The sequence below is a fragment of the Roseobacter sp. HKCCD6576-2 genome (assembly GCF_013179285.1).
In the GTDB taxonomy this organism is placed as follows: domain Bacteria; phylum Pseudomonadota; class Alphaproteobacteria; order Rhodobacterales; family Rhodobacteraceae; genus Rhodophyticola; species Rhodophyticola oceani.
The window spans coordinates 453,204-509,891 of record NZ_WVNW01000002.1 but is presented as its reverse complement, the minus strand read 5'-3'; the positions used below and the strand labels follow the sequence as shown (position 1 = coordinate 509,891).

Genomic DNA, 56,688 nt, shown 5'->3' with positions numbered 1-56,688 from the left:
GAAAATGGCGAGGCCCGCTTCGTTCAAACCGATCAGGCCGGTGAGACGGTGTTTCGCATCACGATCCGACCGCTTAGCCAGGACGTCACAGGCTATGATGACGTTTTGCTGCATTTCCAAGACATCACGCATCTGCGCGAGGCCGAGGAGATGCGCCGCGACTTCGTCGCCAATGTGAGCCATGAGTTGCGCACACCGCTGACGGCAATACTGGGCTTCATCGAAACCTTAAAAGGCCCGGCTCGCGATGACCCAGAGGCGCAGGAGCGTTTCCTTGGCATCATGGAGGATGAAGCCCGGCGGATGAATCGGATGATCTCCGATCTTCTTTCGCTCAGCCGGGTCGAGGGTCAGGAACGGATGCGCCCGTCGGAGACCGTGAATCTGTCGGACATTCTGGCCAGCACCATCGCTTCTCTCCGTCAAGTGGCGGAGGAGACCGGCAATCGGATTGAGATCGAGGGCGCAGAGGCGCCCGTGATGGTGACCGGCGATTCCGATCAACTGACGCAGGTTTTCCTGAACCTCACTGAAAATGCGCTCAAATATGCCGGAGCTGACCGGCCTGTGGTGCTCCGGGTCAGTGAAGAGACCGGCACAGGATCTTTGAAGGGCCCTGTGGTTCGCGTCGATGTGGTGGATCAGGGCGACGGGATCGATCCGCTTCACCTGCCACGCCTGACCGAGCGATTCTATCGGGTCGATACGCATCGCAGCCGGGCCATGGGCGGCACCGGGCTTGGCCTCGCGATTGTGAAACACATCGTCAATCGCCATCGCGGGCGGTTGCGGATTTCCAGCGAACTGGGGCAGGGGAGCACGTTTTCGGTCCTCTTACCAAAGGGTTAATTGGTCGTCGCCAGAGGGAATCCTTAAGGTCCGGTGAATGTCTGATCGGTCGACATCCGTCACTGTCATAAAACTGTTACGAACCTGTCACAAAAGCATTGCGTCATCTCGATAGCTCGCGGGTTGAGAGCGCGTGATGTCTGCGCGTTCGAGACGATTTACAAACTCTATGGGAGTCTCCTTACATGTCTTTCGCTAAATTGACCGTATCCGCGCTGGCCGTTGCCGCCGTTTCGGCCACTGCCGTTGCTGCTCAAAGCCGCGACAACGTGCAGGTCGCCGGGTCCTCGACCGTGCTACCCTATGCTGCGATTGTGGCCGAAGCGTTCGGTGAAAACTTCGAATTCCCGACCCCTGTTGTCGAATCCGGTGGCTCTTCGACCGGTCTGCGCCGGTTCTGCGAAGGCGTGGGCGAAAACACCATCGACATCGCCAACGCCTCGCGTTCGATCCGCGACAGCGAAGTCGCAACCTGCGCCGAAAACGGCGTGACCGACATCATCGAAGTGCGCTTCGGCTATGACGGCATCGTGTTTGCGTCCGACATCAACGGCAACTCGTTTGAGTTCACCCCGTCCGATTGGTACCTGGCCCTGGCCGCCGAGCTCCCCGTTGATGGTGCCATGGTCTCCAACCCGAACAGCTCCTGGGCGCAGGTCCGTGACGGCCTTCCCGATCAGGACATCGCGGCCTACATCCCCGGCACCCGCCACGGCACGCGTGAAGTCTTTGAAGAGAACGTGATCCTTCAGGGCTGCGAAGACACCGGTGCCATGGAAGCCATGATGGGCATGGGCATGGATGAAGATGCCGCCGAAGAGGCTTGCCTCGAGCTGCGCGCCGATGGCGTGTCGGTCGACATCGACGGTGACTACACCGAGACCCTGGCCCGCATCTCGGCCAACCCGGAAGGCATCGGCGTCTTTGGTCTGGCCTTCTACCAGAACAACACCGACACGCTGCAGGTTGCCACCATGTCTGGCATCACGCCGACCGTGGAAAGCATCGCAACGGGTGAATACCCGGTCTCGCGTCCGCTGTTCTTCTACATCAAAGCCGCGCATATCGGTGTGATCCCGGGCCTGAAAGAATACGCTTCTTTCTTCGTCTCCGATGACATCGCTGGCCCCTTCGGCCCGCTGGCAGCCTATGGCCTCGTGGCCGATCCGGAGCTGGCCGACACCCAGTCCATGATCGAAAACGAAGAAACCATGTAAGCAGAGCTTGCTCTCGGCGGGGCGGTCGTTATGACGGCCCCGCCACTTCTTTCTTTCTGACTTAGAAAGCCAGACCTCCATGCCTCTGCTTTGGATCTTCGTGATCGTGCTGGTATTCGGCGCTGTGGGCTATGTGATGGGTCGTCAACGGGCGCTAGCCAGCGCCGGAGGCGACAGCCGCATCCTGCATTCGCTGCCGAATTACTACGGGACCAATGTGTCCATCTTCACCATTGTGCCCGCGCTTCTGGTTCTGTCCATTTGGCTCATCTTGCAGCCGATGGTGATCGAGCGGCAGGTGACGTCGATGATCTCGGAGACCGCGATCGAGGAAGCCGGCTCGCGCAGCCTGGTGATGTCCGATGTGCGGCGCGTGGCCGAGGGTCTGGACGTCGCGGTGGAGCAGGGCGCGCTTACCGAAGACGAAGCGCAGTCGATCCGCGCAGAATTCACCGATGTGCGCGCCCGTCTTGGCGCTGTTGGCGTGGCGCTTGGGGGCGAGGTGACCGCCGATGTCTTGCGCGCCGCGCAACGGTACCGGTCGCTGAACACGACGGGCAATGTGATGATGACGGCCGCCGTGCTCATCCTCGCGGCCCTTGGTCTGGCCTATGCCTATGTGCGGACGCATCAGGAGTTTCGGGCGCGCAACATGGTCGAACGCGCCGTGCTCTCGATTTTGATCCTGGCCTCGACCATCGCGATCATGACGACCATCGGCATCGTGTTTTCGATGCTGTTCGAGACCTTCAATTTCTTCGAACTCTATCCCTGGCAGGACTTCTTCTTTGGCCTGGAATGGCGACCGAGCTTCGAAGGCGGGTCCGAGCTTGGCCTAATCCCGCTGCTCTGGGGCACGCTCTATGTCTCTTTCATCGCGCTCTTGGTCGCGGTGCCGATCGGGCTTTTCGCAGCGATCTACATGGCGGAATATGCCGGGCCGAAGGTCCGCTCAATCGCCAAACCACTGATTGAAATCCTCGCCGGTATCCCAACCATCGTTTACGGGCTTTTCGCGCTGATCACGGTCGGGCCGATGCTGCGCGACTATTTCGCGGAACCGCTTGGGTTGGGCAGTTCCTCCTCCTCGGTGATGACCGCCGGGATCGTGATGGGCATCATGCTGATCCCATTTGTCTCCTCGCTGTCGGATGACATCATCAATGCTGTGCCGCAAAGCTTGCGCGATGGGTCTTATGGCCTGGGCGCGACGCAATCGGAAACCGTGAAGCAAGTGATCCTGCCCGCCGCTTTGCCCGGCATTGTCGGCGCAGTGCTCTTGGCTGCGTCCCGCGCCATCGGTGAGACAATGATCGTCGTCCTTGGGGCAGGGGCCGCGGCCAAACTCGACCTGAACCCGTTTGAGGCGATGACCACCGTGACTGTGAAGATCGTCGGCCAGTTGACCGGCGACACGGATTTCTCCAGCCCAGAGGCGCTGGTCGCCTTCGCCCTTGGTCTGACGCTCTTTGTCATCACCCTCGGGCTCAACGTTCTGGCGCTTTACATCGTGCGCAAATATCGGGAGCAGTACGAATGACCGACGCAACCGCAGAACCGCGCCGGGTCAAAAGCTCGCTTCTTGCAACCGATGACCGTACCAAGCGCCGCAACCGCGCCGAGGCCCGGTTCCGTGCTTATGGTATGGCGGCGGTCATTGTTGGGATTCTGGCTCTGATCCTGCTGCTGACCTCGATTTTGTCGAACGGTCTGAGTTCCTTCCGGCAGACCTTCATCACTTTCCCCGTGGAATTGGTTGCCGAACGGCTCGACCCGGCCGGCAATCGTGACCCTGCGGAGATGGCCCGAGTCACGACCTTTGGCTATGCCCCGCTTCTAGGTCAGGCTTTCGTAGATCACGTGGCCGAGTTGGGCATTGAAACCGACCTTGGCCCGCGCGAAATGGCGGCGATGATCTCCGAAGAGGCGCCGGCGCAATTGCGCGCCATGGTCCTCGCCAACCCGGAGATCATTGGCGAGACCGTGACGCTTGAACTCCTCGCTCGTGGCCGGATTGATGGCTATTTCAAAGGCCGCGTGACGATGGACAGCGCCGAGCGGGATCGGAATGTCTCACCGGGACAGCTTATGCTGGCCGATGCAATGGTTGACGCGGGCGCGATTGAAACCCGCTTCAACTGGAACTTCATCACCGCGCCGGATGCCTCCGGGCAACGCCCCGAAGCTGCCGGTCTGGGCGTCGCGATCTTGGGCTCGTTCTATATGATGATCGTGGTGTTGGTGTTGGCCCTGCCAATTGGCGTCGCGGCCTCGATCTATCTCGAAGAGTTCGCGCCGAAAAATCGGGTGACCGACCTGATCGAGGTGAATATCTCGAACCTGGCGGCGGTTCCGTCGATTGTGTTCGGGATCCTGGGTCTGGCGATTTTCATCAACTTCGCGGGCTTGCCGCAATCGGCACCCATCGTGGGCGGTCTGGTCCTGACGCTGATGACGTTGCCGACCATCATCATCGCGACCCGGGCCAGCTTGCGGGCCGTGCCGCCCTCGATCCGCGCGGCTGCCTTGGGGCTGGGCGCGTCGAAGATGCAATCGGTTTTCCATCACGTCCTGCCGCTGGCTGCGCCGGGGATCCTGACCGGAACGATCATTGGGTTGGCGCAAGCCTTGGGCGAAACCGCACCGCTGCTTCTGATCGGGATGGTGGCCTTTGTGCGCGAATACCCGTCGGCCCCGCCAGAAGGCTTCTTCGACCCGGCGTCGGCGCTGCCGGTGCAGGTGTATAACTGGACACAACGCTCGGACCCTGCCTTTGTAGAACGTGCGTCTGGCGCAATCATCGTGTTGCTTGTGTTCCTGATTTTCATGAATGCGGTGGCCGTGCTTCTGCGCCGCCGGTTTGAGCGTCGTTGGTAAGAAGCGCGCTATGGAGGACGCACATATGAATGATATGCGAGCAGTGGAGCGCAACGTGGACACCAATGAGCTAAAAATCGCGGCGCGCGGCGTGGATGTTTTCTATGGCGAGACCCACGCGATCAAGGCGGTCGATGTGGATATTGTCGACAACACCGTGACGGCCTTCATCGGTCCCTCGGGTTGCGGTAAATCCACCTTCCTGCGCTGTCTGAACCGGATGAATGACACGATTGACGTGGCGCGCGTGACCGGTGAGATCAAGCTCGATGGCGAGGACATTTATGACCCCAAGGTGGACCCGGTGCAGCTCCGCGCCAAGGTTGGCATGGTGTTTCAGAAGCCAAACCCGTTCCCGAAGTCGATCTATGACAATGTGGCCTATGGGCCGCGCATTCACGGGCTGGCGAAAGACAAAGCCGCGCTTGACGAGATTGTCGAGAAATCCCTGCGCCGCGCGGCGCTGTGGGAAGAGGCGAAGGACCGCTTGGATCAGCCCGGCACCGGGCTTTCGGGCGGGCAGCAGCAACGTCTTTGCATTGCGCGCGCTGTGGCCACGAACCCCGAAGTGTTGTTGATGGATGAGCCCTGCTCGGCGCTCGACCCGATCGCGACAGCCCAGGTCGAAGAGTTGATCGACGAGTTGCGGAGCCGATTTTCGGTCGTGATCGTGACTCACTCGATGCAGCAAGCCGCACGGGTGAGCCAGAAGACCGCGTTTTTCCATTTGGGTGAACTGGTCGAATTTGGCGAGACGGGCCACATCTTCACCAATCCCGATGATCCGCGCACGGAAAGCTACATTACGGGCCGTATTGGCTAAGAGGACGGCATTTTATCATGGCAAATCAAGAACATATTGTAGCATCTTTTGATCGTGACCTGGAAGGAATCCAGGCGATGATCATGAAGATGGGCGGCTTGGTTGAGGAAAGCATCGTCAACGCCGCACAAGCGTTGGAGACACGTGACGAGGACTTGGCACAAGTGGTCAGGGCAGGGGACAAAGCGATCGACGCGCTCGAAGAGCAAGTCAATGAAGAGGCGGCGCGGATTCTGGCCCAACGCCAGCCCATCGCGTCGGACCTGCGGACCGTGCTCAGCGTCTTCCGTGTCTCGGCCAATCTGGAGCGGATCGGCGATTATTCCAAAAACATCGCCAAACGCACCTCGGTTGTGAACCAGATGCAGCCGATCGAGGGTACGGCGACAGCGTTGAAACGGATGGCGCGCGCGGTCGAACTGATGCTGAAAGACGCGCTTGATGCCTATATCCAGCGCGATGCCGATCTCGCCGCCGATGTGCGTGAGCGCGACTTGGAGGTCGATCAGATGTATTCGGCGCTGTTCCGCGAATATCTGACCTTCATGATGGAAGACCCGCGCAACATCACCACCTGTATGCATTTGCATTTCATGGCCAAAAACATCGAGCGCATGGGCGACCATGTGACCTCGATTTGCGAGCAGGTGATCTATCTGGTCACCGGCGAGATGCCCGACGAGGATCGTCCGAAACAAGACCGGACACCGTATGAACAAGGTCGCGAGGGCTAAGTCATGGCAGGCGAGCCATTGGTTCTGGTGGTGGAGGACGAACCTGCGCAGCGCGAGGTTCTAGCCTACAATATCCGTGCTGAAGGGTTTCAGGTGGTCACGGCCGAGGCCGGGGACGAGGCCCTGGTTGTCGTCCGGGAAACCCCGCCAGATGTTATCATTCTGGATTGGATGCTGCCGCATGTCTCGGGTATCGAGGTCTGCCGTCAGTTGAAAAACGGGACCGAGACCAACCGTATTCCGGTGATCATGCTCTCTGCGCGCTCGGAAGAGGTCGATAAGGTCCGGGGGCTGGAAACAGGCGCTGATGACTATGTGGTGAAACCTTATTCCGTAGCCGAACTCCTGGCGCGGCTTCGGACGCAGCTCCGCCGCATCCGACCGGCTGCTGTGGGTGAGCGATTGGAGTATGACGACATCCTGCTCGATATGACCGAACACAGGGTCTACAGGGCAGGGGAGTCGCTTAGCCTCGGTCCCACCGAATTCCGTTTGCTGACGGCGTTCATGGAGCGCCCCGGACGGGTCTGGAGTCGGGAACAGTTGCTTGATCGGGTCTGGGGGCGAGACATCTATGTCGACAGCCGGACGGTCGATGTGCATGTGGGACGTCTAAGGAAGGCATTGCGCAGCACCGGCAGCGAGGATCCGATCCGCACCGTTCGTGGCGCAGGATATGCGCTCGGTTAGGTGAGGTTTAGCCCGTAAGCCTTTGCTGCAGATTGTTTAAATACCCAGTCACGCTCGGTTTTTCTAACGCGCGCGGCGATCTCAAACAGCATGTCGGGATAGCTACGGGCCAGTTTTTCGACCGGATAGTTGCTGCCCCACATGACGCGCTCCGGGCCAAACTCCTCAAAAAGGGCGCGTAAGATCGGTGAGATGCTGTCGCCAGTCCAACTCATATCATACATGCCCCAACCGGACAGTTTCACATATGTCTTTGGTCGTCTGGCCCAGGCTCTGACCGCTTGACGCCACCGTAACTGACCCTCAGGTGACGCATCGTACGGGCACCCTGCGTGATCAAGAATGACGGTCAGATCTGGCAAGCTTGCGAGCACATCCAACGCCTGTTTTGCCTGTTCGGGATAGATCTGCATATCAAAGGCGAGATCTCGATCGGCAACTGCACGTAGCCCATTAATCCATTGCTTCTCATCGAGAAAGCCTCTTGATGCAAAACTCAGGTCCGGCCGGTTTTCCAAGCGGGCGACGATCTGCCGAACACCACGAAAGCTGGCATGCGCCAAGTGTCGGTCCAACTGCTTGGGCGCGTCGTCGCGGCTAAGGTCGACCAACCCGACAATCGCGACCTGATGGCCGACGCGATCCGCTTCGGCTTGGACCCAGGCGGTCTCGGCAACAGGATCAGGCAGGGCACCATCGGTCTGCACATGAACGGACGCGCATGGCGCGAGCGCGGCTTCGCCTAGAAACTTATCAATGAGATAATCCCGCTGGATAGGTGTTGGATCGCCGAACGGCTTTGGGGCACCAATTTCGCGGAGCCAGCGATAGCCAATCACATCACCGCGGCTGTCCGGTGCCCAGATATGATGGTGGGCATCGACATAATCTTGGGGAACAGTTTGTGGAGGTCGTTCATTCGGGAACCATTGGGCAGAGAGTAAGCCTTATCGGGTCTCTAATAGTGAGACTGTGATGGCGGACAAATCAAAAACTCTCTTGCTTCAATGGTGAGACTCTGAATACTGCACTCTTCTCAACGCCAAGTGCATAAGCCGGACATTGGACAGACTGTCAGCTAACTGCAGCTCTATGCCCAACGCGGGCAGGTCTATGTTTGGCGACGGACTGTTGGCTGCGCCGTGCTCCTCGGATGTGCACACAAGGTAAAACGAATGGGTCGACCCGCTAATGAAGGGCGAAATCCGAGAGTGCGTTGATAATGACGATGCCAGAAATGATGAACGCAAGGCCGACCATCGCCGCCAAATCGAGTTTCTGGCCAAAAACCAACACCCCAGCGGCAGCCACGAAGACGACCCCTAGGCCGGAGGCAGCGGCGTAGGTGATGCCCAAGGGCATGTATTTCAACGCAAGTGTCAGAAAATAGAAGGAACTGCCCAGACCTACGATCACGATAAGGGAGGGCCATAGCTTCGAGAATTGGGCACTTGCGTTGAGAGCGGAATAGCCAATCGTCTCTGCAATAACGGACGCGACGAGATAGAGATAGGGTGTGGGCATTGGGAGGTCTCCTGGATTGATCGTGAAAGGTCGCTGGCGCGGGGATGGCCAAAGCTTGGATCTTTACGTCCGACGCCAATTGGTGTCGGCTGCGATGGCGCAGAAGGGCGCGAAACGCGCTCCAAGACAGACTCTGATGGCATGACGCATATACGCCTCCCTTAGCGTTGAACCTTTTCCGCACTGTGGTAGCCTTCCTGAAAACGGGGCAAAACGGGTTTGGCGCCAACGACATGAGCTTTGTCGCGAATGACACTTTGCTCGGCGAGACGCTCGCGGAAGCGCGGGCGGAAGCGCGAAACCGGCTGCTTTGGGCGGGGCTTGCCTGTGCCGCTGTCGTCGCCGGGCTCACCGGTCCATTCGGGACCTACACGACAATGCCGGTATCTTTGCGTCTGACCTACTGGGCGGTCGTCGTAATCACCAGCTACTGGATCGGCCTTCTGACGTCTATTGCGGTGACAACTTGGTGTGAGACCTTGAGTGTCTCTGCGCCGCTGAGTGTCGGGTTGGGGGCACTTGCCGCGAGTGTCTTGGTGGCGGCGTGGCTTGCGGGTTTGCACGCCGTCTTGCTCGCGGATCCTTTTTTTGCGGAGTTCATCCGGTTGCTACCTTACGTTGCCGTGATCTCCTTGGCGGTCAGCTACCTGTTTGAGGTGATCCCGGAACGGAACACTCACGTCAGAAGAGACGTCGCTGCCCCATCTCGGCCGGCCTGGTTGGACTGTCTTCCGCCGGACCTTGGGCCAGACCTTATTCTGCTTCAGGCGCAAGACCACTACCTGCGCGCAGAGACCAAACTTGGCGAGACATTGCTGCGCGGATCGATTGGCGAGGCATCCGGGGCGCTCGGAGATTTCGGCGTCCGTGTCCATCGGTCGTGGTGGGTGTCACGCTCGGCGATCCGGGAGTATCGCACACGGCAAGGTGCACGGGTTATCGTCCTATCATCTGGCGAGGAAGTGCCTGTCGGGCGAAGCTACTGGCGAAAGGTGCGGGACTTTGTCGACCGCATGTGATCCGTCAGAGGCCTTTGGGCCAACATAAACCGTCGCGAACGGGGCGATCAGCCGAGTTAGGTTTAACTTGGACCGTAATCCCAATCTCTTCTCCGTCCACATCTAGCAGACTCCGCAATTTCAACGAGGCGTCAAAACGGTGACGCCGACATTCCCTGCTCTTGCTAAGTCCGGATCAAGCGACATCGGGATGTATTCGCCGCGTCGCCAGAGCTCGCCCAAATCATCGTAATACGGGCTGAGCGGGTGGCCGGATTGGCCGGTGGCGATGACAAAGACGGAGCTGTCGGGATCGGCGAAGTCATAGACGCCGCGATAGCCCGCGGAATGGGTGTTCAGGAAAGGGTCGGGCAGGGTGCCTGGCGTCGCGGCGCGTTGGAGGGTGAAGTCGCCGCCGGAGGTGGGTTGGCGGATATTGACGACCCAGGAGAAGAGGGCCGTATCGCCTAAAACCTGATGGTCGTGCTGCGCCTGATGTGCCGCGCCCCACCGCCAGCTTTCCACCCCCGCGCCATAGCGCTCTTCAAGCCATTGCAGCGCGTCATCGAGCGCCAGGCGAGCGATGTCGGTACAGGTTTCAACCGCCGTCGAAGGGCGCACGTCGCACCAGATTGCGGCACCATCCACATCGCGGAAGATTCGTTCGATGAAAAGCGGTTCGATCTTCAGGAACTCATTGGCCAGCGGCCCAATATCGTCGCGGATCAGCCGTTGTTGCAACTCGCGCATCCAGGCGGCGTAGATCAGCGGCTCGGGCAGATGTTCGTTCATTTCGCCATTCCACTCCGCCAGCAGTTGCAACGCCCGCTGCCGCCGCCGCTCCGGTGTTCCCTCAGGGGCTGTTTCGCCAGAAAACCACAGGTCCCGGGCGACAAGTGGCAGGATGTTCCGTGCTGCCGCAGAGACCGTATCCAGCTGCGCCTCGATGAAGCTGTCTCGCGTATGAACCTGCCGGTTTTGCATCAGGCTTTGCCAGCGGGTCACACGCTGTGTGTCTCCCCAACTGTGGGAGACATGGAGCGGAAACTCCCGATCGATAACCTTGTTATTGGTGTTGCCGACGATCCCGCCTTCAGGGTTCACAAAATGCGGATTGGCGAAATATTGCGTCACGCCTTGCCAGCGGTTTTCAGCGATCCAGCCAGGCGCGGGGATGCGGCCTTGGCTTTGATGCTGCGTCAAGCGCCAGGGCATATGACCGATGGTTTGCAGCGCGATATTTCCGTCAGTATCCACCACGGTGAGGTTTTGCGACGGGGCAACAAAGGCCTCGCCCGCGGCCAGCGCCTCGTCGACCGAGCTTGCCCGCATCAGTTCCAGGCCGGTCTGGATCGACGTGTTTTGATCGCTAAGCGCGGTCCAAGCCATGCTCATCACATGGCCCGGTGGCGTGACAGTCCCGATATTCCAATGATTGCCCGGGATCACCGGGCCGTTCTCCGTCCAGCGCAGGGTGATCGTCACCGGCGCGCTGTCTGCCACCTCGATGATGGTCCGCCGGGTCTCAAAATCGGCCCATCCATCCGGCGTGAGGTACTGCTCCGGATTGTTCGGGTTCACCTGTTCAACGAAGAGGTCGATATCATCCATGTAGGACGAGGTGATGCCCCATCCCAACTGGTCCGTGCGGCCGGCAAGTATGACGGGCATGCCCGGAATGCTGGCCCCGATCACCCCGCCTGTCGACAGCTCCAGCCGCGCCAGATACCAAATCGTTGGGGCGGTCAGGCCCAGATGTGGATCATTGGCCAAAAGCGCAGCACCGGCGGCAGAGCGTCCCGGGGCTGCGGCCCAAGCATTTGAGGCACCGGCAAGCCCCCGGCCCGGGTTCGGATGCAGCGGATCGCGCGGTGCCGACGTGTTGGCGGCATGTCGCGGCATTGGCACATCAAAGAGGGCGGCATATTCGGGCAGGGCAGCAATGCCCGCGCCGGGAACGTCTGGCATCAAGTCGGCCAGTCGGGCCGGGTCGTCCAAGGCCAAAGAGGCGCGGGCGCGCAGCACTTCCTCCTCATGGTGGCCAGCAAGTTGCAAAGCCATCATGCTGGTGATCGCAATACTGTCAGCGGGCTGCCAGGGCGCGATTTCGGGCGCAAAAAGAAACAACTCCGGTGCGCCTCGGCCAAGCGCCTCTTGCCCCACCAGTTCCAGCCAGGCGTTCACCCCGGCGGCATAGGCCTCCAGCGCGGCGATGGTCTCGGGCGTTTGGGCGGCAACAGAGCGTGTAGAATGCCCATAGAGGTCAAGTCGACGTAACAACTCATCGATTTCTAATGTGCGCGTGCCAAACAACTCCGACAGACGCCCCTGCGCCGTCCGGCGGGTCATCAGCATTTGCCAGAGACGGTCTTGCGCATGGGCAAAGCCGAGCCCGTAATAGACATCGGCATCCGTGCGGCCAAAGACATGGGGGACATTCGCGTTGGCGCGCACGATTTCAACCGGCGCGGTGATCCCGGGCACGGTCCAATTGGCGTCATAATCCGGCAAGCTGCGCGATGCCATCCACCCCGCAAGCGAGACCGCCAATACCGCGATGACGACGGCAAATGTGACCAGGCGGACCAGCCAACGCAGAAAGACAGCCATATAGGGCGCACCTCATCCAGGATTGAAAAACTCGGTGCCGGTGGTAGCGACAATGCGGCCGGATTGCAAAGCCTGCAGCCCGGGTTTCAATTTCGATCTAAGAGAGGCGTGTTTCTTAGGGAAGGATCCGAGAATAGCGCGTGCCCTCAAGTGTGGCCCCCGCAATCAGCCCCGCCTGGCCGTAAACCACAGCGATCACCGGATCGAGCAATGTGTTGGTGTCGATCCCCAGATTGCCGCCCTGATTAACGACGGCGTAGCGCACATCGGCGCCCACCGCCCAACCGGGCCCACGGCGGAACTCGCTGAGCGCATCTTCCGTCATGAAGAACAACGTATGCGCATATTGCTGCGCACCGATCTGAAGCCCAAAACTGCCACTGATGGCCGAGTAGTAATCGACTGTCGCGCCATTGATCCGCAGCGCGCCGCGCCCATAAGAGCCGCCAAAGCCAAAGCCTGCTTCCGTGACCAGCGGCATGACCAGCATGCCAGCCGCATTGAAGGACAGCTCCTGCGTGCCGGGCACCTCGCTATACATGAAATCGATCGCGCTATCGACGCGGGCGTCGATGCGTTGTGACCCTTGCGAGCCCACGCCATTGCCGCAGGCCGCCAGTGGAACAGCGGCTGCGCTCAACACGAAATTGCGCCGGGAAAGAATGCTCATCGGATATCCGCCTTTATGTCATGCCTCAGATTTCTAGGTCTATATCAGCCCAGATTTCCAACGATCTTACGCCGAATTCCGCCCGCTGTCATCTGTCAATGACACCAAACCTGCGGGTTCCTGCCGATTTGACCACTATTGGTTGAGGATTTTGGCGATGCGCGGCGCGAAATAGGTCAAGACGCCGTCACAGCCGGCACGCCGAAACGCCATCAGGCTTTCCAACATGACTTTCTCGCCATCGATCCAGCCATTGGCTGCCGCGGCCTCGATCATCGCGTATTCCCCACTGACCTGATAGGCATAGGTGGGCGCGCCGAACCGATCCTTCACCTCACGGCAGAGATCAAGATAGGGCAGGCCAGGTTTGACCATCACCATATCCGCCCCTTCGGACAGATCACGTTCGACACAGCGGAGCGCCTCTTGCCGGTTGGCCGGGTCAATTTGATAGGTCTTCTTATCCCCTTTCAGCGCGCCGGAAGCACCAACCGCATCGCGGAACGGGCCATAAAACGCGCTGGCGAATTTGGCGGCATAAGACATGATCGCCACGTTGACATGCCCCTCGGCTTCCAGCGCATCCCGAAGCGCGCCAATCCGGCTGTCCATCATATCGGAAGGCCCCAAGATATCCGCACCGGCTTCCGCCTGCGCAAGGCCCATCTTCACAAGCGCCTCGACCGTTTCGTCATTCACGATCACGCCGTCGCGGACAATCCCATCATGACCATTGGCGTTATAGGGGTCGAGCGCGATATCGGTCATGACCGCGATCTCTGGCACCGCATCTTTGATCGCGCGGATCGCACGGTTGGACAGATTGTCGGGGTTCCATGCCTCTTCGCAAAGCTCCGTTTTCAGAGATGGATCGGTATAGGGAAAGAGGCAGATTGCGGGGATGCCCAAACCATGCGCTTCCCGCGCCGCATCGACCAGCAGATCCACACTCAACCGCTCGACGCCAGGCATCGACGCGATGGCTTGTCGCTCATCAGAGCCGTCGCATACAAAGACCGGCCAGATCAGGTCATTTACCGAAAGCTCCGTCTCCCGTGTGAGATCGCGCAAAGCGGCGCTCGACCGGTTGCGCCGGAAACGAGTCCTGGGGAACTGTCCTTGATTGGCTGGCATGGTTTGGCTCCATCGTCTGTTGCCCCAAAGCCGTGCCACGAACCCTGCCGCATCTCAAGGGCTGGAAACACCTGATCGCCGCCACTATGGTGCCCAAAAATTGCCATATTGGGGTAGACCGGCATTGGACTTCACATTTCTGGAACTTGCACGCGAAGTGATCGACCTGAGGTCTTTCTCGAACCTTTGGTATTGGATCGTTCTTGCGGTTCTGTGGTCGACGGCCAGCCATTGGGTGTTGGGCGTGCCGTATGACATGGTGCAGCGCGCGGCGCGTGGCCATGAGCGCAGCATGCATGATCTGCAGATACTGGCTGAGGTCAATGTGAACCGTATCCTGACGATTGTGGAGGTTTCCGGCGTTTGGGCTACGGCAATTGCAACCTTTGTCCTCACCGGACTGGCGGTTTTGGGTTGGTTCTATGGGATCGAGTTTTGCCAAGCTGTGTTTCTGCTCCTGTTTCCGATGACGCTTGTCGGTGCCTGGTCCATCCGCACCGCGCGGAAGCTCAGGGCGGCTGGCTTCGCGGATGTACCGCAACATTTGCGGGCGCATCGCATTGGGGTGCAGATGCTTGGCGTGGTGTTTATCTTCATCACTGCCTTCTGGGGCATGTGGGTCAATGTTCGGATCGGCCCTCTGGGGTGATCCCTCGGTCATTCAACGCTTGACACCAGACCCCGCGTGGGTAGGTCACAGCAGGCGATGACTTCGACCCAATCTCATATTCTGACAGGCGGCGCACCCGAGGGGTTTGACGCCAAGCTGTTGCTCGCCGAACTGGCCAAATCAGGCGGGTCCGTATGCCATGTGGCGCGCGACGACAAACGTTTGGCGGCCATGGCAACGGCCTTGGCATTTTTCGATCCGACGATCCCGGTCCTGCGTTTCCCAGGGTGGGATTGTCTGCCCTATGACAGGGTGTCGCCCAATGCCGAGATTTCCGCCACACGGATGGCCACATTGGCGGCGCTCACGGCAGATTTGTCTGGGCCGTTTGTGTTGCTGACAACGCTCAGTGCGGCCACGCAATATCTGCCGCCCCGGGCGCTTCTGCGCGATGCCGCCTTTGTCGCCAAGGTGGACGGGCGCATTGATGAGGGCGCGCTGAAAGAGTTTCTCGTCCGCATGGGGTTCGTCCAAAGCCCAACCGTGACCGAACCCGGCGACTATGCTGTGCGGGGCGGCATTATCGACGTTTGGCCGCCCGGTGAAGCCACACCGGTCCGTTTGGATTTGTTCGGCGACGTGTTGGACGGGGCAAGGCGATTTGACCCGGCAACACAACGCACGACCGAAAAGCTTGAACGGGTGGAGTTAGCCCCGGTCTCGGAAGTGATTTTGGACGAGGCCGCCATCACCCGATTTCGGCAGAATTATCGAATCGAGTTCGGGGCGGCGGGCACCGATGACCCGCTTTACGAAGCGGTCAGTGCCGGGCGCAAACATGCCGGCGTTGAGCATTGGCTGCCGTTTTTCCACGATGAGTTGGAAACGCTCTTCGACTATCTGCCGGATGTCACCATAACCCTCGACGAACAAAACGCTGCACAGCGTCTTTCGCGATGGGAAAGTATTGAAGATCAATATGATACGCGGAAAACTGCCCTGACGCAGAAGGGCCGCTTGGATACCGTTTATAAGCCGTGCCCGCCGGGGCAACTCTATCTAGATGACACCGCTTGGGAGACAGCGGTATCCGGCCGTCGTCTCGTCCAATTCTCGCCCCTGCCGCAAGCCAGCGGTCCTGGGGTTGTTGATGCGGGAGGCCGCGTCGGGCGAAGCTTCGCGCCAGAACGACAGCAAGAAAATGTGAGCCTTTTCGGCGCTTTGTCGGATCATATTAAAGCTAGCCGTGAGGGTTCCTCGGTTGTCATTGCCTCTTGGTCTGAAGGCGCGCGGGAGCGGTTGGCGGGGCTACTCGAAGATGAAGGTGTTGCCGACGCCAAACTGATCGCGGATGCGCGCGAGATCAGCGGCCCAGGCAGTTTGAACCTGACGATATGGCCGCTCGAGGAAGGGTTCACCGGCGGCGGGTTGACGGTGATCTCCGAGCAAGATGTGTTGGGCGATCGTCTGATCCGCCCGAAACGCAAAGCTCTTCGGGCAGAGAACTACCTGACCGAGGCGCAAAGCCTGAGCCCCGGCGATCTGATTGTGCATGTGGATCATGGGGTTGGACGGTATAATGGCCTTGAAACCGTCACCGCGATGGGCGCGCCGCATGAATGCATTGCGCTGGAATATGCCGGTGGTGACCGGCTGTTCCTGCCGGTGGAAAACATCGACTTGCTCAGCCGCTATGGCCATGATGAGGGCTTGCTCGACAAGCTCGGTGGCGGGGCGTGGCAGGCGAAGAAAGCCAAGCTTAAGGAGCGTATCCGGCAGATCGCCGATAAGCTGATCCGCATCGCCGCCGAGCGAGAGCTGCGCTCCGCGCCAGTGTTGGAGCCGCCCGGTGATATGTGGGAGGCCTTTGCCGCGCGTTTCCCCTATGAGGAAACCGATGACCAACTGACCGCCATTGCTGATGTAATGGAAGATTTCGCCCGTGGCCGCCCGATGGATCGGCTGGTCGTTGGCGATGTGGGTTTCGGCAAGACCGAGATCGCCATGCGGGCGGCCTTCGTCGCGGCGGCCTCGGGCATGCAGGTGGCAGTGGTCGCGCCGACGACGCTTTTGGCGCGGCAACATGCCAAGACCTTCGCCGACCGATTTCGCGGTTTTCCGATTAATGTCAGGCAGTTGTCGCGCTTTGTTCCAGCAAAGCAAGCGGCGGACACCCGTAAGGGCTTGGCCGATGGCAGCGTCGATATCTGCATCGGCACCCATGCGCTTCTTGCCAAAGGAATCCGGTTCCAAAATCTGGGCCTGCTGGTCATCGATGAAGAGCAACGCTTTGGCGTGACCCATAAGGAACGACTGAAAGAGATGCGCTCGGACGTGCATGTCTTGACGCTTTCAGCGACGCCAATCCCGCGCACCTTGCAAATGTCGCTCTCAGGCGTCCGGGACCTGTCCTTGATCGGAACGCCGCCGATCGACCGGCTCGCGATCCGCACCTATGTCAGCGAGTTTGACGCGGTGACATTGCGCGAGGCCCTGCTGCGTGAACATTACCGGGGCGGCCAAAGCTTCTATGTCGTGCCGCGCATCCAAGACCTGCCGGAGATCGAGGAGTTCCTGAAAACACAGGTGCCGGAAGTGTCTTATGTCGTGGCCCATGGGCAGATGGCGGCGGGCGAACTTGATGACCGGATGAATGCTTTCTATGACGGCAAATACGATGTTCTCTTGGCGACCACGATTGTGGAATCCGGCATCGACATCCCAACGGCCAACACCATGATCATCCACCGGGCGGATCGATTTGGTCTGGCCCAGCTCTATCAAATCCGGGGCCGGGTGGGGCGCGCCAAAACCCGCGCTTATGCCTATCTCACGACGAAACCGCGCGCGCCGCTCACCGCGACGGCCGAGAAACGGCTCAGGGTTTTGGGAAGTCTCGACAGTTTGGGCGCAGGTTTCACCATCGCCAGCCAAGACCTCGATATTCGCGGGGCGGGCAATATCGTCGGCGAAGAGCAGTCGGGCCATGTGCGCGAGGTGGGGTTCGAGCTTTACCAATCGATGTTGGAAGAGGCGATCGCCAATATCCGCTCCGGCGCGGGCGAGGCGCGGCTCGATGAAGATGGCCAATGGGCGCCGCAGATTAACCTCGGCGTGCCGGTCTTGATCCCCGAGGCGTATGTGCCCGATCTGGATGTGCGTTTGGGCCTCTACCGGCGGCTCAGCCAGTTGACGACCAAGGTGGAGTTGGAAGGGTTCGCCGCCGAGTTGATCGACCGGTTCGGCAAGCTGCCGCGCGAGGTCAACACGCTACTCCTCGTCGTGCGGATCAAGGCGAAATGCAAACAAGCCGGGATTGCCCGGCTCGATGCCGGACCGAAGGGCGCGACAATCCAGTTCCACAATGACAAATTTGCCAACCCCGCCGGGCTGGTCGAATTCGTCAATGATCAGCGTGGCTTGGCGAAGATCCGTGACAACAAGATCGTGGTGCGCCGGGACTGGTCCAGCGAGGCCGACAAGATCAAAGGGGCGTTTGCGATTGCCCAGGATCTGGCGCGGAAGGTGCCCAGCTAGGGCTGCCCGCGCCGTTCAAAGCGCTTCGCGCGGCATATAGCGCATGATGATGGCACCAGCGAGCGACAAGACCCCCATGACGATTGCAAGCGGTAGGGCTGTGCCATCATAGAGTTGCCCTATCACCGCGCCGAGGATCGCGCCACCAATCGTGGCCAATGCCCCCATCAGCGAGGCTGCCATCCCGGCGATATGGCCAAGCGGTTCCATGGCCAGGGCATTCAGGTTGCCAATTGTGAAGCCGGCCAAGGCAAAGATCGAAACCGTCCACAAAAAGTAGAGCCAGAACTCCTGCGCGCCAAAAAGGCCGAGGGCCAAGAAGGCGGCGACGATCACCGACAGAACCCCTTGGGCCCAAAGCGCGCGGCGGATGAGGGGCCGCATCCCGAGCCGCATCACCAAACGTCCGTTCAAAGGCGCGGCCGGGGCCGCCAAGAGCGCGATTGCCGCGAACCAGAAATGGAAATGCGCGCCCCGGTCATAGGTCAGGTCAAAGACCTGCTGAATCGAGGAGAGCGTTCCGAAAAGCGCCCCGAAAATAAGCGTTTGCACCACGATGGAAAACTGCATTTGGCGCAGAGACAGGGCCTCCTTGATCGCTGCCGCAAGTGTCGAAAGCTGCAGCGGGCGGCGGCTCGCCTTTGGCAGTGTCTCGGGTTGGCGAATGGTGAGCCACCCCACCGAGATCACCGAGAACAGCAGAAAGGCCAGAAAGATCGACCGCCAGCCAAAGCCCGCAATGATCGCCGCGCCAATCATCGGCGCGACAGCGGGAAAGAGCGTGAAGACCAGCATCGCAAAGCTCACCACACGCGCCATTTGCCGCCCGGAATAGAGGTCGCGCATAATCGCCATCGCCACCACCCGGGGCCCGGCGGCGCCCAGCCCTTGCAAGAGGCGGGCCGCCAGCACCAATTCGAGCGTCGGCGCGCTATAGGCCAAAATCGCGCCGGTCAAATAAAGGATGGCACCGCCTAGGATCACCGGTTTCCGGCCGAATGTATCCGAAAGCGGCCCGGCGAAGAACGTGCCGACCCCCATGCCAAGGACGAAGCTCGTCAGGATCAACTGCGCCAGCGTCGGCCTGTCTGGCGTCAGCTCCTCGGCAATCTCGGGCAGGGCGGGCAGCATCGCATCGATGGAAAACGCAATGGTCGCGAACATCATCCCCATCAGGGCGATGAATTCCGGCATTGAGAGGCGGCGTGGCCCTAATCCATCGGAGGGCGCATCGGTCGTACTCATTCCGCAGCTTTCAACTGCTCTGTAATCTCCTCGATCACCTTGGCCCAGAGATCCGGCGGCTGTGCGCCTCGCAGCACATGCTGATTGGCGATCACGAAGGTGGGCACGCCGGTGACGCCCCGCTCACGGGCATGGGCATCGCGCGCGCGGATGTCATTGGCATCCGCATCACTGGCCAGGAGGCGTTCGACCATCGCCGCATCCAGACCTGTATTGCCTGCGATCTTCACCAAAGTGGCGGTATCGCCGATGTCTTTACCCTCGACAAAATACGCTTTGAAAAGCGCGGCCACGACCGGCGTTTGACGCGCTTCAAGCCCGGCCCAATGGATCAACCGGTGGGCGTTTAACGTGTTTGGCGTGCGTTTGATGCCCTCAAAATCGATTTCCAGACCTGCGGCTTCGGCATTCTCCACCACCGGGGCATAGGCGCGCACCGCGCCCTCCTTACCGCCGAACTTCGCCTCCAGATATGTGCGCCGGTCCATCCCGTCCGTCGGCATATCGGGGTTCAGTTGAAACGGATGCCACTCGACGGCAAAGGGGTGATCGCCGGCGGCCTCCAATGCGCGGTCCAGATGGGCTTTGCCGATATAGCACCAGGGGCAGATCGGGTCGGACAGGATGTCGAGTTTGATCATAGGGCCTCCTTCAGGCGCGCGCGCAAATCTGCGCGGTTGAGCTTTCCATTTGCATTGCGGGGCAGGGCATCGAGCCGGGCATAGAGACGAGGTTGTTTGTAACGGGCCAACCGGGCCTCCGCCGCTCGGCGCAGGCTAGCCTCTTCGGCGTGGCCCGTATACCCCATGGCGATCACAAAGACGTCCGGCCTGACCTCCATTGCAACGGCGGCGCAATCCGTCACCCCTGGCAGGGGGGCAAACACGGCTTCGATCTCATGCGGCGAGACTCGGAAGCCGCCGGCGTTCAACATATCGTCTCGCCGTCCTTGATAGATCAGCGCCCCGTCATCGGCCGCGCTGACTTGATCGCCGGTGAGAAACCAATCGCCGGTCAAGGGCAAGTCAAACGTATCTTTATCGAGATATCCCAGCATCAACCCAGGGTCGGAGCGATGGATCGCCAAAGTCCCGATCTCGCCTGGCTCGACAGGTGCGGCAGAGTCATCCAAGATGGTGACCCGCCGTCCAGGCTGCGGAAAGCCCAAGGTTCCTTCTGGCGCGGGTATTGTCGGGCTGCTCGAAATGAAAGTTGAGCATTCCGACATGCCAAGGGCCTCATGAATCTCCGTGCCGGTGGCTGCGCGCCATGCCTCACGCACCGTCTGCGGGAGCTTCTCTCCGGCGCTCAACCCGTGGCGCAGTTTGGGAAGGGTCAGTCCTGAAGAGTTGTTCAATATCTTTCTGTAAACACCTGGAACAGAGCCGAAAATCGTTGCATCGTGTCGCTTGAGAAGCAGCGGAAGGGAGGTTGGATCAAGCCCCTCCGCCGGAATCAAAGCCGTCGCGCCAACCGCCCAGGGGTCGAGCAGACCGGTGCCAAGGGTGAAGGTCCAGTTGAACGCCCCGGCATGGAGCAACCTGTCCTCAGATGTCAGGCCATACCATCCATCCCACATCATGCGCCGCGCCCAAACCGCGCGATGCGCATGGGCGACGGCCCGGGCTTGGCCGGATGTTCCAGACGTGAAGACGAGATATGCCAACCGGTTTGGATCGCCATAGTCGTAATCCGCAGGCGATGCGGTTTGGAGCGCGGCCAGGTCGGTCAGAACTGGGCAGGGCGTTGGCTCGGGCAGGGCGATACCCGGTCCGGCGAGGATCAGCTTCGGCCCGATCAGTTGCGCAAGCCGGGTGATCTCAGGCCCGGTCAGTTGCGCCGAGGTTGGCACCGGGATCAAACCGACAGCAATGCAGGCCAGAAATGCCACAGGGAAGTCTGGCGTGTTGCCAAGCCGCAAGAGCACTTTGTCGCCGGGTTCGACGTCCTGCTGCAAAAGCCCCGCCGCCAGTCGCCGCACAGCATCTTCCAGTTTGGCATAACTCCACCGCTCTGCCCGTGCGGGGGACAAAACCGCGAGGGCGATCTTGTCTGGCATTTTCGCGGCGGCGGCCAGAACATAGGCCGCGAGATTGAACGGGTCGGGGCAGGGCGCAGTCATTCATCCGCCCTAGGCTGTCCCGCCCCTGGCCGCAAGATCACTCGGGCGCGAAAAGCCGCCGGGCGATCCACACAGCGATGCTCGCGCCAATCAGTTGCATCACGATAAACATCGGCATGTTGCCGGGCAAGATACCGGCAAAGGTGTCGCTGAGGCTCCGCGCAATGGTGACGGCGGGGTTGGCGAAGCTGGTTGATGAGGTGAACCAATAGGCGCCTGTGATGTAGAGCCCAACAAGCGTCGGGATGGCGGCGGGCGCGTGGCGGATACCGCCGAGGATCACGAACACCAGGCCGAATGTCGCGACGATTTCCGAGACCCATTGCGAGGGCCCGCTGCGAATGGTGGTTGAAAGCTGCAAAATCGGCAGTTCGAACATCAGATGCGCGATCCAGACGCCCAGGATACCCGCGGCGATTTGCACCGCGATATAGGCGAGCGCCGCACCTGTCGCGATCTCACCGCGGATCAGGAAGGCGACCGTGACAGCGGGGTTGAAATGCGCGCCTGAGACTGGGCCCAGAAGGGTGATGATCACATAGAGGATGCAGCCGGTGGCAATGGCATTGGCCAAAAGCGCCACGCCAGTACTGTCCGGCGACAAGGCCGCAGCCATGATGCCGGACCCCACCACACCGATCAGGAGGAAAGCAGTGCCGAAGGCTTCGGCGAGCAGTTTATTGAGCATGGAAGTCAGTCTCGATTTTGCTGAGCGCAGATTGCAGTTCGGCCCGGTCATAGGTTTCGAAGGGTTGGGCAAATAGGGCCTCGGCACGGGCGTTGAGGGCGTCATAGGCCGTCTCGAATGCCTGTTGCCAATCGCGTTCCGCCGCACGGGCCGGGTCTTCCACGCCCCAATGCGCCCGGGTCGGCGCGCCGGGCCAAACCGGGCAGACCTCGTCGGCAGCCGACCCGCACACGGTGATCACCGCATCCATTTCCGGCGCATGGGGCAAGGCAAATTCGTCCCAGCTTTTCGATCGCGCCGCGCTGACGTCATAGCCACGCGTGGTCAACAAGGTGAGCGATTGCGGATGCACCTGGCCCGTCGGGTTGGAGCCTGCGGAATAGGCGCGAATGCGTCCCGCACTCTTGTGGGTCAGGATATGTTCCAGAAGGATCGACCGGGCCGAATTGCCGGTGCAGAGGACGAGGACATTCAACATGGGATTCAATCAGTTCTTTGAGGACAACATACCGATCTGATCCGCCTCGGATTGAAGCGACAGTCGGTCAAGCGTCTCGATGGGCAGGGCGGCGAAGGCTTCGATCCGCGTGTTGAGCGTTCGATAGGCCTCGGCAAAGGCCAGCGCGATTTCGGCCTCCGTCCCTTTCGCGGCGGCAGGGTCCGGCAGGCCCCAATGGGCGCTGATCGGTTGACCGGGCCAGGCCGGGCAGTCCTCATTCGCGGCGTGGTCACAGACCGTAAACACAAAATCGAATATCGGCGCGTCCTCACCCTGCATCTCATCGAGGTCTTTCGAGCGCAGGCCGCTGATGTCATGGTCATTGCGCCGCAACAGGTCAAGCACATGCGGATTTACATCACCCGAGGGCCGTGTGCCTGCGGAATAGGTCACAAACCGGCCCGCCCCGGCCTGTCGCAGCAGCGCTTCGGCCAGGATCGAGCGAGCGGAATTGCCAGTGCAGAGGAAGAGGACAGATTTCTGATCCGTCACGGGTTTGGTCTCTGGATTCGGGGCGCATAGATCGGGGCGACCGCGGCAGCAATCTTCGAGCAGAAAGCTGGTGAAAGCCTGGGTCCGATCGGCGGCGAGTGCGTAGTAGATCGACGTGCCATTGCGGCGCGATTGGACCAGCCCGGCCTCGCTCAACGCGGTCAGATGGGCCGAGAGAGTGCTTGGCTTGAGCCCGGTCGCTTCCGTGATCTCACTTGGACGGACCTCCTGCGGAGCCCGGCGGGCAAGCAGGCGGAAAACCGATAGACGCCCCTCGTGACCGAGCGCAGAGAGAATTTTTATAGCAGCTGCAGAATCCATATTTCACGTATTCATGAAATATCGAAGTTAAGCAAGCCTCAGTTGAACATCTCCACCAGATCCACGCTGCTTACCTTGCCGATTTTGTCGAAATGTGTGTTGAGGAACGCCTCACAGGCGGCGCGACCGGCCGCGCGCAATTGGTGCAGCACCTGAGGTGTGGCGATCAGTTTTGTCGCGACGGAGAGCTTCTCCATCAATGCATCATCGGCGACCATATGGATCAGGATGTTTTTCATGCTGCCTGGCGCCAGGTGCCCTTCGGCCAGCAGCCGTTTGACAAACTCGATGGCGCGCAGCTCGCGCAGGAGTGAGGAGTTGAAGCTGATCTCATTAATCCGGTTCTGGATGGCGCGCGCCGAAGTGGGCAGATCCTCGCGGTGCAGCGGGTTGATATTCACAACGAGAATGTCGCTTGGCAACCCGTTGTGGAATAAGGGAAACAGTGCCGGATTGCCGGTGTAGCCTCCGTCCCAATAAGCCTCCCTCCGGCCAGTTGCGGGATCGTCGATTTCGACCGCTTGGAACATCGTCGGCAGGCAGGCAGAGGCCAAAATGGCATCGGGCGAGATATGGTCGCCGTCGAAAATCCTGATCTTGCCGCTGCGGACATTGGTCGCGCAGATATGAAACTCCGGCCCCTCGACGCAGCAGATGTTCTCGTAATGCAGCCGCTCGACGATACGGCGGAGCGGGTTTTGATAAAACGGGCCATAGCTATAGGGGCTGACCATCCGCGATACCGTGTCGGAGACGGCGAAAGGCAGGGAGGTTTCGATTAGAGTCGAGATGGCCGACGGAGAGCCCGCGTTTAGCCATGGATTGAGCCGTTCATCGGTGATTGCGCCGACCTGCTCCCAAAGCCATTGCAGATTTTCGCGCGCCAGATCGCGGCTGCTTTGCGATAGCCCAGCCTTAACCGCTGCCCCGTTCAAAGCGCCCGCCGACGTGCCAGATATCGCGGCGATCTCGATCTCGGGGGTGTCTAGCAAGGCGTCGAGCACACCCCAGGTGAAAGCGCCATGTGCCCCGCCACCTTGCAAAGCCAGATTGATACGTTTCGCGGTCATGAGCGGGGCCTTGATTGTTGGTGAACAGATGAGGTTAGAGCGCGGTCCAACCTCCATCGACGCTGATCGTGGTGCCGGTGATCTGTGCCGCCGCGTCGGAGCAGAGGAAGGCCGCAGTGCCGCCCATTTGTTCCACGGTCGCAAACTCTTTCGAGGGCTGGCGCTTGAGCATCACGTTTTTGATCACCTCGTCGCGGCCCATATTGTATTCCTTCATCGTGTCGGGGATCTGCGCCTCGACAAGGGGCGTGAGCACATAACCCGGGCAGATGGCGTTGGCAGTGATCGGCTCTTCGGCGGTTTCCAGCGCCACCGTCTTGGTCATGCCGACAATGCCATGCTTGGCCGCGATATAGGCGGCTTTGTAAGGCGAGGCCGTCAGCCCGTGAGCGGAAGCGATGTTGATCACGCGGCCCCATCCTGCGGCGCGCATTAGCGGCAGGGCGGCAGCGGTGGTGTGGAAAGCGGAGTTCAGGTTGATCGCGATAATCGCATCCCATTTATCGACTGGGAATTGATCGATCGGCGCGACGTGTTGAATGCCCGCATTGTTGATCAGGATGTCGCAGACCCCCGCCTGCGCGATCAGGGCGCGGCATTCATCGCCCTTTGACATGTCCGCTTTGATATAGCGGGCCGTGACCCCGGTTGCCGCCGCAATCTCGGCGGCAATCGCGTGATCTTCCTCGCGGTCGGTGAAACTGTTCAACACCACATCGGCCCCGGCCTTGGCCAGTTCCTGCGCGATGCCCAAGCCGATGCCGCTATTCGACCCGGTGATGACGGCGGTCTTGCCGGATAGATCGGTGGTGATGGCCATCGGATGCTCCTTCAATCTCTGTTGCGGCGCAGTCTACATGCTGCACCTGCGAAATACAGATCAAAGAACCGTTAGAGGCCGATCAGTCGTCGAGCGGGGGCGGCGCGCCGAAAAAGCCAATCAGTTCGACCAAGCGGCCATCGTCCCCTTGCCGGGCAAAATCGGTCCCGGTTAGCAAGATCTCGCCATCGGGTTGCCGCATATGCCAGGTGAATTGCAGATACCCTTTGAAGCCGAGCGCGCCGCTGGTGAGTTCGACAATATGCCCGGGGAAGGCGGCATGGGTTTGCTCGATCAATTGAGCAAGCGCCTCGCGCCCCTCGACGCGGGTATTGGTGTCGATATAGACCCCGTCATCCGCCCACGCCTGTTCCAAATGCGCCCGGCGTTCGCCGGGGTCCGTTGCAAGCCAAGCGGCACCATAGGCCCGAACGATTTCCTGACTCTCGGTCATGAAAACTCCTGTTCTAATTGTCGGTCTGTGTCTTGCCAAAAAAAACGCCGGCACGAAGCCGGCGTTAAGTTATTGAGGCAGGTTTCATACAGGCAAGAAACCTATCGAGCAGTGACACCTTTATAAGCAATGGCTTGCTCAGAGTCCAACCGAAAAGTTTGTAATGGCCCTGCGGCGAGGATAGCGTTGGCCCACAGGCAAACAAAGCAATCAGAGGATTGTCCACAGATGCGCGCAGATTGTTTCAGCAAGTTTTTCGCCGGGTTAGCCACCGCCATGATTCTGTGTGGCCCGGCCTGGGCCGAGCCACAACATGGCATCGCTATGTATGGCGAGCCCGCCTTGCCCCCAGATTTTGCGCATCTGCCTTATGCCAACCCCGACGCCCCAACCGGCGGGCGGGTCGTGACCGGCGAGGTCGGCAGCTATGACAGTCTGAACCCGCATAGCCGATTGGGCAGCGTCCCCTGGCAGTTGCGATTTTTGGCCTATGAGTCGTTGATGGGAAGATCCTATGACGAACCGTTCACGCTTTACGGTTTGTTGGCCGAATCGGTGGAGGCCGATTCGGAGGGCAACTGGGTCGAGTTTCACCTCCGCCCAGAGGCGCGGTTCTCCGATGGTAGCCCGGTGACGGTTGAGGATGTGATCTGGTCCTACGAGACGCTCGGGACCGAGGGGCATCCGCGCTATCGGAACTCTTGGGACAATGTGGCGTCGATGGAGCCGGTGGGCGAGCGCGGCGTCCGGATCACCTTTGCCGAGCCCAATCGCGAAATGGCCCTGATCATGGGGCTGCGCCCAATTCTCCAAGCCGCCCAATGGGAGGGCGTGGACTTCGCGACCTCTGGGCTGGATATCGTGCCGATCACCACCGCGCCTTATGTCGTAACCGATTATGAAGCGGGCCGATATGTCTTGCTGACCCGCAATCCGGAGTATTGGGGTGCCGATCTGCCGTTTCGCCGCGGCACCAATGTGATTGACGAGGTGCGGCTGGAGTTCTTCGGTGATGCCACGGCGATGTTCGAGGCCTTCACCTCGGGGCTGATCAACACGATCCGCGAGACCAATGCCACCAATTGGGAACAGAATTACAATTTCCCACGGGCACAATCGGGTGAGGTTGTCCGCTCAATCATTCCCCATCAACGCCCGACCGGCATGACCGGTTTCGTGATGAATACCCGGAACCCGGTTTTCGCCGATTGGAGGGTGCGGGAAGCGATGATCCAAGTGTTCAACTTCGAGTTCATCAATCAGACGATCAATGGCGGGTCTGAGCCGCGCATCACCTCCTATTTCGCAAACTCGATCTTGGGAATGGAGGAGGGGTCCGCGGGGGCGCGCGTGGCCGGTTTGTTGCAACCCTTCGCCAGCGACCTGCTACCCGGTGCGCTTGAGGGCTATGAAATGCCCGTCTCGGACGGCTCTGCGGCGAACCGGGCCGGAAGCCGAACCGCGCTGAGATATATGGAAGAGGCGGGCTACACCGTCGAGAACGGCGTTATGGTCGATACAAATGGCCGTCCGTTCAGCTTCGAAATCCTGTTGCAGCAAGGCTCACCCGAGAACCAATCGATCATCAATATCTATGTCGAGAGCCTTGCCCGGCTTGGCATCACCCCGACCATCTCTACCGTGGACAGCGCGCAATATCGCGAGCGCACCGACGCGTTTGATTTCGACATGACCTATTACACCCGCGGCCTTTCCTTAAGCCCGGGCAATGAGCAGCGGCTCTATTGGGGGTGTGAGATGGCCGAGACAGAAGGCTCACGCAATTTGATGGGAGCGTGCCATCCGGCAATTGAAGCGATGATCGATGAGATGCTGAACTCAGACAGTCTTGAGAGGTATCAGGCCGCTGTCCGGGCGCTTGATCGGGTTCTGACATCTGGGCGCTATGTCATCCCAATCTGGCACTCGCCGATTTCACGGATCGCTCATGTGCGGGAGTTGCATTACCCGGAAAACCTGCCGATCTATGGTGATTTCCTCGGCTTTCACCCGGATGTCTGGTGGTACGAAGAGACGGAGTAGGGCGCCTCACTCCGCCGCGTCTTGGGCGGGGCTTGGCAGTACCGCAGGTGCTTTCGACGGGTCTTCGGGGTTGGGATAGACCAGCCCCGCCGAGATCACCAATTTGGCCGCGTCTTCTACCGTCATCTCCAAGATAGTGACATCTTCCTTGGGCACAAAGAGCAGAAAACCCGAGGTCGGGTTTGGCGTCGTGGGCATAAAGATCGAGACCATCTCTTTCTCAGTCTGCGCTTGAATCTCGCCCTTGGCGTTGGTCGAGATAAAGGCGATCGCCCAAATCCCCTTGCGCGGATATTGCACCAGGCAGGCCTTGTCGAAATTCCGCTCGCCCTGGCTGACGACAGTATCGACGATCTGTTTCAGCCCGGAATAGATCGTCCGTACCCCCGGGATCGACAGAACCAGAGAGTCGGCCCATTTGATCATCGACCGGCCGATCAAGCCTTTCGCAATCCACCCCACGATCACGGTAAAGACCAGGAAGGTTGCGACGCCCAGACCGCGGATATCGACCGCAATTCCGGTATATTCGCGGATCAGCAGAACCGGATTATAAGCACTCGGAATGAAGGGCAGGACCCAACCATCGATCCATCCGACTACTGTCCAAATCAGCCAGGCGGTGAGGCCAATAGGCGCGATCACCGCCAACCCGGTCAGGAAATTGGTCCTGAGCGAAGAGAAGAAGCCGCGTTTCGGCGGTGGTGGGGTCTCTGGCAGTTGCATCAATCGGGCCGTCTTAAGAGCGCTGCTGTCTCTTATCTATGTGCGTTGTCAAAGGCGCACAAGCGGCGCGTTGACCTAAGGGGCGGCAAGCTCCTTGGCAATTGCGGCGCCGAGGCGCGCGTTGTTCTTCACCAAGGCGATATTGGCCGCAAGCGTTCGCCCCTCGGTCAACTCAAAGAGCCGTTGCAGCAAAAACGGTGTCACCGCCTTTCCGGTCACTCCGGCGGCATCGGCCTCGGCTTGGGCTTGCGCGATCAAGGGGGAGAGCATATCGCGGCTCAACTCGTCGGCCTCGGGGATCGGATTGGTCACCAATTGGCCGCCTGGCAGACCCAACGCCTGCCGCGTCCGATGGGCGGCGGCAATCTCGGCCGGATGATCCATACGGAGCGGCGCGGGGAGGCCACTGTCGCGCGACCAGAAGGCCGGGAAGGCATCTTGCCCATAGGCGATGACAGGCACGCCAAGCGTTTCCAGTGTTTCTAGAGTCTTCGGCAGGTCCAAGATCGCTTTGGCACCTGCCGCCACAACCGTCACCGGAGTTTCGGCGAACTCCCTGAGATCCGCAGAGATGTCGAAACTGTCTTCCGCACCCTGGTGCACCCCGCCGATCCCGCCCGTGGCGAAGACCTTGATCCCAACCATTGCCGCGCAAATCATTGTAGCGGCGACCGTGGTCGCTCCAACGGCTCCTGTCGCCAGAGCGACGGCCAGATCGGCGCGGCTGACTTTCATCACGTCTTTGGCTTGCGCCAGCGCTTCCAAGTCGGTCGCTTCCAATCCGATCCGGGTTTTGCCGCCCATGACCGCAATCGTCGCCGGGACCGCACCGGCAGCGCGGATTTCGGCCTCGACAGCCTGCGCCGTTTCCAGGTTCTGCGGGTAGGGCATCCCGTGGGTGATGATCGTGCTTTCCAAAGCGACCACTGGCGCGCTAGCCTCCAGTGCAGCCTTAACATCTGGCGCCAATATCATAAGATCATTCATATATTCATCCTGCCACATAGTTTGCTGCCGCCATCAAAGCGGTGTCGAGTGCCACATCCCGCGACGCGCCCCGCGCCTCTGCCGCGATATGGGCCGCCATGAACGTGTCGCCCGCCCCGGTAATCCGCTTCGGCGTGATCTTCGGCGGGTGCCGTGTGATCATCTGATCCGATGTCGCGTCCACCGCGGCATCTGCACCTTGCGTCACCAGGACCCGTCGCGCGCCGGCACGAAGCAGGGCTTCGGCACCTTCTTCAGCGCTGGCCGGTGTCGTGCCGGTGATCAGCCCGGCTTCTTCACAATTAACATAGATCGTCGTGCCTTCATGCGGCAACAGGGGGCGCAGGCGTTCGGCCTTGCCCGGCGAGGCCGGCGCAAGCCGGATATCGGCCGCACGGAACAGGCGGCTGGCGGCGATCCGCGCCAGGAGCGCCTCGGTCAGATTGCCGTCGAGGGCGATCAACCCGTCCCATGGCGCATCTTCTCGGCCCAAACGTCCGTCTGACAGCGGCGCCAGAATCCGCTCTCCCGCGGCCTCCAGCGAATGCGCATCCGCGATCGCGGCGATCAAAGACCCTTGCGCCTCAATCGCCATATATTGATCTGTCGGCAGCTCTGGATCGATCAGCATATGTTCGGTGATCAACCCCAACTGTCCGCATTTCGCCAGAAGCGCCGTGCCGTCCGGGTCTTGCCCGACAACCGACAACAGGGCCGCATCCAAATCGAACCGCGCCAAGGTCATCGCGATGTTGAGCGCGACACCACCGGGGATGCGCGTGATCCGCCCAGGTTTATCGTTCCCCGCCACCATCGGCAGCTCAGACCGACCGATCATGTCCCAAAGCACGCTGCCAATGCAGAGGATGTCAGGTTTCTGGCTCATCCCCCTGTCATACGGTGCGCGGCCCGGGGCACAAGACCCCAGATAATAGATCAGGCTTGGGGCAGGGGCTTGCATATTCCCCGGGCTTGCCCTAAATCGCGCGCACTTCACAGGCGAAGGCGGGCCCTCGGGGGAGACATCCCTGAAAGGTCCACCGGTTGGACATCCGTCCTATTCCTTCGCCGAGGCGCAAACCGGAAAAGGATATTTGGACATGGCGCTCCCTGATTTCTCCATGCGTCAGCTCTTGGAAGCTGGCGTTCACTTTGGTCACCAAACGCAACGCTGGAACCCCCGCATGGGCGAGTTCATCTATGGCGATCGTAATGGGATCCACATTCTCGACCTGACTCAGACCGTTCCGATGCTCGACGCGGCGCTGAATGCCGTGCGCGAAACCGTCGCCAAAGGTGGCCGGGTTCTGTTCGTTGGCACCAAACGTCAGGCGCAAAAACCTGTGGCCGAAGCTGCCGAACGCTGCGCGCAGTTCTACATGAACCACCGCTGGTTGGGCGGCACGCTGACCAACTGGAAAACTGTGTCGAACTCGATCAGCCGTCTGAAGCAGATCGACGAGGCGATGGAGCAGGGCACCGAGGGTCTGACCAAGAAAGAGCGTCTTGGCATGGAACGCGACCAGGCCAAGCTGCAGGCGTCGCTTGGTGGCATCCGCGAAATGGGCGGCCTGCCGGACCTGATCTTTGTCATCGATGTGAACAAAGAAGACCTGGCAATTGCCGAAGCCAAGAAGCTCGGCATTCCGGTTGTGGCTGTGGTTGACACCAACTGCTCGCCGGATGGTGTGGATTACATCATCCCAGGCAATGACGACGCCGCTCGCGCCATCGCGCTTTACTGCGACTTGGTCAGCCGGGCCGCTCTGGACGGGATGACCGCCCAGATGGAAGGCGCCGGTGTGGACTTGGGTGCGTTGGAGCAGGGCTCGGTTGAAGAGGCTTTGGCGGAAGAAGCGCCTGCTGAAGAGGCTGCTGCAGAAGAGGCCCCCGCCGCAGATGCAGAGGCTCCGGCAGAAGAAGCTCAGGGCTAAGCCGTCACGTTACTGACATCAGGGCCGGGTACGCCCGGCCCATACGCCGTATTACGACAAGATCAGGAGATCACTCCCATGGCGATTACCGCTGCACTGGTGAAAGAACTGCGCGACAGCACGGGCGCAGGCATGATGGACGCAAAGAAAGCACTGACCGAAACCGATGGCGACATGGAAGCCGCCGTCGACTGGCTGCGCACCAAGGGCTTGGCGAAAGCTGCCAAGAAATCCGGCCGCACCGCCGCCGAGGGCTTGGTTGCCGTCGCGGTTGATGGCGGCACGGGTGTTGCCGTTGAGGTTAACTCCGAGACCGATTTCGTTGCCAAGAACGCCGAATTCCAAGAGATGGTGGGCGGTATTGCCGCCGTTGCGACCAGCGTCGCCGATTTGGACACGCTGAAGGCGGCGGATATGGGCGGCAAGACCGTCGAGGAAACCGTCACCGCCAAAATCGCCACCGTTGGCGAGAACATGGCGCTGCGCCGGATGGCGAAGCTCTCGGGCGACAAGGTTGTGTCTTACGTGCACAACGCCGCTGCGGACGGTATGGGCAAGATCGGCGTTCTTGTGGCGATGAATGGCGGCGACGAAGGGTTCGCGCGTCAGGTCGCGATGCATGTTGCGGCTGTGAACCCCGCCTCGCTCAGCGAAGATGATCTGGATCCGGCTTTCGTTGAGAAAGAAAAGCAGGTCCAGATGGATATCGCGCGCGAAAGCGGCAAGCCGGAAGCGGTGATCGAGAAGATGATCGTCGGACGGATGAAGAAATTCCTCTCGGAAGTCACGCTTCTGAACCAAGCTTTCGTTGTGAACCCCGATTTGACGGTCGGCGCCGCAGCCAAAGAGGCCGGTGTCGAGATCACGGGCTTTGTCCGGCTTGAGGTTGGCGAAGGCATCGAAAAGGTCGAGGAAGACTTTGCTGCTGAAGTGGCAAAAACCGCTGCTGGCGGTTGAATATCGTCTTTCAACGGTTTGATTAAAAACAGAAACGGCGCTGCCCAGGGACGGGGCAGCGCCGTTCTTTTATTCCAGCGCGCGCCATTGGGGATGGTGCGCAGCGCTGAAAGCGAACGTGCCATCGGGTGACTATCAGCCCGACGACACGATCAACCGGTTTCCCGGGTGGGCGTGAGGTTTGAAAGAACCCCCGTTTCCAGTGTTCCTGGCCAAAACAGCCATCACTCACGGAACAGGTTTACCTTGCGGCATTCTGTCGAAGCCCGAAAGTACGGGATTCCATACCTTTTGGTAAAATTTTGATGTCTTGGGCCGCTCAGATGTTCAGCGGCACGGCCTGATCCGGGGCAGGGCGAGACGGCTCGATCAAGAATATCTGGTTTAGAATCGAGGCCTTACGCACCGCTTGTGCAGTCGTCTCGACGCCAAGTGTATCACGCGCACCACGCAAGTGTTTTTCCACCGTGGCAGAGTTTCGCTCCAATAGAAGCGCAATGTCCTGGATCGTTTTGCCATCGGCGACCAGTTCTAGAACTTCGGTCTGTCGGCGAGTGAGCATCCGGCTTTGTCCCGTCGCGGGCAGCTGCGAAATGCACAGATGCGCGACATGATTGATGATCTCGATCAACTCGCCGTCGCGCGCCCAGATCGCATCGATATCGTCCTGGTCCAGACCCGCCCGCGCGGTGAGGCCAATACCCGCACTGGCGTGCTTGATCGCCATCGGAAAGCTGATGGTATAGCCCGCAACCAACCCAAAACGCTTGTTGAGCGCGGCCACATGGCGCTCTCCTGCGGTCATGTCGCGCCCGATCAGGCTTTCTCGGACCTGTCGCCAACTCACCGCGCCGACATTCCTGGAGGCCCACCGCATCATGGGGCCGTCCCGGAACAAGCCCTTATTGACATAATCTTCAACGTAATCAGCCGGATGATTGGTCAATACCAGCGCGTCATCTGGGTTGCCGAGCGTCTTGAGGTTGCGAAACGCGCTATAGGCATAAAACAATCGATCGAAGCCAAAGCCAGCCATGGTTTCGGTATGATGAGTCCACAACTCCTCGACCGAGCGCATGGCCAGATAGGGCTTCAGCCGCTTCATTGGCGCAAGCCAAGATGATCGGACATTGCCCGAATAGCCAGCGGATACCCGGCCGCACCAAGACCGGCGATAACGCCAATACAGACCGGCGCAATCATCGACACATGGCGAAAGCTTTCCCGCGCGTGTGTATTGCTGAGATGAAGCTCCAAGACGGGTAGGGCGGTCGCACCAATCGCATCGCGGATGGCGATCGAACTGTGTGTATACGCGGCGGCGTTTAGAACGATGCCATCATAGTTGCCACGCGCATCCTGGATCGCATCAACCAAGGCACCTTCGTGATTAGATTGGGCGAAGCCAATCTCCACACCTATGTCTTGCGCCGCCGCAGTACAGCTGGCCTCAATGTCAGCCAGGCTTGCGGCGCCATAGATGTCCGGTTCCCGCTGACCCAAGAGGTTCAGATTGGGTCCGTTCAAGACCAGAATTCTCATCATATTCCCCAATGTTCGCAGTGTTATATGACGGGAAACCCTCTGATGTCGAGACAAGCGCATCCGTCGGGAGAGCGCCTGTGGCTTGTCAAACGGATATGGTCGACGCAGCTTCCGATGCTATCCAACAAATCAAAGGCTTGGCGAGCATATATTTTACATAATATTGATTATGCGAAAAACGATGTTATGTTCACAAAGCTAGAACATCGCACTCCCCCAAGGACTGATAAAGATCGGGCATGGGATGGATGATGAGCAAGCGGGATTTGGGCTCAGGTTGCGCTGTACTGCTTCCTGCCGAGCGGTCCACTAGACGATGAAATGGGCTACTTGCTCTCTTTGATCTTCGGCTTCGACATTCTCTGATTGTAGAGCCAGGCGCGTTGGTGGTGGATGGCGCGGCAATCTGGTGCGATGTGCGCCCGTCGACGGCGGTTGAAACCTGTACCGACATCGCTCGCCTGGCGCTCGATGACGCGCTGCAATGGCTTGAAGAGCGCTATGGCGCGGGGGTGGAAAGCTGGCGATGGGGCGCGGCACATGAGGCGCAGCACGACCATCAGGTTTTAGGCGATACGGCCCTCTTCTCCTGGGTCGTCAATATCCGCCAACCCACCTCCGGCGGAGACTTCACCCTTCAACGCGCCGCAACGCCGGGCACCCTGCCCGACCCGTTCCTGAACACCCATTCCGCGGGCTATCGCGGCGTCTACGACTTCGCCGATCCCGACAGCTCCGTCTTCGTCATCGCCACCGGCCAATCCGGCCACCCGCTCAGCCCGTATTACGACGATTTGGGCGAGCTCTGGCGACGCGGCGAATACATCCCAATGTCGCTTGATCCGGATTTAGCAAGAGCAGGGAATGCTCCGAGGCTACGAATGTCGGCACTATCTAATCAACCGGCACGTTCATCTTATCTATCGCGGAAGCGAGTCTGTGAAGTTCAGCCGCGTAAAAGCCTGCTGCGTTGATACAGTTCGTTTCGAGCATCTTCAAACCGTCGTCTGTGCGGCAGATATCAACGACATATGCCGGCGAATAGCTAGGGTTTGCATTTACAAGTTGTTCGCCGAACGCCAAGGCGTCCTCGTCTAACTCGTGACGATAAACGACGCGAGACCCTTCTTTGTAGAGTGAATAGGTCACGATTTCATCGTTAACAACCCAGAGCCGCCACTCTTTCAGAATGCGTACTGGCTTGGTGAACATAAGCTCCGTATCATGTCGTAGCGACCCTTGCGGTATCTCCACTTCGTCAAGAGCGAGCACCTTTTCAGCCAGCGCAATTACCTCTTGGTTCGACAATACCTTACCCGGCTCTTCCTTGCTGTCTTCGACTGGACGCATAAACCACAGCTTGGGATCGTTAGGCAGTTTTTGCGATATGTCGCGTAACCTCATGAAGAGTGCATCGGCACCGTTCAAGAGAAAAGGGTGCCATGCATCTTCTCGAACGAATGGCCGTATCATGAAGACGCCCGGCTTCAAGCCATGGCTATGGGCGTATCGCCATAGTGTATATGAACCAAACATTACTACGCTGCTAGAGTCTGTAATCGCCGGCGCTGGTTCTAGCTCACCAATGAACGGCACAACTTTGTGCCAAGTAAAAGGTATGCCAAGCTCGTCCAACGCCTCCGCTAGCTTTCGGGTGTCTTCAAAATCCTGAAGGAGCCATTGCATATTTTGAGATCGCCTTTCGTTGTAGTGATCTAGCGCGCTAACGATCTGGCTTGCCAACGCTCCATTGGCCGACTTTCGAACGCCCTGCAGTATCAAACTCTTTGGACTCAAAGCTGACGAAACGCCTTTTCCTGTCGGGCGGTCCATTGGACGACGAAATGGGCCGCTTGATCTCTTTGCTCTTCGGCCTCGACCACCCCCTGATTGTAGAGCCAGGCACGTTTGCGGCCGTCGCTATGCGGTAGGTCCAACTCACTCATGTGTCGTGGCGGCGATACGTTTTTCGCGATCTCGGTCAGGAGCGAGTCCATCCCCTGCCCTGTCAGTGCGGAGATCACATGGGTATTGTCCCTCCGCGCGGCGATTTGGGTTAACTCGGCAGCCCGTTCCGGCGGCAACTGGTCTGATTTGTTCCGAACCTCGATCATTGGCGCGCCGTCTTCGACGCCCAGATCGGTCAGAATAGCCGCCACATCCGCCGCCTGCGCTTCCGTTTCCGGATGTGCGATGTCGCGGACATGGACGATCAGATCCGCGTCCAACACCTCTTCCAAGGTTGCCCGGAACGCCGCGACCAGTTGGGTTGGCAAATCGCTGATGAACCCCACCGTGTCGGACAAGATCACCTCTGTCCCATCGGGCAAGGCGACAGCCCGCATGGTCGGATCAAGCGTCGCGAAAAGCATGTCTTTTGCCATGACCTCCGCCCCGGTCAGCCGGTTGAACAAGGTCGATTTGCCCGCGTTGGTATAGCCCACCAATGCGACCACGGGATAAGGGACTTTCTTACGCGCAGCCCGGTGCAGGGCACGCGTCTTCACGACTTTCGCCAATTGCCGGCGGATGCGGGTGACCGCGTCATCGATGGCGCGCCGGTCAGCCTCGATCTGGGTTTCACCGGGGCCACCGACAAACCCCAGGCCGCCCCGCTGGCGCTCCAAGTGGGTCCAGGCGCGGACCAATCGGGTGCGTTGATAAGAGAGCGCGGCCAACTCGACCTGCAATACGCCTTCGCGGGTTCGGGCACGATCCGCGAAAATCTCCAGGATCAGGCCGGTGCGATCAAGAAGCTTCACGCCCCATTTTTTCTCAAGATTCCGTTGCTGGACCGGGGTGACCGGCCCATCGATCAAGACCAGGCCAGCCTCCGCCGCCTCGATCATCTGACCGAGCTCGGCGATCTTACCCGATCCGAACAACATTCCAGGTTGCGCCTTCGGCAGGCGCACGACCTCAGCACCGACCACCTCAAGCTCAGGCAAAGCCGCTGCCAACGCAACAGCCTCTTCCAACGCTGGCTCAGCAGCGTGGCGGGTGCGGTCGGTCTGTATATCGGGGTGAAGGACTACGGCCCGCATAGCCGGACCGCCACCATCAGATGCCAGCGGAGTCTCGCTCACTCTTCCCCATCATAGAGATTGATCGGTTGCGCCGGCATCACCGTCGAGATCGCGTGTTTATACACCAGCTGCGACTGTCCGTCGCGGCGAAGCAACACGCAAAAATTGTCGAACCAGGTGATCACACCCTGCAGCTTGACGCCGTTGATCAGGAAAATCGTGACCGGGACCTTTGTTTTGCGGACGTGGTTAAGAAACGCGTCCTGCAGATTTTGCTTGTTTTCGGCCATTTAGAAACTTGCCTTGTCGTTGGTGCTGTCTTTGAAATTGACAGTCTGTGAGCAGACGAAGCGGAGTATGGGGGCAAGTGCGGCGGAATTCCACCCCGATTCCAGCGCATTAGAATGGCGTTGCTGCAAATGCATCACGCCCGCCAATATCCCGGGTTGATCAGCGCCAAAAGAACCAGTGTTTCAAGACGGCCCACAATCATCGCCCCGGCCAGGATCAACTTCGCCGCATCGCTGAGCCCGATATAGGAGATTGGTATTTCTGCCGCGACGGCGGCCAGGGGCCCCGTCGTGGTCAGCGCCGAGACGGCCAAGACCAACGCGGCCTCAAAGCTCAATCCGGTGAGCGCCAGGGCGGCCATGATCACGGCCATCGACAGGATGAACAGCATGAAGAAAATCCAGGCGATATACGCCCCTTCGCGTCGGATACGGCGGCCCAAGCGGCCCGCACCGGCCACAGAATGCGGGTGCAACAGCTTCTCCATCTCCCGCGTGCCGTGTTTATAGAGCGCGTAGACGCGCAACAGCTTCACGCCGCCGGCTGTTGTCGCAACACCGCCGCCCATCAAAACCAAACCGATCAGGACCAATCCAGGCGTCGGTAGGCCAGACCAGGCCCGCGCCTCGACCCAACTCTCCGAGACGAATCCGGTCGTTGTGAGAAACGACAGCACCGTGAAAACGCTGCCCCAGAGCGCGGTCATCGCCCCTTCGACATTGGCCAGTTCATCGACCTCAAGCGCGCCCAACCAATGCCGCGCGAAGAGCAAGGTTGGGAGCACGATGACGGCAAAAAGCGCCAGTCGCAGCTCCCGATCTTTCGCCAGCCGCTTTGCGGTTTCACTTGAAAAACCGGAGGTAAAGGACCGTCGCGACACGGCAAAAATGAAGAATAGGAAGATCAACACCTCCCCCGCGACCCCGCTTGGCCGCCCTTCAAGCCCACCTGTCGGGCTGATCCCCGAGGTTGCCAAAGTGGACATCGCATGTATCAATGCGGTCAGCGGCATCTCTCCCGACACCAACAACCCGATCCAAAGCGCCATGGTCAAAGACAGATAAACCGGGGCCAGACGGGCCGCATGTCGGGTTAGCCGTTCGGCCGGTGTGGCTGCCTGCATTTGGCCTGACCCGGATTGCACACGGTCAAGGCTCACCGCTTCCGAGGTCACCTCATAGCCGCCCAAATTCAACGGCGCCAACACCGCGACCGCCGTCACCCAGATCAGAAATCCCCCCATCCACCCCACAAGGCCGCGCCAAAGATGCACCGCCGGGGTAAGCCGCTCTGGTTCGAAAAAACTCGCGCCCGTGGTGGTCAGGCTCGAGACCATTTCGAGATAGGCATTGATATAGCGTGTGTTGCCCACCGCCTCCGCAAACGGAAACGCGAGGATCAGCGGCAACAGCAGATAGGCCGCCAGAAGTGCCACCAAATGCGCCCGAGGCGAGGTAACCGCTGGCAGGGTTTGCGTAGCAAATCCAATCAGCCCGGTAAGGATCAAAAACAGAAGCGAGGAATAGAAAAAGACCCGTGCAATAAGGTGATCATCCAACGCGGAGGCCACCGCAGCGGGCAACATCATCGCCAGCGCGCTCACCCCCATGAGCACAACAATCAGCGGCAGGCGAGAGAAATAGCCGCTCATCGCGTCAGAAGAAATCGATAGAAACTTGCAGAAGCGTTTCCACGCCCGGTACGTCATCGGCCATCGCAAAGATCGCGATGGCGTCGCCCTCTTCGATCTTGGTCGAGCCGGATGGCCGCACGACCTTACCGCCCTTTTGCACAGCGCCGATCAAAACGCCTTCCGGGAAATCGATATCCCGCACCGTCTTGCCCGCGATGGGCGAGGTCGACAGTACCTGCGCCTCGATCACCTCGGCCTCGGCATCGCCGATGGAATAAACACCGCGCACCCGGCCATGACGGATATGGCGCAGGATAGAGCTGACCGTTGTGCTGCGCGGGTTCACATAGGCATCGATGCCAAGCGGACTCATCAGCGGTACCAGCGTCGGGTCATTGACCAGTGCCACAGCCACACGCGCACCCGCGGTCTTCGCGCGGACCGAAGCAAGAAGGTTGGTTTTGTCATCATCCGTGACGCAGAGCACCGTGTCGGCGCGGTCGACGCCCGCCTCTTGCAGGATATCCATGTCGAGACCATCGCCATGCAGCACAATCGTCCGCTCCAGCGCATCCGCGGCCCGTTCGGCATTGGCTCGGCTCATCTCGACCATTTTGGTGCGCACACGATTGGCGCCGCGTTCTAATTTCTGCGCCACGGCCAGGCCGACATTACCGCCGCCGATGATCACCACCCGCTCCTGGCGTTTGGCCTCTTTGCCGAAAATCTCCAGCGTCCGATCGCTGTCCATCGCATGGGTGAAGACATAGATCTGGTCGCCCGCATAAAGCTGATCGCCGGGCTCCGGCGAGAACAGCGCGCCCTCTCGGCGGATGCCCACCACAATCGCGCGCAGCGTCGAGAACAGCTCCGAGAGTTGCCGCAGCGGCGTGTTCAGCACCGGGCAGTCTTCATCAAGCTGAATGCCCAACATCTGCGCGTCACCGCCCAAAAAACTCTCAGTGTCAAAGGTGGCGGGCGAGGCCAGCCGACGAAGCGCCGCCTCAGCGACCTCTTTCTCGGGGCTGATCACCACATCGATTGGCAAGTGATCGCGGCGATACAAATCTGAGTAGATTGCGTTCAGATAGCTCTGCGCCCTCAAGCGCGCGATCTTGCGGGGCACCGAAAACACCGAATGCGCCACCTGACAGGTGACCATGTTCACCTCGTCCGAGAAGGTCGCCGCGATGATCATATCAGCGTCGCGCGCGCCCGCCCGGTCCAGCACATCGGGATAAGACGCATGGCCGGTCAACCCCTGCACATCGAGCGTGTCCGTCGCGCGGCGCACCAGATCGGGGTTGTTATCAACCACCGTCACATCGTTGTTTTCGCCGGAAAGATGGCGCGCGATTTGCCAGCCAACTTGGCCCGCGCCGCAAATGATGACCTTCATGTGCCTTTGCCTTTGAGGGTCCGATCAGAGACGCTCTGCATGGCATGCCGGGCGCGCGGCGTCAATTGATGCCTGCGTAAGGGGCCGGTCATTGAATAACATGCATGGCAGGGCATAGACTTCGCGTATCATTTGAAACGGGGTGACAAGATGCGTTTGGCGATTGGCTTTGGTATGGTCTTGGCGCTCTCAGGCTGCTTCGCAATCGACACCTATTATGCCGAAGGGGTCAGCATCGCCACGCGAGACCGCGACATTGCGATTTGCGAACGCCAAGCGATGCAGGACTATCCTGTTTTGCGCGACATCCGGCGCACGCCCCGGGTATTTCACCCCGGTCGCCAGGTGTGCGACAGCAATGGAAACTGCGTTTTGGAGCCGGGATATTGGACCGGTGGTGAAACCTATACGGTCGACCTGAACCGCAACCCGCGCGCGCGTGCTGTGGTCGGCTGCATGGGCGGGCGGGGCTATACGCTTCTGTCGCTGCCAGTGTGCAACCTCGATGGTCCGGTGGCCGCGTCCACGGTGATGCCGACGCTGACCTCCGAGACCTGTGTGGTCAACCGGCAGGGCATCGGCGCCTTGGTGCTGAACCCGAGCTAGCTTTCTTCAACTTGGGCGACCCGCGCACCCGACTTGTTGGTCGTCACGACGCCAAGCGATTTCAGTTTCCGGTGCAGTGCGCTCCGCTCCATGCCGACGAAGCTGGCCGTGCGAGAGATATTGCCACCAAACCGATTGATCTGCGCCATCAGGTAGTGCCGTTCAAACAACTCGCGCGCTTCGCGGAGCGGCAAGGTCGTCAGCCCGGCCGACAGTGCGATATCCTCTTCTTCAGTCGGCCCGTCGCCCTGCCCCGGCAGATCGCGCGCCTCTATCGGTCCCGTGCCATCGCCAAGGATCAGCACCCGCTCGATGACGTTTTTCAACTGCCGCACATTGCCGGGCCAGCGCATGGTTTGCAGCATCGCTTCCGCATCCTCGCCCAAATCGCGGAGCGGCAGCCCCTGATCCGCATTGAACTGAGCTATAAAATACTCTGCCAACAAGGGGATATCCTCGCGCCGGTCTTCCAAGCTCGGCACGTCGATTGGCACCACGTTTAGCCGGTGATAAAGCTCTTCTCGGAAATTGCCGGCATCGATCTCATTCTGCAGATCCCGGGTTGTTGAGGAAATCACCCGCAGATCGACACGCACTTTGGCGGTACCGCCGACACGGGTGAAGCTTTGATCGACCAAGACGCGCAGGATTTTTGACTGCGTCCCAAGCGGCATATCGGCGACTTCATCGAAATAGATCACCCCGCCATGGGCCTGTTCCAACAAGCCCTGCTCCACCCCGCGCTCACCGGATTCGCGGCCAAACAAGACTTCTTCCATATGGTCCGGCTGGATCGAGGCGGAACTGACCGTGACGAAGGGCGCATCGGCCCGGTTCGACTCGCTGTGGATATAGCGCGCGGCCACTTCTTTGCCCGCGCCCGCTGGCCCGGCCAACATCACCCGACCGTTGGATTTGGTGACCTTATCAAGCTGACCTTTGAGAGCTTTGAACGCCGCGCCCTGCCCGATCATCTCGGCCGCTTTGCCATCCTGACGACGCAAGGCGGAGTTTTCCCGCCGCAGCCGCGAGGTCTCCATCGCCCGGCGGATCACGACCATCAATTGGTCGATATTGAAGGGCTTTTCGATGAAATCATACGCGCCCTGTTTGATTGCCGCGACGGCGATCTCGATATTGCCATGGCCCGAAATGATCACCACCGGCACATCTGGGTTATCACGTTTCACATGTTTGAGAATGTCGATCCCATCCATGTTGCTGTCTTTCAGCCAGATATCGAGCACCATCAGGCCGGGGGGCTCGCCATTCAACTCCGCCATACACTCATCGGAATTGGCGGCCATCCGGGTGGAATACCCTTCGTCTTCGAGAATATCGCAGATCAACTCGCGGATATCGCGCTCGTCATCGACAACCAGAATATCAGACATTATTTCTCTTCCTCTTTATCCAAATGACGCGGCAGGACGATCTTCGCCATAGCGCCACGATGGGCGCCCTCGGCAAAGGGTTCCGCGTCCAGCAGCTCCAAAACGCCGCGATGCTCTTCGACAATCTTTTTCACTATTGGCAGGCCGAGCCCGGTGCCCTTGTCGCGTGTTGTGACATAAGGCTCGAACAGTTTTGCCCGGTCCGGTGGCAAGCCGACGCCGTTATCGCTGATGGTTATCATCAGCTCTTCTTCGGTGGCGGACAGTGTCACACGCAAACGCGGTTGATAGTCCTTGGGCGCACCTTTTTCTATAAATGTTTCCGTGGCTTCTCCGCCATTCTTCATTAAATTTGTGAAGGCCTGACCCATCATCGTCGCATCGACTTCCGCAACGAAAGCTCCTTCCGGAATCTCGACCTCAAACCGTACATTGGGCTGACCGGCTTTCTGCAAGGTCACGGCGTCGCGCAGCAGTTTGGCGACATCTTCGGTGCGGGTTTCCGGCTCCGGCATGCGGGCGAATTTGGAGAATTCATCAACAATGCGCCGTAAGTCATTGGTCTGGCGAATAATCACGTCTGTATATTGCTCAAGATCACCGGCATCCTCCCCCAGTTTTGGGCCGAACTTCCGCCGTACGCGTTCTGCCGAAAGCTGTATCGGAGTCAGCGGGTTTTTTATCTCATGCGCGATCCGTCGCGCAACATCGCCCCATGCGGCCATCCTTTGCGCGCTGACCAGATCGGTCACATCATCAAAGGCCACCACATAGCCTTCCAGCGCGCCGTCGGTGTTGCGCCGCGTCGCCATTCTGACCAGTAAGCTCTCAAGTTTGCCGCCTCGGGCCAGTTTGATTTCTTCTTGGATTGCCTCCCCACCTCGGTCTTGTAGTCGGCGTAACAGATCAGCAAATTCCGGCACCGCGATGGACAGGGTCAGCCCGTGATCGCGTTGTTCCACCATGTCCAAGAGCCGCAGGGCCGAGCGATTCATGAAATCAACCCGGCCTTGCGCGTCAAGCCCGATCACACCCGCGGTGACCGATGACAGCACGCTATCAAACAACCGGCGGCTTTCCTCGGTCGCGCTGTTCTGCTCAACCAGCGTATCGCGCTGTCCCTTGAGCTGCCGGGTCATCTGGTTGAACAGTCGCCCTAACATCGCGATCTCATCGTCGCCGCGTTCCTCAACCACGCGGACATCCAAATCCCCCTGCCCAACCCGTTGCGCGGCGCTGGCAAGCCGCCCGACGGGGCGCGATAACCGCTCGGCGAACCACAGCCCAAGCCAGATTGCCGCAAGAATGATAATCAACGCAAAGCCCAGATATAGCAGGCCAAATCCGAACAGGACCCGGCCCCGCTCGCTTTCCAACTGGCGATAAAGCTGCACGGTCTGTTGCGTATCATCGAGAAGCGAAATGATCTGCCCGTCGACCTCACGGCTCACATAGAGGTAGCGATCGACAAACGCGGTGAGTCGCAGAAGTGCGCGAAATTCATTGACGGTTCGGTCTTCGATGATGACGAGCTCTCCTTCCGCGGCGCGGGCCAGATCGTCCGGGTTCGGCTGCTCGAAATCGAACAGGTAACTCCGCTCGCCGCGGACCCGTAACTCACCGCCGCCATCGACAACGAAGGCCTCGCGCAGCCCGCGCTGGATGCGCGATTGCCCCTGACGCAGAAATTGACCCAATGTGCCATCCGACATGAACGGCGTCGCCTGCCGGTTCAGGTTCAGATACGCGGCCAGCGCGACCGCATCGGCGGCCAGGTCATCCCGATGTTCCTGCTGATACGCTTCGGCCGCATCGACAGAATTGCCAAGGGCGGAGGACACGCGCTCCGAGAACCACCCTTCCAACCCCATATTCACCGTGATCGTTGCGAAAACCGCGACCAGGATTGTCGGCGATAAGGCCACCAGCGCAAAAACACCGGTCAGCCGCAAATGCAGCCGCGACCCGGCAGAACGCGCCCGGCGCGCAGCCACCATCCGGGCGACCTGGCGCGAGACAAGCGCCGCGACGACCAAGATATAGACCATATTGGCCAGAAGGATCAGGCGTAGCGCGGGGGAATCGGCCACCTCGCCCAACGGGCCCAAAACCAGGAAGGTGGCGAGCGCCAGAACGGGCCCCAAAATCACCAACCCAAGCGTACCCGCACTGCGCAGCCGACGGCGCTGGCGCAGGTCTAACAGCCTGGTGATGGGGGATTTTGCCGCCCCATTCGCGGGTAACCGCACCGCTCAAGCCCCCCTTTATCTGGGGCCAAAACATCGCCCCGCCGCTAAACCTTGAAATCCCGGGCGCGGATGTTTCCCTTTCGCCACGGCACTGTTGCGGTTTTACATCAACTTGCGGCGGCGTGTCACGCGAATATCCAGGTCGGTGATCTTCTTTCTGAGCGTATTGCGATTGATGCCGAGAAGATCGGCGCATTTCGCCTGATTTCCGCCGGTCGCCTCCAACGCAATCTCGATCAGCGGCGCTTCAACCTCGCGCAAAATCCGGGTGTAGAGACCCGGCGGTGGCAGGACCCCGCCATGCAGATCGAAATAGCGCCGCAAATGTTTGGCGACCGAGGCTGAGAGCTTGTCACCCTCGCCACCACCCATGAGCGGCTCAATGGCGGGCTGGTTGCCCAAAACCGCCTCAACCTCGGCCTTGGTGATCTCTTCGACCTGGCTCGTGATCGTCAACCGGAGAATGCAGTTTTCAAGCTGCCGTACATTTCCGGGCCAGGAATAGGCGCGCACCAAATCCACCGCATCCGGGGCCAGGCGACGGATCGGCCCGCCCTCTCGTTCCGCACGGGCAAGGAAATGCGTGACCAGAAGCGGAATGTCCTCCACCCGCTCGCGCAAACTGGGCACCGTGATCGTGACGCCGCCGAGGCGATAGAACAGATCTTGGCGAAACGCGCCGCTCTCCATCTTCTCCATCAGGTCTTTTTGGCTTGTGGCCATCACCCGCGGCGCGCCATCGCCCATCGCGTCCAGCATGCGCACGATCTTGGCCTGCGCCTCTTCGTTAAGATCGCCGACTTCATCGAACAAGATCGACCCGCCGCGCGCCCTGGCCAAGATAGATGACGGGCCATCTATGCCGTCCAGATCCGCCGCCGCGGCGACGACAAATGGTAGGGTTCGCCGGTCCGAGAAATCATGGATCGCGCGGGCAATCAGGCTTTTGCCCGTGCCGCTTTCGCCGGTGATCAAGACCGGCAGTTCGGTGTTCATCACCCGCGCGACCAGCCGATAAAGCGCCTGCATCACCGCCGTCCGCCCGACCAAAGGCAAGTCGTCTTGCCCGCCGGTTGGCGCTTCGGTTGGCTTTGCCGCGGGCGCGCGGCGCTTCTGATCCAGCGCACGCGCCGCGCGTTTCATCAGATCCGGCAAATCGAAGGGTTTCGGCAGATAATCATAGGCTTCGGCTTCGGTCGCCTGGATCGCGGTCATGATTGTGTTCTGCGCCGAGATGATGATCACCGGCAGGCCCGGCCGCTGCTCGGTGATCTGCGGCAGTGTGTCCAGCCCATTACCATCGGGCATCATCACATCCGAGATCACCAGATCGCCTTTGCCCTCGTCGACCCACCGCATGAGCGTCATCAAGCTGGACGTCGCATGGACCTTGCACCCGGCGCGGGTCAACGCCTGCGTCAACACGGTGCGGATGGTGCGATCATCATCGGCGACAAGAACGGTGCCGTCCATTTCGTTACTCTCCTGCAGGGGTCATGGGGCGCTGTCTTTCGGCGCAATGGGAAGGGACACGCGAAACACGGTGCGGCCGGGAACCGACTCAACCGCGATCCAACCATCGTGATCGGCAATGATTTTAGAGACCAGAGCGAGGCCAAGCCCGGTGCCGTTTTCTCGGCCCGATACGAACGGCTCAAAGATATCGGCGGCGACGGCCTCCGGAATGCCTGGGCCGTCATCGATAATCTCAACTTGCAAAGGCACGGCCCCGCCAGAGCCATCCTTGCGCCGAACCTTCAGGCTCAGTTCATAAAAGCTGCGCAGTTTCAGCGTGCCGCCAGACTTGCACGCTTGCGCCGCGTTTTTAAGGAGGTTCTGAAAGACTTGCTGAAGTTGGTCCGGGTCCGCCCAGGCCGGAGGCAGCGACGGATCATACTCATCTTCCAGCGTCATATGCGCCGCGAACCCAACCATTGCCGATTTGCGCGCCCGGTCGAGCACATCATGGATATTCACGGGCCTGCGGTTGGGTGGGCTGAGATTGCCGAACTCCTCCACCTGGTCAAGCAGTTTCAAGATACGCCGCGTCTCGGCCACGATCAGATCGGTCAATTCCCGGTCTTCACCGGTCGTGTGCATCGAGATCAGTTGTGCGGCCCCGGTGATCCCGGCCAGCGGGTTCTTGATCTCATGGGCCAGCATTTCGGCCATGCCGATCGCCGATTTCGCCGCGGATTTCGACGACATCGCGCGGTCAAGCCGCCCCGCCAGTTCGCGGCTCTCCAAAAGCACCAGCACATGGTCTGGACGGTCAACCAGAGGCGCGATTTGCACGTCGCAATTGACTGGCTTCTTGCTGCCGGTTCCGACATCGACCGTATTCACAAAGAGCGGTGCCTGGCCGCTTCGGACCCGCGCAAAAGCGTCTTCCAAAGGCGCATCGACAAAGATCTTGTCCCAGACCGGGTGGCCCTTGAGGTTCTTCCGCGACGTATTGAGAAAGCTTTCGGCGGCCGGGTTCACGTCCCCGATCTGATCGTCGGCGTCCAAAATCAAAGCCGGGATCGGAAGGGATGCCCAAAGCGAATTGGTCCAGGCGGTCATGCGGCCTGCCTCGCGGGATCCGATAGTATCGCCTCGGGCAAGCGCGCAATCACATCGCGTGGGTCCTGCGCCGTCAAGATGGACCGGCGCAAGGGGGCCGATGTCTCGACCCCGTCCATATACCAACCGAGATGTTTTCGTGCGACGCGCAGGCCCAGATCAATGCCATAGAACCGCAGCATCTCATCATAATGACCCAGCACCATATCAACCAACTCCGCGCCCTGCGGGATCGTTGGCGCGGCGTTCCCAAACAACTCCGCGCCAATCAGCGCCAATTGCCAGGGCCGCCCCTGTGCGCCCCGGCCCACCATCACGCCATCGGCCCCGGAGGCCGCCAGCGCCGTCCGCGCCGTGGCGCTGTCCAGAATGTCGCCATTGGCAATCACCGGGATCGAGACGGCATCTTTCACCGCGCGGATTGCGGCCCAATCTGCCTCGCCTTTGTAAAACTGGCACCGGGTGCGACCATGGATCGTGATCATCTGAATGCCAGCGGCCTCGGCGCGCCGCGCCAGTTCCGGCGCGTTCAGACACTCATCGTCCCAGCCCAAGCGGGTTTTGAGCGTGACCGGAACCTCGACGGCGCCAACCACCGCTTCGATCAACCCGACCGCATGATCCAAATCGCGCATCAATGCGGACCCGGAATAGCCATTCACGACTTTCTTGGCCGGGCATCCCATATTGATATCGACGATCTGCGCCCCCTGCCCCTCGGCAATCCGCGCCGCCTCGGCCATCCAGAACGCCTCACGACCGGCCAGTTGCACGGCGGTATTGGCCTGACCAAAGCCAAGCTCGGCCCGCGCCCGAACGCTAGCCTTTGCCTCGACCATCTCCTGGCTCGCGACCATTTCCGAGACCACAAGCCCGGCCCCAAAACCTTGGACCAAATTACGAAACGGCAGGTCTGTGATCCCGGCCAAAGGGGCCAAGATTACCGGGGGGCACAATGCCCGGCCTGCCAGGGAAACGGTCAAATGCTCAATCCTTGTGCAATCAGCTTCTGAAATAGGGCGACCTCGCCGCGAGGGCAAAGAAAACACTGCGGCTCTGCCATAGCTTGCCGATACCTGCCTAAAAATTAGGCATTGCGCCGCAGGATTGGCCAGCGTGGTTACGAATATTGTATCGTAGAGGCTTTCGCCCTATCAGACTTGCATGACGGATTCCGCCTCAAACCCGCCCCGACCAACTGCCAGTGCCGTGCTCGTCGCGGCCGGGCGCGGCACACGGGTTGGCGGAGAAATCCCAAAACAATACAAAGCGTTGCGTGGCGAAGCTGTTCTAGCCCGCACGATCCGCGCCTTTGATCGCCATCCTGCCGTCGCAGAGATCATCGTCGTCAGACACGCGGATGACGGCGCATTGTTCGAGGCCGCCTGCCCAGAGACCGAGACGCCACTCGTCGATGTGCTCGGCGGTGCAACTCGGGATGCCTCGGTCCAGGCCGGTCTCGCGGCCGCCGGCTATGATCTGGTTCTGATCCATGACGCGGCCCGGCCCCTGGTCAGCGCGGCGGTCATTGATGGCGTGCTGACCGCCCTTGTCGATCATGATGGGGCCGCACCGGGCCTTGCGGTGACAGATGCGCTCTGGCGCGGCGCAACCGAAGTGGACGGGACCGAAGATCGCACCGGGCTTTGGCGCGCCCAGACCCCGCAAGGCTTTCGCCGCGCCGCCATCTTGGCCGCCCATGCCGCCCATCCGGGCGGCGCCGCCGATGATGTGGAGGTTGTGCGCGCCTCTGGCTTGCGTGTGGCGATCACGCCCGGCGATGAGGCGAACCTGAAGCTCACCCGCCCCGAAGATTTCGCCCGTGCCGCAAAGATGATGGAGACGCCGCCCATGGATATTCGCACCGGCAATGGCTTCGATGTGCACCGGTTCGGCCTGGGCGATCACGTCATGCTCTGCGGCATCGCTGTGCCGCATGAACGCGGCTTGCAAGGCCATTCCGATGCCGATGTGGCGCTCCACACTGTGACCGACGCGATCTATGGCGCGCTGGCCGAGGGCGATATCGGTACGCATTTCCCGCCTTCCGATCCGCAATGGAAGGGCGTGGCGAGCCATGTTTTTCTGACCCATGCGGTTGAAATGGCCGCCGCGAGGGGCTTCACGTTGACCCATGCCGATCTGACCCTAATCTGCGAACGGCCCAAGATCGGGCCTCATGCAACGGAGATGCGGACCGAATTGGCGCGGCTCTTGCGCGTGGATCTGGAGCGGGTATCGGTCAAGGCCACCACATCGGAAGGGCTCGGGTTTACCGGGCGTGAAGAAGGAATTGCAGCCATGGCAACCGTAACCTTGGTGGCGACATGACCCGGATGATCGCGACCGTTTTTGGCATTGGCCATCTCCGCCCCGCCCCCGGCACCTGGGGCAGCTTGGCCGCCCTTCCGCTGGCCTATGGTCTTCATCTCTTAGGTGGGTTCTGGCTTTTCTTCTTATCCACGATCATCGTTACCGGCCTGGGCTGGTGGGCGACGCAGCAAGAAATTGTGGGCCAAGAAGACCAAGATCCATCCGAGATCGTGATTGACGAAGTTGCGGGCCAATGGATCGCGCTTTGGCCGGTCTCCTTCGGGGCGATGTTCGCGAATGTCGATATGCTGCAGCTCTGGCCCGGGATTCTGACCGCCTTCGTGGTTTTCCGATTGTTCGATATTCTCAAACCCGGCCCCGTCGGATGGGCGGATGGCCTTGAAGGGCCGACCGGCGTAATGCTTGATGATGTCATCGCAGGCTGGTTGTCGGCCCTGGTGGTCGCCGTTCTGGCAGCGGTGGCCCACCTGGCGCTGATATGAGCGCGGAGGCGGTCCTCCAAGCGTTCAAGGCGCGCGGGTGGATGCTGGCCACCGCCGAAAGTTGCACCGGCGGGCTGATCGCGGGCGCGATCACCGATATCGCCGGCTCTTCGGCCGTCCTGGACCGGGGCTTTGTGACCTATTCCAATCGCGCGAAGATCGAGATGTTGGGGGTGCGCCCTGGCACGCTCGACCGCTTCGGCGCCGTTTCGGAGCAGGTGGCGGCCGAGATGGCGACTGGCGCATTGGCGCGGTCCAGCGCCGATGTAGCGATTTCAGTCACGGGCATCGCCGGGCCCGGCGGCTCAGATCATAAGCCCGAAGGGCGCGTCTGCTTTGGTTTGGCGACGAGCACCAGTGTCACAACCGAACAGGTCGACTTCGGGGCTTTGGGTCGCGCCGAAGTGCGTGCCGCGAGCGTGACCCATGCGCTCGCCCTTGTTCTCGAGGTCGTGACCCGCGATCATCCGGCCCCGTAAATCTCAGCCGCGCGGGTCTCAAATGCGCGCACGATTCGAGTCATCGCTTCATGGAAAAACATCCCTGCCGCGCCTTGCAGCAGCCGGTTCTTAAACTCGAAATCGACCTCAAAATGCACCTCGCACCCGCCATCAGAGTCGGCGAAGCGCCAGCAAGACATCATGTGCTTAAACGGGCCGTCGATATATTCGGTATCGATCCGGCGAATCTCGGGCCTCAGCGTGACCTTGGACCCAAACCGTTCGCGGAACATCTTAAAGCCAACCACCAAATCGGCGAGCATCACCTCGCCCGTGCCGTCGGTCAGCGGTGAAACGGATCGGATACGGGCCGCCGTTGTCCAGGGGATGAACTCTGGATACTTGGCCACATCGGCCACCAACGCATACATCTGATCGGCGCTATAGGGCAGTTGGCGGGTCTCGGAATGGCTTGGCATCTGTGGCTTTTAACTTTCTTTTCGTCGGCGTCATGTCGTAGAGTTCGGCGCAGAAATCAAGCCATGAGGCGGGGGCAGAATGGCGCAGCGGGCCTATGAAATCGACATGATGATCTCGGCCAAGGCGATTGCGGCGCGGATCGAAGACTTAGCGCGCGAGATCGAGGCGGAGTTTGCCGGGACCGACAAACTGATCCTTGTCGGACTTCTCCGGGGCAGCTTTGTCTTTATCGCCGATCTGGTCCGCGAGCTGGATTTGCCAGTCGAAATCGACTTTCTGGAAGCGTCCTCCTATGGGAACAGCACGGAAAGTTCACGTGAGGTTCGAATATTGAAAGACCTGCGTGGAGAGATTGGCGGCCGCGATGTGCTGGTGGTCGAAGACATCGTCGATACCGGCCACACGTTGAACCATGTGACGACATTGCTGGCCTCCCGCGAGCCGCGCACGCTTAAAACCATCGCCCTGCTCGACAAGCCAACCCGACGCGAGGTCGACATCAAAGCCACCTGGACCGGGTTTGAAATCCCTGATGAATTTGTCGTCGGCTATGGCATCGATTACGCGCAACGCAATCGCAACTTGCCCTATATCGGCAAGGTCCGGTTTGTCTAATCCGAAGCGCGGCGCCGGTGAGCCACCTAAGCTTTCGCCAAAGCCGCCTCGCGCGCCGCGCGCAATTGCGCGAAATCATCACCCGCATGGTAGGATGACCGGGTGAGCGGCGTGGCCGAGACCATCAAGAAGCCTTTGCCATAAGCGGCTTTCTCATAGGCTTTGAACTCTTCCGGCGTCACAAAGCGGTCCACCGCGTGGTGTTTCGGCGTCGGCTGCAGATACTGCCCAATGGTCAGAAAATCGATATCCGCCGCGCGCATATCTTCCATCACCTGCATCACGGCCTGTTTGTCTTCGCCCAAGCCAACCATGATGCCGGATTTGGTGAACATCGACGGATCGAGTTCCTTGACCCGCTGCAACAGCCGCAGCGAGTGGAAATAGCGCGCGCCGGGCCGGACCTCCGGATAGAGACCAGGCACGGTTTCCAGGTTGTGGTTGAACACATCCGGCTTGGCGGCCACGACCACCTCAAGCACCGCAGGATCACAGCGCAGGAAGTCCGGCGTCAGAATCTCGATCGTGGTGCCGGGTGCCTGGCGACGAATGGCGCGGATCGTTTGGGCGAAATGCTCCGCCCCGCCATCTTCGATATCGTCGCGATCGACCGAGGTGATGACAACATGGTTCAGCCCGAGCTTCTTGACCGCGTCGGCAACCCGGCCCGGCTCAAACACATCCAAGTCTTCCGGCGGCTTGCCCGTGGCGATGTTGCAGAAGGTGCAAGCCCGGGTGCAGACCTCGCCCATGATCATCATCGTCGCGTGGCCTTGCGACCAGCATTCGCCAACATTTGGACAGCCCGCCTCTTCGCAGACCGTGGTCAGCTTATGCTCGCGCATGATCTTATGGGTTTGCTTATATCCCTCGCCCACCGGGGCCTTCACCCGAATCCAATTCGGCTTCTTCGGTTGCGGGTTATCGGGGCGCCGCGCCTTCTCGGGATGGCGCTGCTCAGGGATTTTCAGGTCGCGCATCGGGGTCTCCGTCACGGAATGGTTTAACGTTAAATAACCCCGATAGGCCACAATGTAACCTGTCAATCTGGCACAGGCGGCCTGCATCAGACGCAAAGCTGACGTGGCAGAAGCTGCTTCATGAGGATTGACGGGTTTGTTTGCGGTCAAATCCGAAAGAAATCGTACATGGTCGTTGCCGCAAATCTGTTCAGCGCCACCTCTCGGCGGGCGCTGGTCCCCGACGACCGAACGTCTAGGAGGGATTTTAGCTGGCGACGTGGTGCAAAACAGGTCGTCGGGGGCTTCCCTCAAAAACGGTGCTGGTTAATCATCCGCCGGCAGACACACACCACCGCGCAATACAACCATAAGGCGATTCAATTGAGATGTCATTTACTTGCAGATTAGAATTTCCGCAAAAATGCTAGAAAACATGTTTGTCCTCCGAGTTTGCGAAACCTGCGTAACCACCCTGCCTGTGGGCAGGTCTTGACCTACACACGGACAGGATGAATTCACCGGGCAATTCGGTCGAAGAGGCGTTTATCGCTGTGTCGTCAGTCGCGGCAGGCTGGAACGAATCCATATCGGCGCTCATAATGCTGCAAAAGACGTTGAAGGCCAATTTTCAAGACGATCTTCCCGGAACGCGCCGACCAGCCAAGCCGCTTTTCAGCCGATTCCAATCCCTCCAGGAAGCAGCAGACCCGCATCACCACATCGGACAACCCAGGCCCCAGCTCGTCCATCGCATCCGAAACGCGTTGCCGGGCCGCGCGTGGCCCTTCGGCCAAACCGCTATCGGACAAGAACCCGCCACGGTCGCCGCCGGTCAAAAACCGGTCCCAATTCTGTGCAACACGTGGGCCCATCTGCGCCCGCTCAAAATCTTCGCGAAGCTTTTCCCCGGCTTGAACCAAATCCATCGTCAAGAATGGTTTCCCGTCCGCCCCCTTGCGCCGTGCCACCCCGGCCAACGGCGATTCCGCTAGGTTGACGCGGAGTTTTCGAGACGCGCCACCCTCACGAACAGTCCGCTCTCCCCAGACCTGATGCTGCGCCCGAAAGGGCGTCGCGGCTTCGGCCAATTCCATCCCCGCATGGCGACGGCGGCGATCTTCATCGATCAGACGTTTCAGGGCGGACTTCCCCATCGCAGTGATCTGATAGGTGCTGACCCGACCGCGGCGCGTCGTCGAAATCCAATCCTTTAATGCAAAGGCCTGCGCAACGGTGCGCTCAACCACGGCGGTCCGGGTCTGAGTGCCGTCATGCCCCGTGCGCAAGACAACGGCCTTGTCCATATCTTGCGCAACGACCAAAACGGCATCCTTCTCGCATAAGCGGCGCAAGATCCGGCGCGCCTCCCGGTTGATGGTCGGTTCATCGGATACCAGAGGGGACCGGTAGGGGGCTGTCATATGTGAAGGCTCCTTGGGCAAGTCAGTCAAATCGGTACTGGTTCGAGATGTCGCCGAGAGGGCTGTCAGCGGATCGTCGCGGGCCGTCTCCATGTGTCGGATCCGGCGCAAGATCGTGGACGGATGCGCATTATGGGCCCGGGCGATCCCGCGCATGGATTGGCCAAGCGCAACATGGCGCAAATAGTGCTCCGGTCCTGGTGGCAGCCAAGACGGCAGACGGAGGTCACTGATGTGGTCTTTCTGAGAGGTCACGAGGAGGCGCCCTCCGGTTTGCAAGCTGTGGATAACAGCGCCAAACCTTGGCTTTATTGATTACGGAAGCGTTAAAATCTGTGGAAAAGCTGTGAATTGTTTTCAAATTGTAAACATATTTGACGGACCGTGCGCAGCTTCAAAAAATCCGCAACACACGACCAGGCCAAGACAAAATCTCCCTCTCACGATCATAAGGGATGGAGGGTCTGATGACCGAACTAGCTGCCACTTTGTCGATGATGCGTCGTCCGCCGCTCCTGGTGCGCGCGGCAAGATTCGGTGCCGCGGTGATGGCCGGGAGGAGCCGCAAAGCCGACGGATCACATCAACCGTCCCTGAACCGTCCGCTGGAAGAAGAAGAGGCGTTGAACACCGCGCGGATCACCGGGGAGGCCGGATATTCTCCAACCCGCCACGTGGAGGTTTTGACGGCGCTTGTAAGCGCCGCCACGCCAACACGACATCTCGCGGCTGCGCCGACTTAGCCTAGGTAGCACCTAGACGAAGGCGTCCGGCATCTCGTCTTTGCGCTTCGCGATATAGGCTTTCAGCGCCTCATCAACGACCGGGTCCAACATCGGCTGCTGGTACTCGGCCAAGAGTTTCTCAACCCGGAGCGCGGCCAATTGCATTGTGTCGCGCTCCCCTTCATCCGCCCAAGTTTCGAACGGTTTGTAATCCAAAAGATCGCTGCGCCAAAACGAGTCTTTGAAATGGGCCTGGGTGTGCGCGCAGCCAAGGTAATGCCCACCCGGCCCCACTTCACGGATCGCATCCATCGCTTGCGCATCGACCGATGTATCGACACCCGCCGCCAGCTTGTGCAACACGCCCAGTTGATCGGCATCCATCACAAACTTCTCGAAACTCGAAACCAACCCCCCTTCGAGCCAGCCGCAGGAATGGAGCATGAAGTTCACACCGGAAAGAAGTCCGGCATTCAAGGAATTGGCCGTTTCATAAGCCGCCTGCGCATCGGGTAATTTCGAACCGTTGAATGAGCCTGCCGAACGATAGGGCAACCCGAGCCGCCGAGCCAGTTGGCCGGCCCCATAGGTGATCTGGCTGGCCTCCGGTGTCCCGAAAGTCGGGGCCCCGGAATTCATGTCGATTGAGGTCACAAAAGCGCCAAAGATTGCCGGTGCGCCGGGCCGGATCAATTGGCTATAGGCCACGCCGGCCAGCACCTCGGCCAAGACTTGCGTCAGCGTCCCCATCACGCTGACGGGCGCCATGGCGCCGCCGACGATGAAGGGCGAGATGATGCAAGCCTGTCCGGCGGCGGCATATTCCTCAAGCGCGCCCATCATCACATTGTCAAAGGTCAGTGGCGAGTTGATGTTGATCAGCGAGGTCATCACCGCGTTCTGCTCAACGACATCCGCACCGAAGAGTATGCGGCACATTTCAACCGAGTCCCGCGCCCGGTCTGGGTCGGTCACCGAACCCATGAACGGTTTGTCGCTCAGCGACATATGGGCATAGAGCATATCGAGATGGCGCTTGTTCACGGGCACATCTGTCGGCTCGCAAACGGTACCGCCAGAGTGGTGCAGCCATTTCGACATATAGCCGAGCTTCACGAATTTCTCGAAATCCGCCATGGTTGCGTAGCGCCGCCCGCCCGCGCTATCGCGGACAAAGGGCGGGCCATAGACCGGGGCCAAGACCAGATTCCGACCACCAATCTCGACATTTCGATCTGGGTTCCGCGCGATCTGCGTGAATTGCGACGGCGCGGTGGCGCAAAGCTTGCGGGCAAGACCCTTGGGGATGCGCACCCGTTCGCCGTCAACGGTCGCGCCCGCCGCGCGCCAGCGCTCCAACGCGCCGGGGTTCTCAACAAAGGCGACGCCGATCTCTTCCAAGACGGTTTCGGCATTGGCTTCGATGATTTCGAGCGCTTCCTCGCTGAGCACCTCGAGATCGGGGATATTCCGTTCGATATAGCGCGCCGCCTCGATCCGAACCGCCGTCCGTTCGGCCCGCCGCGCGGCCCCGCCGCCACCCCGTGTTCTGCGCCGTGCTTCGGCCATCGGTTCTCTCCCCGAAAATCTGCTTGGTGTCAGGTTTATCGCGCCGGTCTTGTGCGGCACAGCCGGATTGCGGCGATTGCGGGGAGAAAGCGACATCACCGACGCCTTGTGGTCGGTCCGCATTCGGTATTTTGTCCGGCTCATGTCCGAACTCACCCATATCTGGCGGCCTCGTCCCGTCATCCGCGCCGTGGCGATAGGTGTTGTCTGGCGCGATGACCGTATTCTGGTTGCGGCCGTCACCGACGACAATGGGCACATCAAGGGCTGGCGTCCGCTTGGCGGTGGCATAGAGTTTGGCGAGACAGCAGAAGCTGCGTT

Annotated in this window: 53 protein-coding genes and 1 pseudogene (2 of these 54 running past the window's edge); 21 read left to right on the top strand and 33 right to left on the bottom strand. The window is 60.0% G+C overall.

Annotated features, from left to right (window positions below; all coding sequences use genetic code 11):
- From GTF44_RS09555 to phoB, 7 genes are all read left to right on the top strand, one after another.
- On the top strand, positions 1-849 hold the 3' portion of the coding sequence (locus GTF44_RS09555) for an ATP-binding protein (protein ID WP_171559717.1). It extends 198 nt beyond the left edge of the window; only the last 849 of its 1,047 coding nucleotides appear in the window; its start codon lies off the left edge, out of view; the stop codon is at positions 847-849.
- Positions 850-1,034: 185 nt separating this feature from the next.
- On the top strand, positions 1,035-2,066 hold the full coding sequence (locus tag GTF44_RS09550; protein ID WP_171559715.1) for a substrate-binding domain-containing protein: 1,032 nt from the start codon (positions 1,035-1,037) through the stop codon (positions 2,064-2,066).
- Positions 2,067-2,145: 79 nt separating this feature from the next.
- Entirely contained in the window at positions 2,146-3,606 is a 1,461-nt protein-coding gene (gene pstC / locus GTF44_RS09545; protein ID WP_171559713.1) for a phosphate ABC transporter permease subunit PstC, read from the top strand.
- The gene (pstA, locus tag GTF44_RS09540) at positions 3,603-4,943 is read left to right on the top strand and encodes a phosphate ABC transporter permease PstA (protein WP_171559712.1); all 1,341 of its coding nucleotides are present in this window, start codon (positions 3,603-3,605) and stop codon (positions 4,941-4,943) included. Before pstC ends, pstA begins: the two co-directional genes overlap by 4 nt.
- A 25-nt stretch (positions 4,944-4,968) precedes the next feature.
- Positions 4,969-5,766: a phosphate ABC transporter ATP-binding protein PstB gene (gene pstB, locus GTF44_RS09535; RefSeq protein ID WP_171559710.1), complete on the top strand. Its 798-nt coding sequence runs from the start codon at positions 4,969-4,971 to the stop codon at positions 5,764-5,766.
- A 17-nt stretch (positions 5,767-5,783) separates the two neighbouring features.
- Positions 5,784-6,500 carry a phosphate signaling complex protein PhoU gene (gene phoU / locus GTF44_RS09530; RefSeq protein WP_171559709.1) on the top strand — a complete coding sequence of 239 codons (717 nt, stop codon included), beginning with the start codon at positions 5,784-5,786 and terminating at the stop codon, positions 6,498-6,500.
- A gap of 3 nt (positions 6,501-6,503) precedes the next feature.
- Entirely contained in the window at positions 6,504-7,190 is a 687-nt protein-coding gene (gene phoB / locus GTF44_RS09525; RefSeq protein ID WP_145208876.1) for a phosphate regulon transcriptional regulator PhoB, read from the top strand.
- Here the strand turns inward: phoB and GTF44_RS09520 are convergent.
- On the bottom strand, positions 7,187-8,029 hold the full coding sequence (locus GTF44_RS09520; RefSeq protein ID WP_367383375.1) for an amidohydrolase: 843 nt from the start codon (positions 8,027-8,029) through the stop codon (positions 7,187-7,189). The genes phoB and GTF44_RS09520 overlap by 4 nt on opposite strands.
- A gap of 349 nt (positions 8,030-8,378) precedes the next feature.
- The gene (locus GTF44_RS09515; RefSeq protein WP_171559708.1) at positions 8,379-8,714 is read right to left on the bottom strand and encodes a multidrug efflux SMR transporter; all 336 of its coding nucleotides are present in this window, start codon (positions 8,712-8,714) and stop codon (positions 8,379-8,381) included.
- Positions 8,715-8,947: 233 nt separating this feature from the next.
- On the opposite strand from GTF44_RS09515, the gene GTF44_RS09510 reads away from it, so the two are divergent.
- Positions 8,948-9,733 (top strand): LytTR family DNA-binding domain-containing protein, encoded by a 786-nt coding sequence (locus tag GTF44_RS09510; protein ID WP_171559707.1) that lies wholly within the window; start codon positions 8,948-8,950, stop codon positions 9,731-9,733.
- A gap of 120 nt (positions 9,734-9,853) precedes the next feature.
- On the opposite strand, the gene GTF44_RS09505 is transcribed toward GTF44_RS09510, so the two are convergent.
- The 3 genes from GTF44_RS09505 to hemB form a co-directional block, all read right to left on the bottom strand.
- Positions 9,854-12,322 (bottom strand): penicillin acylase family protein, encoded by a 2,469-nt coding sequence (locus GTF44_RS09505; RefSeq protein WP_171559706.1) that lies wholly within the window; start codon positions 12,320-12,322, stop codon positions 9,854-9,856.
- Between the two features lie 115 nt (positions 12,323-12,437).
- Complete coding sequence (locus GTF44_RS09500; protein WP_171559705.1) at positions 12,438-12,992, bottom strand: YSC84-related protein; 555 nt, start codon at positions 12,990-12,992, stop codon at positions 12,438-12,440.
- 135 nt (positions 12,993-13,127) lie between these two features.
- Positions 13,128-14,126, bottom strand: a complete 999-nt coding sequence (hemB, locus tag GTF44_RS09495; RefSeq protein WP_171559704.1) for a porphobilinogen synthase — start codon at positions 14,124-14,126, stop codon at positions 13,128-13,130.
- Positions 14,127-14,250: 124 nt separating this feature from the next.
- On the opposite strand from hemB, the gene GTF44_RS09490 reads away from it, so the two are divergent.
- Together GTF44_RS09490 and mfd are read left to right on the top strand one after the other, a co-directional pair.
- Positions 14,251-14,775, top strand: coding sequence for a component of SufBCD complex (locus GTF44_RS09490; RefSeq protein WP_253261388.1), 525 nt, complete (start codon positions 14,251-14,253; stop codon positions 14,773-14,775).
- Between the two features lie 57 nt (positions 14,776-14,832).
- Positions 14,833-18,273, top strand: coding sequence for a transcription-repair coupling factor (gene mfd / locus GTF44_RS09485; RefSeq protein WP_171559702.1), 3,441 nt, complete (start codon positions 14,833-14,835; stop codon positions 18,271-18,273).
- 15 nt (positions 18,274-18,288) lie between these two features.
- Here the strand turns inward: mfd and GTF44_RS09480 are convergent, their stop codons facing one another.
- The 9 genes from GTF44_RS09480 to GTF44_RS09440 form a co-directional block, all read right to left on the bottom strand.
- Positions 18,289-19,518 carry a multidrug effflux MFS transporter gene (locus GTF44_RS09480; RefSeq protein ID WP_171559700.1) on the bottom strand — a complete coding sequence of 410 codons (1,230 nt, stop codon included), beginning with the start codon at positions 19,516-19,518 and terminating at the stop codon, positions 18,289-18,291.
- Entirely contained in the window at positions 19,515-20,159 is a 645-nt protein-coding gene (locus GTF44_RS09475) for a DsbA family oxidoreductase (RefSeq protein ID WP_171559698.1), read from the bottom strand. The genes GTF44_RS09480 and GTF44_RS09475 overlap by 4 nt, the downstream gene beginning before the upstream one ends.
- Positions 20,156-21,640, bottom strand: coding sequence for a class I adenylate-forming enzyme family protein (locus tag GTF44_RS09470; RefSeq protein ID WP_171559696.1), 1,485 nt, complete (start codon positions 21,638-21,640; stop codon positions 20,156-20,158). The genes GTF44_RS09475 and GTF44_RS09470 overlap by 4 nt, the downstream gene beginning before the upstream one ends.
- A gap of 37 nt (positions 21,641-21,677) precedes the next feature.
- A complete protein-coding gene (locus GTF44_RS09465; protein ID WP_171559688.1) occupies positions 21,678-22,328 on the bottom strand; it encodes an MIP/aquaporin family protein in 651 nt (216 codons plus the stop codon).
- Complete coding sequence (locus GTF44_RS09460; protein ID WP_171560261.1) at positions 22,318-22,803, bottom strand: arsenate reductase ArsC; 486 nt, start codon at positions 22,801-22,803, stop codon at positions 22,318-22,320. The genes GTF44_RS09465 and GTF44_RS09460 overlap by 11 nt, the downstream gene beginning before the upstream one ends.
- Positions 22,804-22,815: 12 nt before the next feature.
- Positions 22,816-23,640: a metalloregulator ArsR/SmtB family transcription factor gene (locus GTF44_RS09455; RefSeq protein ID WP_171559683.1), complete on the bottom strand. Its 825-nt coding sequence runs from the start codon at positions 23,638-23,640 to the stop codon at positions 22,816-22,818.
- A 38-nt stretch (positions 23,641-23,678) separates the two neighbouring features.
- Complete coding sequence (locus GTF44_RS09450; protein ID WP_171559682.1) at positions 23,679-24,710, bottom strand: patatin-like phospholipase family protein; 1,032 nt, start codon at positions 24,708-24,710, stop codon at positions 23,679-23,681.
- A 34-nt stretch (positions 24,711-24,744) separates the two neighbouring features.
- Positions 24,745-25,530, bottom strand: coding sequence for a 3-hydroxybutyrate dehydrogenase (locus GTF44_RS09445; RefSeq protein ID WP_171559679.1), 786 nt, complete (start codon positions 25,528-25,530; stop codon positions 24,745-24,747).
- An 82-nt stretch (positions 25,531-25,612) separates the two neighbouring features.
- The gene (locus GTF44_RS09440) at positions 25,613-25,984 is read right to left on the bottom strand and encodes a nuclear transport factor 2 family protein (RefSeq protein ID WP_171559676.1); all 372 of its coding nucleotides are present in this window, start codon (positions 25,982-25,984) and stop codon (positions 25,613-25,615) included.
- Positions 25,985-26,212: 228 nt separating this feature from the next.
- Between GTF44_RS09440 and GTF44_RS09435 the strand changes: the two genes are divergently transcribed.
- Complete coding sequence (locus GTF44_RS09435; protein WP_171559674.1) at positions 26,213-28,027, top strand: extracellular solute-binding protein; 1,815 nt, start codon at positions 26,213-26,215, stop codon at positions 28,025-28,027.
- A gap of 6 nt (positions 28,028-28,033) precedes the next feature.
- Here GTF44_RS09435 and GTF44_RS09430 read toward each other — a convergent pair whose 3' ends face one another.
- The 3 genes from GTF44_RS09430 to GTF44_RS09420 form a co-directional block, all read right to left on the bottom strand.
- Positions 28,034-28,753, bottom strand: coding sequence for a DUF502 domain-containing protein (locus tag GTF44_RS09430; protein ID WP_145208890.1), 720 nt, complete (start codon positions 28,751-28,753; stop codon positions 28,034-28,036).
- A 75-nt stretch (positions 28,754-28,828) separates the two neighbouring features.
- Positions 28,829-29,740, bottom strand: coding sequence for a pseudouridine-5'-phosphate glycosidase (locus GTF44_RS09425; RefSeq protein WP_301270789.1), 912 nt, complete (start codon positions 29,738-29,740; stop codon positions 28,829-28,831).
- 4 nt (positions 29,741-29,744) lie between these two features.
- Entirely contained in the window at positions 29,745-30,626 is an 882-nt protein-coding gene (locus GTF44_RS09420; RefSeq protein WP_171559669.1) for a PfkB family carbohydrate kinase, read from the bottom strand.
- Positions 30,627-30,840: 214 nt separating this feature from the next.
- Between GTF44_RS09420 and rpsB the strand changes: the two genes are divergently transcribed.
- Both rpsB and tsf read left to right on the top strand, forming a co-directional pair.
- Positions 30,841-31,674 carry a 30S ribosomal protein S2 gene (gene rpsB / locus GTF44_RS09415; RefSeq protein WP_145208886.1) on the top strand — a complete coding sequence of 278 codons (834 nt, stop codon included), beginning with the start codon at positions 30,841-30,843 and terminating at the stop codon, positions 31,672-31,674.
- 78 nt (positions 31,675-31,752) lie between these two features.
- Positions 31,753-32,631 (top strand): translation elongation factor Ts, encoded by an 879-nt coding sequence (gene tsf, locus GTF44_RS09410; RefSeq protein WP_171559667.1) that lies wholly within the window; start codon positions 31,753-31,755, stop codon positions 32,629-32,631.
- A gap of 319 nt (positions 32,632-32,950) precedes the next feature.
- Here the strand turns inward: tsf and GTF44_RS09405 are convergent, their stop codons facing one another.
- Positions 32,951-33,736 carry a LuxR family transcriptional regulator gene (locus GTF44_RS09405; RefSeq protein ID WP_171559664.1) on the bottom strand — a complete coding sequence of 262 codons (786 nt, stop codon included), beginning with the start codon at positions 33,734-33,736 and terminating at the stop codon, positions 32,951-32,953.
- Positions 33,733-34,176 carry a type II 3-dehydroquinate dehydratase gene (gene aroQ, locus GTF44_RS09400; protein ID WP_171559661.1) on the bottom strand — a complete coding sequence of 148 codons (444 nt, stop codon included), beginning with the start codon at positions 34,174-34,176 and terminating at the stop codon, positions 33,733-33,735. Before aroQ ends, GTF44_RS09405 begins: the two co-directional genes overlap by 4 nt.
- Before the next feature lie 389 nt (positions 34,177-34,565).
- On the opposite strand from aroQ, the pseudogene GTF44_RS09395 reads away from it, so the two are divergent.
- Positions 34,566-35,036, top strand: a pseudogene (locus GTF44_RS09395) (penicillin acylase family protein); the annotation flags it as partial.
- A 34-nt stretch (positions 35,037-35,070) separates the two neighbouring features.
- On the opposite strand, the gene GTF44_RS09390 reads toward GTF44_RS09395, so the two are convergent.
- The 5 genes from GTF44_RS09390 to trkA form a co-directional block, all read right to left on the bottom strand.
- Entirely contained in the window at positions 35,071-35,919 is an 849-nt protein-coding gene (locus tag GTF44_RS09390) for an ATP-grasp domain-containing protein (RefSeq protein ID WP_253261261.1), read from the bottom strand.
- Between the two features lie 50 nt (positions 35,920-35,969).
- On the bottom strand, positions 35,970-37,220 hold the full coding sequence (gene hflX, locus GTF44_RS09385) for a GTPase HflX (RefSeq protein WP_171560693.1): 1,251 nt from the start codon (positions 37,218-37,220) through the stop codon (positions 35,970-35,972).
- A 38-nt stretch (positions 37,221-37,258) separates the two neighbouring features.
- Positions 37,259-37,492: an RNA chaperone Hfq gene (hfq, locus tag GTF44_RS09380; protein WP_025312876.1), complete on the bottom strand. Its 234-nt coding sequence runs from the start codon at positions 37,490-37,492 to the stop codon at positions 37,259-37,261.
- Between the two features lie 134 nt (positions 37,493-37,626).
- Positions 37,627-39,201: a TrkH family potassium uptake protein gene (locus tag GTF44_RS09375; protein WP_367383463.1), complete on the bottom strand. Its 1,575-nt coding sequence runs from the start codon at positions 39,199-39,201 to the stop codon at positions 37,627-37,629.
- A complete protein-coding gene (trkA, locus tag GTF44_RS09370; protein WP_171560696.1) occupies positions 39,149-40,525 on the bottom strand; it encodes a Trk system potassium transporter TrkA in 1,377 nt (458 codons plus the stop codon). Before trkA ends, GTF44_RS09375 begins: the two co-directional genes overlap by 53 nt.
- Positions 40,526-40,675: 150 nt before the next feature.
- On the opposite strand from trkA, the gene GTF44_RS09365 reads away from it, so the two are divergent.
- Complete coding sequence (locus GTF44_RS09365; protein ID WP_171560699.1) at positions 40,676-41,131, top strand: hypothetical protein; 456 nt, start codon at positions 40,676-40,678, stop codon at positions 41,129-41,131.
- Here GTF44_RS09365 and GTF44_RS09360 read toward each other — a convergent pair.
- The 5 genes from GTF44_RS09360 to dusB all read right to left on the bottom strand — a co-directional run bounded on the left by GTF44_RS09360 (position 41,128) and on the right by dusB (position 48,322).
- Positions 41,128-42,525, bottom strand: a complete 1,398-nt coding sequence (locus GTF44_RS09360) for a sigma-54 dependent transcriptional regulator (RefSeq protein ID WP_171560702.1) — start codon at positions 42,523-42,525, stop codon at positions 41,128-41,130. The genes GTF44_RS09365 and GTF44_RS09360 overlap by 4 nt on opposite strands.
- On the bottom strand, positions 42,525-44,774 hold the full coding sequence (locus tag GTF44_RS09355; RefSeq protein WP_367383396.1) for an ATP-binding protein: 2,250 nt from the start codon (positions 44,772-44,774) through the stop codon (positions 42,525-42,527). Before GTF44_RS09355 ends, GTF44_RS09360 begins: the two co-directional genes overlap by 1 nt.
- A gap of 102 nt (positions 44,775-44,876) precedes the next feature.
- Positions 44,877-46,247, bottom strand: a complete 1,371-nt coding sequence (locus GTF44_RS09350; protein ID WP_171560705.1) for a sigma-54 dependent transcriptional regulator — start codon at positions 46,245-46,247, stop codon at positions 44,877-44,879.
- 21 nt (positions 46,248-46,268) lie between these two features.
- On the bottom strand, positions 46,269-47,339 hold the full coding sequence (locus GTF44_RS09345; protein WP_171560708.1) for a nitrogen regulation protein NR(II): 1,071 nt from the start codon (positions 47,337-47,339) through the stop codon (positions 46,269-46,271).
- Positions 47,336-48,322, bottom strand: a complete 987-nt coding sequence (gene dusB, locus GTF44_RS09340) for a tRNA dihydrouridine synthase DusB (RefSeq protein WP_171560710.1) — start codon at positions 48,320-48,322, stop codon at positions 47,336-47,338. Before dusB ends, GTF44_RS09345 begins: the two co-directional genes overlap by 4 nt.
- 181 nt (positions 48,323-48,503) lie before the next feature.
- On the opposite strand from dusB, the gene GTF44_RS09335 reads away from it, so the two are divergent.
- Genes GTF44_RS09335 through GTF44_RS09325 form a run of 3 tightly spaced genes read left to right on the top strand, consistent with a single transcriptional unit; the run spans position 48,504 to position 50,634 of the window.
- Positions 48,504-49,670 carry a bifunctional 2-C-methyl-D-erythritol 4-phosphate cytidylyltransferase/2-C-methyl-D-erythritol 2,4-cyclodiphosphate synthase gene (locus GTF44_RS09335; RefSeq protein ID WP_171560713.1) on the top strand — a complete coding sequence of 389 codons (1,167 nt, stop codon included), beginning with the start codon at positions 48,504-48,506 and terminating at the stop codon, positions 49,668-49,670.
- Entirely contained in the window at positions 49,667-50,155 is a 489-nt protein-coding gene (locus GTF44_RS09330) for a phosphatidylglycerophosphatase A (RefSeq protein ID WP_171560715.1), read from the top strand. Before GTF44_RS09335 ends, GTF44_RS09330 begins: the two co-directional genes overlap by 4 nt.
- On the top strand, positions 50,152-50,634 hold the full coding sequence (locus GTF44_RS09325) for a CinA family protein (RefSeq protein ID WP_171560717.1): 483 nt from the start codon (positions 50,152-50,154) through the stop codon (positions 50,632-50,634). Before GTF44_RS09330 ends, GTF44_RS09325 begins: the two co-directional genes overlap by 4 nt.
- On the opposite strand, the gene GTF44_RS09320 is transcribed toward GTF44_RS09325, so the two are convergent.
- On the bottom strand, positions 50,619-51,074 hold the full coding sequence (locus GTF44_RS09320) for a type II toxin-antitoxin system RatA family toxin (RefSeq protein WP_171560719.1): 456 nt from the start codon (positions 51,072-51,074) through the stop codon (positions 50,619-50,621). The two genes, GTF44_RS09325 and GTF44_RS09320, sit on opposite strands and share 16 nt — an antisense overlap.
- A 79-nt stretch (positions 51,075-51,153) precedes the next feature.
- Between GTF44_RS09320 and hpt the strand changes: the two genes are divergently transcribed.
- Positions 51,154-51,690: a hypoxanthine phosphoribosyltransferase gene (hpt, locus tag GTF44_RS09315; protein ID WP_145208946.1), complete on the top strand. Its 537-nt coding sequence runs from the start codon at positions 51,154-51,156 to the stop codon at positions 51,688-51,690.
- A gap of 26 nt (positions 51,691-51,716) precedes the next feature.
- On the opposite strand, the gene lipA is transcribed toward hpt, so the two are convergent.
- Positions 51,717-52,670: a lipoyl synthase gene (gene lipA, locus GTF44_RS09310; protein WP_145217108.1), complete on the bottom strand. Its 954-nt coding sequence runs from the start codon at positions 52,668-52,670 to the stop codon at positions 51,717-51,719.
- A 539-nt stretch (positions 52,671-53,209) separates the two neighbouring features.
- Positions 53,210-54,073 (bottom strand): DUF6456 domain-containing protein, encoded by an 864-nt coding sequence (locus tag GTF44_RS09305; protein WP_367383395.1) that lies wholly within the window; start codon positions 54,071-54,073, stop codon positions 53,210-53,212.
- A 467-nt stretch (positions 54,074-54,540) separates the two neighbouring features.
- On the opposite strand from GTF44_RS09305, the gene GTF44_RS09300 reads away from it, so the two are divergent.
- Positions 54,541-54,816, top strand: coding sequence for a DUF6477 family protein (locus GTF44_RS09300; protein ID WP_171560721.1), 276 nt, complete (start codon positions 54,541-54,543; stop codon positions 54,814-54,816).
- 12 nt (positions 54,817-54,828) lie between these two features.
- Here GTF44_RS09300 and GTF44_RS09295 read toward each other — a convergent pair whose 3' ends face one another.
- A complete protein-coding gene (locus GTF44_RS09295) occupies positions 54,829-56,367 on the bottom strand; it encodes a trimethylamine methyltransferase family protein (protein WP_171560722.1) in 1,539 nt (512 codons plus the stop codon).
- Positions 56,368-56,443: 76 nt separating this feature from the next.
- Between GTF44_RS09295 and GTF44_RS09290 the strand changes: the two genes are divergently transcribed.
- A protein-coding gene (locus GTF44_RS09290) for an NUDIX hydrolase (protein ID WP_171560724.1) crosses the window boundary here: on the top strand, positions 56,444-56,688 show its beginning. Its footprint extends 271 nt past the window's final position; the window shows 245 of its 516 coding nt (coding positions 1-245); it begins with the start codon at positions 56,444-56,446; its stop codon lies beyond the right edge, outside the window.

Bases quoted from the DNA above. Each gene is read 5' to 3' on its own strand.
- GTF44_RS09300 (WP_171560721.1), top strand. From the start codon at position 54,541: ATGACCGAACTAGCTGCCACTTTGTCGATGATGCGTCGTCCGCCGCTC.
- GTF44_RS09455 (WP_171559683.1), bottom strand. From the start codon at position 23,640: ATGGATTCTGCAGCTGCTATAAAAATTCTCTCTGCGCTCGGTCACGAG.
- GTF44_RS09320 (WP_171560719.1), bottom strand. From the start codon at position 51,074: ATGCCAAGCCATTCCGAGACCCGCCAACTGCCCTATAGCGCCGATCAG.
- GTF44_RS09450 (WP_171559682.1), bottom strand. From the start codon at position 24,710: ATGACCGCGAAACGTATCAATCTGGCTTTGCAAGGTGGCGGGGCACAT.
- GTF44_RS09465 (WP_171559688.1), bottom strand. From the start codon at position 22,328: ATGCTCAATAAACTGCTCGCCGAAGCCTTCGGCACTGCTTTCCTCCTG.
- mfd (WP_171559702.1), top strand. From the start codon at position 14,833: ATGACTTCGACCCAATCTCATATTCTGACAGGCGGCGCACCCGAGGGG.
- hemB (WP_171559704.1), bottom strand. From the start codon at position 14,126: ATGCCAGCCAATCAAGGACAGTTCCCCAGGACTCGTTTCCGGCGCAAC.
- pstB (WP_171559710.1), top strand. From the start codon at position 4,969: ATGAATGATATGCGAGCAGTGGAGCGCAACGTGGACACCAATGAGCTA.
- GTF44_RS09480 (WP_171559700.1), bottom strand. From the start codon at position 19,518: ATGAGTACGACCGATGCGCCCTCCGATGGATTAGGGCCACGCCGCCTC.
- GTF44_RS09360 (WP_171560702.1), bottom strand. From the start codon at position 42,525: ATGTCTGATATTCTGGTTGTCGATGACGAGCGCGATATCCGCGAGTTG.
- GTF44_RS09425 (WP_301270789.1), bottom strand. From the start codon at position 29,740: ATGAATGATCTTATGATATTGGCGCCAGATGTTAAGGCTGCACTGGAG.
- GTF44_RS09445 (WP_171559679.1), bottom strand. From the start codon at position 25,530: ATGGCCATCACCACCGATCTATCCGGCAAGACCGCCGTCATCACCGGG.
- phoU (WP_171559709.1), top strand. From the start codon at position 5,784: ATGGCAAATCAAGAACATATTGTAGCATCTTTTGATCGTGACCTGGAA.
- GTF44_RS09515 (WP_171559708.1), bottom strand. From the start codon at position 8,714: ATGCCCACACCCTATCTCTATCTCGTCGCGTCCGTTATTGCAGAGACG.
- phoB (WP_145208876.1), top strand. From the start codon at position 6,504: ATGGCAGGCGAGCCATTGGTTCTGGTGGTGGAGGACGAACCTGCGCAG.
- lipA (WP_145217108.1), bottom strand. From the start codon at position 52,670: ATGCGCGACCTGAAAATCCCTGAGCAGCGCCATCCCGAGAAGGCGCGG.
- pstC (WP_171559713.1), top strand. From the start codon at position 2,146: ATGCCTCTGCTTTGGATCTTCGTGATCGTGCTGGTATTCGGCGCTGTG.
- GTF44_RS09500 (WP_171559705.1), bottom strand. From the start codon at position 12,992: ATGAGCATTCTTTCCCGGCGCAATTTCGTGTTGAGCGCAGCCGCTGTT.
- GTF44_RS09440 (WP_171559676.1), bottom strand. From the start codon at position 25,984: ATGACCGAGAGTCAGGAAATCGTTCGGGCCTATGGTGCCGCTTGGCTT.
- GTF44_RS09470 (WP_171559696.1), bottom strand. From the start codon at position 21,640: ATGACTGCGCCCTGCCCCGACCCGTTCAATCTCGCGGCCTATGTTCTG.
- rpsB (WP_145208886.1), top strand. From the start codon at position 30,841: ATGGCGCTCCCTGATTTCTCCATGCGTCAGCTCTTGGAAGCTGGCGTT.
- GTF44_RS09335 (WP_171560713.1), top strand. From the start codon at position 48,504: ATGACGGATTCCGCCTCAAACCCGCCCCGACCAACTGCCAGTGCCGTG.
- hflX (WP_171560693.1), bottom strand. From the start codon at position 37,220: ATGCGGGCCGTAGTCCTTCACCCCGATATACAGACCGACCGCACCCGC.
- GTF44_RS09330 (WP_171560715.1), top strand. From the start codon at position 49,667: ATGACCCGGATGATCGCGACCGTTTTTGGCATTGGCCATCTCCGCCCC.
- GTF44_RS09510 (WP_171559707.1), top strand. From the start codon at position 8,948: ATGAGCTTTGTCGCGAATGACACTTTGCTCGGCGAGACGCTCGCGGAA.
- GTF44_RS09420 (WP_171559669.1), bottom strand. From the start codon at position 30,626: ATGAGCCAGAAACCTGACATCCTCTGCATTGGCAGCGTGCTTTGGGAC.
- hfq (WP_025312876.1), bottom strand. From the start codon at position 37,492: ATGGCCGAAAACAAGCAAAATCTGCAGGACGCGTTTCTTAACCACGTC.
- GTF44_RS09325 (WP_171560717.1), top strand. From the start codon at position 50,152: ATGAGCGCGGAGGCGGTCCTCCAAGCGTTCAAGGCGCGCGGGTGGATG.
- GTF44_RS09350 (WP_171560705.1), bottom strand. From the start codon at position 46,247: ATGGACGGCACCGTTCTTGTCGCCGATGATGATCGCACCATCCGCACC.
- GTF44_RS09295 (WP_171560722.1), bottom strand. From the start codon at position 56,367: ATGGCCGAAGCACGGCGCAGAACACGGGGTGGCGGCGGGGCCGCGCGG.
- aroQ (WP_171559661.1), bottom strand. From the start codon at position 34,176: ATGATGAGAATTCTGGTCTTGAACGGACCCAATCTGAACCTCTTGGGT.
- GTF44_RS09305 (WP_367383395.1), bottom strand. From the start codon at position 54,073: ATGACAGCCCCCTACCGGTCCCCTCTGGTATCCGATGAACCGACCATC.
- GTF44_RS09345 (WP_171560708.1), bottom strand. From the start codon at position 47,339: ATGACCGCCTGGACCAATTCGCTTTGGGCATCCCTTCCGATCCCGGCT.
- hpt (WP_145208946.1), top strand. From the start codon at position 51,154: ATGGCGCAGCGGGCCTATGAAATCGACATGATGATCTCGGCCAAGGCG.
- GTF44_RS09550 (WP_171559715.1), top strand. From the start codon at position 1,035: ATGTCTTTCGCTAAATTGACCGTATCCGCGCTGGCCGTTGCCGCCGTT.
- trkA (WP_171560696.1), bottom strand. From the start codon at position 40,525: ATGAAGGTCATCATTTGCGGCGCGGGCCAAGTTGGCTGGCAAATCGCG.
- GTF44_RS09375 (WP_367383463.1), bottom strand. From the start codon at position 39,201: ATGACGTACCGGGCGTGGAAACGCTTCTGCAAGTTTCTATCGATTTCT.
- tsf (WP_171559667.1), top strand. From the start codon at position 31,753: ATGGCGATTACCGCTGCACTGGTGAAAGAACTGCGCGACAGCACGGGC.
- GTF44_RS09435 (WP_171559674.1), top strand. From the start codon at position 26,213: ATGCGCGCAGATTGTTTCAGCAAGTTTTTCGCCGGGTTAGCCACCGCC.
- GTF44_RS09505 (WP_171559706.1), bottom strand. From the start codon at position 12,322: ATGGCTGTCTTTCTGCGTTGGCTGGTCCGCCTGGTCACATTTGCCGTC.
- pstA (WP_171559712.1), top strand. From the start codon at position 3,603: ATGACCGACGCAACCGCAGAACCGCGCCGGGTCAAAAGCTCGCTTCTT.
- GTF44_RS09430 (WP_145208890.1), bottom strand. From the start codon at position 28,753: ATGCAACTGCCAGAGACCCCACCACCGCCGAAACGCGGCTTCTTCTCT.
- GTF44_RS09475 (WP_171559698.1), bottom strand. From the start codon at position 20,159: ATGATCAAACTCGACATCCTGTCCGACCCGATCTGCCCCTGGTGCTAT.
- GTF44_RS09405 (WP_171559664.1), bottom strand. From the start codon at position 33,736: ATGAAGCGGCTGAAGCCCTATCTGGCCATGCGCTCGGTCGAGGAGTTG.
- GTF44_RS09365 (WP_171560699.1), top strand. From the start codon at position 40,676: ATGCGTTTGGCGATTGGCTTTGGTATGGTCTTGGCGCTCTCAGGCTGC.